48 protein-coding genes, 1 tRNA gene and 1 pseudogene (1 of these 50 running past the window's edge) are annotated in these 49420 nt (G+C 69.4%); 5 read left to right on the top strand and 45 right to left on the bottom strand.

Annotated features, from left to right (window positions below):
* The 9 genes and pseudogenes from D451_RS28435 to D451_RS0112390 form a co-directional block, all read right to left on the bottom strand.
* A pseudogene (locus tag D451_RS28435) lies at nucleotides 1-202 on the bottom strand (TlpA family protein disulfide reductase); the annotation flags it as partial.
* A gap of 242 nt (nucleotides 203-444) precedes the next feature.
* The gene (locus D451_RS0112425; RefSeq protein ID WP_013155995.1) at nucleotides 445-648 is read right to left on the bottom strand and encodes a helix-turn-helix domain-containing protein; all 204 of its coding nucleotides are present in this window, start codon (nucleotides 646-648) and stop codon (nucleotides 445-447) included.
* A gap of 258 nt (nucleotides 649-906) precedes the next feature.
* Nucleotides 907-1704, bottom strand: a complete 798-nt coding sequence (locus D451_RS0112420; protein ID WP_014911628.1) for a phosphatase — start codon at nucleotides 1702-1704, stop codon at nucleotides 907-909.
* Between the two features lie 193 nt (nucleotides 1705-1897).
* Complete coding sequence (locus D451_RS0112415; protein WP_017534643.1) at nucleotides 1898-3058, bottom strand: acetoin utilization protein AcuC; 1161 nt, start codon at nucleotides 3056-3058, stop codon at nucleotides 1898-1900.
* Between the two features lie 166 nt (nucleotides 3059-3224).
* Entirely contained in the window at nucleotides 3225-4721 is a 1497-nt protein-coding gene (locus tag D451_RS0112410) for a hypothetical protein (RefSeq protein WP_017534642.1), read from the bottom strand.
* A gap of 631 nt (nucleotides 4722-5352) precedes the next feature.
* The gene (gene proC, locus D451_RS0112405; RefSeq protein ID WP_014912131.1) at nucleotides 5353-6147 is read right to left on the bottom strand and encodes a pyrroline-5-carboxylate reductase; all 795 of its coding nucleotides are present in this window, start codon (nucleotides 6145-6147) and stop codon (nucleotides 5353-5355) included.
* A gap of 88 nt (nucleotides 6148-6235) precedes the next feature.
* Nucleotides 6236-7177 carry a sugar phosphate isomerase/epimerase family protein gene (locus D451_RS0112400; protein WP_026125016.1) on the bottom strand — a complete coding sequence of 314 codons (942 nt, stop codon included), beginning with the start codon at nucleotides 7175-7177 and terminating at the stop codon, nucleotides 6236-6238.
* 160 nt (nucleotides 7178-7337) lie between these two features.
* Complete coding sequence (locus tag D451_RS0112395; protein WP_014910691.1) at nucleotides 7338-7925, bottom strand: C40 family peptidase; 588 nt, start codon at nucleotides 7923-7925, stop codon at nucleotides 7338-7340.
* A 214-nt stretch (nucleotides 7926-8139) separates the two neighbouring features.
* Nucleotides 8140-8982, bottom strand: a complete 843-nt coding sequence (locus D451_RS0112390) for an SGNH/GDSL hydrolase family protein (RefSeq protein ID WP_042282616.1) — start codon at nucleotides 8980-8982, stop codon at nucleotides 8140-8142.
* Between the two features lie 283 nt (nucleotides 8983-9265).
* On the opposite strand from D451_RS0112390, the gene radA reads away from it, so the two are divergent.
* Nucleotides 9266-10627 (top strand): DNA repair protein RadA, encoded by a 1362-nt coding sequence (gene radA, locus D451_RS0112385; protein WP_081536501.1) that lies wholly within the window; start codon nucleotides 9266-9268, stop codon nucleotides 10625-10627.
* 43 nt (nucleotides 10628-10670) lie between these two features.
* Here the strand turns inward: radA and D451_RS0112380 are convergent, their stop codons facing one another.
* Together D451_RS0112380 and D451_RS0112375 are read right to left on the bottom strand one after the other, a co-directional pair.
* Nucleotides 10671-11057: an SSI family serine proteinase inhibitor gene (locus tag D451_RS0112380; protein ID WP_014911141.1), complete on the bottom strand. Its 387-nt coding sequence runs from the start codon at nucleotides 11055-11057 to the stop codon at nucleotides 10671-10673.
* A gap of 96 nt (nucleotides 11058-11153) precedes the next feature.
* Entirely contained in the window at nucleotides 11154-11912 is a 759-nt protein-coding gene (locus D451_RS0112375; protein WP_017534639.1) for a hypothetical protein, read from the bottom strand.
* A 63-nt stretch (nucleotides 11913-11975) separates the two neighbouring features.
* On the opposite strand from D451_RS0112375, the gene D451_RS0112370 reads away from it, so the two are divergent.
* Nucleotides 11976-12851: an HhH-GPD family protein gene (locus tag D451_RS0112370; protein ID WP_017534638.1), complete on the top strand. Its 876-nt coding sequence runs from the start codon at nucleotides 11976-11978 to the stop codon at nucleotides 12849-12851.
* Nucleotides 12852-12858: 7 nt separating this feature from the next.
* Here D451_RS0112370 and D451_RS0112365 read toward each other — a convergent pair whose 3' ends face one another.
* From D451_RS0112365 to dacB, 26 genes are all read right to left on the bottom strand, one after another.
* A complete protein-coding gene (locus tag D451_RS0112365; RefSeq protein WP_017534637.1) occupies nucleotides 12859-13434 on the bottom strand; it encodes a DUF3105 domain-containing protein in 576 nt (191 codons plus the stop codon).
* A 310-nt stretch (nucleotides 13435-13744) separates the two neighbouring features.
* The gene (locus D451_RS0112360) at nucleotides 13745-16249 is read right to left on the bottom strand and encodes an ATP-dependent Clp protease ATP-binding subunit (protein WP_081536500.1); all 2505 of its coding nucleotides are present in this window, start codon (nucleotides 16247-16249) and stop codon (nucleotides 13745-13747) included.
* Between the two features lie 750 nt (nucleotides 16250-16999).
* Nucleotides 17000-17338 carry a histone-like nucleoid-structuring protein Lsr2 gene (locus tag D451_RS0112355; protein ID WP_014908917.1) on the bottom strand — a complete coding sequence of 113 codons (339 nt, stop codon included), beginning with the start codon at nucleotides 17336-17338 and terminating at the stop codon, nucleotides 17000-17002.
* 215 nt (nucleotides 17339-17553) lie between these two features.
* Nucleotides 17554-17835 carry a hypothetical protein gene (locus D451_RS0112350; RefSeq protein ID WP_026125014.1) on the bottom strand — a complete coding sequence of 94 codons (282 nt, stop codon included), beginning with the start codon at nucleotides 17833-17835 and terminating at the stop codon, nucleotides 17554-17556.
* Nucleotides 17836-18283: 448 nt separating this feature from the next.
* The gene (locus tag D451_RS0112345; RefSeq protein ID WP_017534634.1) at nucleotides 18284-18862 is read right to left on the bottom strand and encodes an amino-acid N-acetyltransferase; all 579 of its coding nucleotides are present in this window, start codon (nucleotides 18860-18862) and stop codon (nucleotides 18284-18286) included.
* Between the two features lie 122 nt (nucleotides 18863-18984).
* Nucleotides 18985-19296 carry a LuxR C-terminal-related transcriptional regulator gene (locus tag D451_RS0112340; RefSeq protein WP_014908395.1) on the bottom strand — a complete coding sequence of 104 codons (312 nt, stop codon included), beginning with the start codon at nucleotides 19294-19296 and terminating at the stop codon, nucleotides 18985-18987.
* A 698-nt stretch (nucleotides 19297-19994) separates the two neighbouring features.
* Nucleotides 19995-21497, bottom strand: coding sequence for a bifunctional lysylphosphatidylglycerol synthetase/lysine--tRNA ligase LysX (lysX, locus tag D451_RS0112335; protein WP_014909234.1), 1503 nt, complete (start codon nucleotides 21495-21497; stop codon nucleotides 19995-19997).
* A 105-nt stretch (nucleotides 21498-21602) separates the two neighbouring features.
* Nucleotides 21603-22385 carry a type III pantothenate kinase gene (locus D451_RS0112330; RefSeq protein ID WP_014912894.1) on the bottom strand — a complete coding sequence of 261 codons (783 nt, stop codon included), beginning with the start codon at nucleotides 22383-22385 and terminating at the stop codon, nucleotides 21603-21605.
* A gap of 64 nt (nucleotides 22386-22449) precedes the next feature.
* Nucleotides 22450-25044, bottom strand: coding sequence for an L-aspartate oxidase (locus tag D451_RS0112325; protein WP_017534632.1), 2595 nt, complete (start codon nucleotides 25042-25044; stop codon nucleotides 22450-22452).
* A 128-nt stretch (nucleotides 25045-25172) separates the two neighbouring features.
* Complete coding sequence (panC, locus tag D451_RS0112320) at nucleotides 25173-26051, bottom strand: pantoate--beta-alanine ligase (protein WP_014912489.1); 879 nt, start codon at nucleotides 26049-26051, stop codon at nucleotides 25173-25175.
* A 65-nt stretch (nucleotides 26052-26116) separates the two neighbouring features.
* Complete coding sequence (locus D451_RS0112315) at nucleotides 26117-27001, bottom strand: Rossmann-like and DUF2520 domain-containing protein (RefSeq protein ID WP_014909730.1); 885 nt, start codon at nucleotides 26999-27001, stop codon at nucleotides 26117-26119.
* 253 nt (nucleotides 27002-27254) lie between these two features.
* Complete coding sequence (locus D451_RS0112310; RefSeq protein ID WP_014910087.1) at nucleotides 27255-27485, bottom strand: hypothetical protein; 231 nt, start codon at nucleotides 27483-27485, stop codon at nucleotides 27255-27257.
* A gap of 426 nt (nucleotides 27486-27911) precedes the next feature.
* Complete coding sequence (locus tag D451_RS0112305; RefSeq protein ID WP_014911011.1) at nucleotides 27912-28154, bottom strand: chaplin family protein; 243 nt, start codon at nucleotides 28152-28154, stop codon at nucleotides 27912-27914.
* Nucleotides 28155-28393: 239 nt separating this feature from the next.
* Nucleotides 28394-29800: a PH domain-containing protein gene (locus D451_RS0112300; RefSeq protein WP_017534631.1), complete on the bottom strand. Its 1407-nt coding sequence runs from the start codon at nucleotides 29798-29800 to the stop codon at nucleotides 28394-28396.
* Between the two features lie 111 nt (nucleotides 29801-29911).
* Nucleotides 29912-30406 carry a PH domain-containing protein gene (locus tag D451_RS0112295; protein ID WP_051067466.1) on the bottom strand — a complete coding sequence of 165 codons (495 nt, stop codon included), beginning with the start codon at nucleotides 30404-30406 and terminating at the stop codon, nucleotides 29912-29914.
* Between the two features lie 168 nt (nucleotides 30407-30574).
* Nucleotides 30575-31054, bottom strand: a complete 480-nt coding sequence (locus D451_RS0112290; RefSeq protein WP_014909887.1) for a DUF3180 domain-containing protein — start codon at nucleotides 31052-31054, stop codon at nucleotides 30575-30577.
* Nucleotides 31054-31593, bottom strand: coding sequence for a 2-amino-4-hydroxy-6-hydroxymethyldihydropteridine diphosphokinase (gene folK, locus D451_RS0112285; protein ID WP_017534629.1), 540 nt, complete (start codon nucleotides 31591-31593; stop codon nucleotides 31054-31056). Before folK ends, D451_RS0112290 begins: the two co-directional genes overlap by 1 nt.
* On the bottom strand, nucleotides 31587-31958 hold the full coding sequence (gene folB, locus D451_RS0112280) for a dihydroneopterin aldolase (protein ID WP_017534628.1): 372 nt from the start codon (nucleotides 31956-31958) through the stop codon (nucleotides 31587-31589). The genes folK and folB overlap by 7 nt, the downstream gene beginning before the upstream one ends.
* On the bottom strand, nucleotides 31958-32404 hold the full coding sequence (locus tag D451_RS0112275) for a nuclear transport factor 2 family protein (RefSeq protein ID WP_014909990.1): 447 nt from the start codon (nucleotides 32402-32404) through the stop codon (nucleotides 31958-31960). Before D451_RS0112275 ends, folB begins: the two co-directional genes overlap by 1 nt.
* Nucleotides 32401-33306, bottom strand: a complete 906-nt coding sequence (gene folP, locus D451_RS0112270) for a dihydropteroate synthase (protein ID WP_026125013.1) — start codon at nucleotides 33304-33306, stop codon at nucleotides 32401-32403. The genes D451_RS0112275 and folP overlap by 4 nt, the downstream gene beginning before the upstream one ends.
* A 91-nt stretch (nucleotides 33307-33397) precedes the next feature.
* Complete coding sequence (gene folE / locus D451_RS0112265; protein WP_026125012.1) at nucleotides 33398-33988, bottom strand: GTP cyclohydrolase I FolE; 591 nt, start codon at nucleotides 33986-33988, stop codon at nucleotides 33398-33400.
* Complete coding sequence (ftsH, locus tag D451_RS0112260) at nucleotides 33985-35985, bottom strand: ATP-dependent zinc metalloprotease FtsH (protein WP_014911682.1); 2001 nt, start codon at nucleotides 35983-35985, stop codon at nucleotides 33985-33987. Before ftsH ends, folE begins: the two co-directional genes overlap by 4 nt.
* Before the next feature lie 252 nt (nucleotides 35986-36237).
* On the bottom strand, nucleotides 36238-36792 hold the full coding sequence (hpt, locus tag D451_RS0112255; protein WP_014911073.1) for a hypoxanthine phosphoribosyltransferase: 555 nt from the start codon (nucleotides 36790-36792) through the stop codon (nucleotides 36238-36240).
* Nucleotides 36793-36890: 98 nt separating this feature from the next.
* Entirely contained in the window at nucleotides 36891-37862 is a 972-nt protein-coding gene (gene tilS, locus D451_RS0112250; protein WP_017534625.1) for a tRNA lysidine(34) synthetase TilS, read from the bottom strand.
* Nucleotides 37859-38938 (bottom strand): zinc-dependent metalloprotease, encoded by a 1080-nt coding sequence (locus tag D451_RS0112245; protein WP_017534624.1) that lies wholly within the window; start codon nucleotides 38936-38938, stop codon nucleotides 37859-37861. The genes tilS and D451_RS0112245 overlap by 4 nt, the downstream gene beginning before the upstream one ends.
* Nucleotides 38939-39071: 133 nt before the next feature.
* The gene (dacB, locus tag D451_RS0112240; RefSeq protein WP_014909307.1) at nucleotides 39072-40427 is read right to left on the bottom strand and encodes a D-alanyl-D-alanine carboxypeptidase/D-alanyl-D-alanine endopeptidase; all 1356 of its coding nucleotides are present in this window, start codon (nucleotides 40425-40427) and stop codon (nucleotides 39072-39074) included.
* Between the two features lie 76 nt (nucleotides 40428-40503).
* On the opposite strand from dacB, the gene D451_RS0112235 reads away from it, so the two are divergent.
* Nucleotides 40504-41019: an inorganic diphosphatase gene (locus D451_RS0112235; protein WP_014910277.1), complete on the top strand. Its 516-nt coding sequence runs from the start codon at nucleotides 40504-40506 to the stop codon at nucleotides 41017-41019.
* 105 nt (nucleotides 41020-41124) lie between these two features.
* Here D451_RS0112235 and D451_RS0112230 read toward each other — a convergent pair whose 3' ends face one another.
* Both D451_RS0112230 and D451_RS0112225 read right to left on the bottom strand, forming a co-directional pair.
* The gene (locus tag D451_RS0112230) at nucleotides 41125-41658 is read right to left on the bottom strand and encodes an RNA polymerase sigma factor (RefSeq protein WP_014910770.1); all 534 of its coding nucleotides are present in this window, start codon (nucleotides 41656-41658) and stop codon (nucleotides 41125-41127) included.
* A 118-nt stretch (nucleotides 41659-41776) separates the two neighbouring features.
* A complete protein-coding gene (locus D451_RS0112225; RefSeq protein ID WP_017534622.1) occupies nucleotides 41777-42019 on the bottom strand; it encodes a hypothetical protein in 243 nt (80 codons plus the stop codon).
* Nucleotides 42020-42477: 458 nt separating this feature from the next.
* Here D451_RS0112225 and D451_RS0112220 point away from each other — a divergent pair, with 458 nt between their 5' ends.
* Nucleotides 42478-43161, top strand: coding sequence for a hypothetical protein (locus D451_RS0112220; protein ID WP_017534621.1), 684 nt, complete (start codon nucleotides 42478-42480; stop codon nucleotides 43159-43161).
* Nucleotides 43162-43177: 16 nt separating this feature from the next.
* On the opposite strand, the gene D451_RS0112215 is transcribed toward D451_RS0112220, so the two are convergent.
* Complete coding sequence (locus tag D451_RS0112215) at nucleotides 43178-43567, bottom strand: hypothetical protein (protein ID WP_017534620.1); 390 nt, start codon at nucleotides 43565-43567, stop codon at nucleotides 43178-43180.
* 42 nt (nucleotides 43568-43609) lie between these two features.
* Nucleotides 43610-43825 carry a hypothetical protein gene (locus tag D451_RS0112210; protein ID WP_014910027.1) on the bottom strand — a complete coding sequence of 72 codons (216 nt, stop codon included), beginning with the start codon at nucleotides 43823-43825 and terminating at the stop codon, nucleotides 43610-43612.
* Nucleotides 43826-43990: 165 nt separating this feature from the next.
* Here D451_RS0112210 and D451_RS28270 point away from each other — a divergent pair, with 165 nt between their 5' ends.
* Nucleotides 43991-44146, top strand: coding sequence for a hypothetical protein (locus D451_RS28270; RefSeq protein ID WP_017534618.1), 156 nt, complete (start codon nucleotides 43991-43993; stop codon nucleotides 44144-44146).
* A gap of 9 nt (nucleotides 44147-44155) precedes the next feature.
* Here the strand turns inward: D451_RS28270 and D451_RS0112200 are convergent, their stop codons facing one another.
* The 4 genes from D451_RS0112200 to D451_RS0112185 all read right to left on the bottom strand — a co-directional run.
* A complete protein-coding gene (locus D451_RS0112200; RefSeq protein ID WP_017534617.1) occupies nucleotides 44156-44509 on the bottom strand; it encodes a hypothetical protein in 354 nt (117 codons plus the stop codon).
* A gap of 59 nt (nucleotides 44510-44568) precedes the next feature.
* Nucleotides 44569-47886, bottom strand: a complete 3318-nt coding sequence (locus D451_RS0112195; protein WP_017534616.1) for a right-handed parallel beta-helix repeat-containing protein — start codon at nucleotides 47884-47886, stop codon at nucleotides 44569-44571.
* A 385-nt stretch (nucleotides 47887-48271) separates the two neighbouring features.
* Nucleotides 48272-48344: transfer RNA gene (locus D451_RS0112190), tRNA-Thr, on the bottom strand.
* 105 nt (nucleotides 48345-48449) lie between these two features.
* Nucleotides 48450-49420 carry the 3' portion of an alpha/beta hydrolase gene (locus tag D451_RS0112185; protein WP_017534615.1) on the bottom strand. The gene runs 589 nt beyond the window's last position, so the window shows 971 of its 1560 coding nt (coding positions 590-1560); its start codon lies off the right edge, out of view; its stop codon occupies nucleotides 48450-48452.

The raw sequence follows: 49420 nt of genomic DNA, 5'->3' as shown, positions 1-49420 counted from the left end.
CCACCTCAGGAACCGGAACACGATCCCCCGCCTCGAAGACGGTCGCACTCCCATCCCCCGAAATGAAACGATCCTCCTCACCACCGGTCTGGATCTCGGTCCCCCCGGCACAGCCGGTCAGGGCGAGGACTGTGGCCAGGACGGCGGCCGACAGGAGCGGCACGGCACGGTGGCGCCGCGTACCTGCGTTGGTACTGGGCATCGAGGGGACCTCGCGAACAGGGTGTGAACAGGGCGGACTACAACAACGACAAAGTGTAGTAGACACCCTGGAGAACACTTCGGCGCCCCGGCGCAAGGGTCGTCCGACCCGGCCTGGAGGAACACCTCGCGAGAACGTGGTTCACCCACGGGGGCGGTGGTGGGGGTACACCGCGCCCGTGGGTTCTCGGTGGTCCGGGCGCCGGACATGTCGCCCGACGCCCGGACCCCGTGAGTCCGCGATCAACCGGCCTCGACGAAAGCCTCACGGAGGTAGTCGTGCACGGCCCGTTCGGGAACCCGGTAGGAACGCCCCACACGGATTGCGGGGAGAACTCCCGAGTGCACCATTCGGTAAACGGTCATCTTGGATACTCGCATGATCGTGGCGACCTCCGCCACGGTCAGGAACCTGACCTCTTCGAGAGGCGGCTTACTCCCGTTCATCTTCCGACGCCCTCATTCCCGGACGTGAGCAATTGTCTACCCTTCGGCTCTGGCGTGCCTTCCAGTCGATGGGAGGCCCCGGATTCCGTGCCCGTCCCACCGCCACGCCACCGTGTCCTGCTGTCACTACTGACACGTCCGTTTTCAGAGTAGAGCCGAGTTCCCGTCTAGGGAAGGTCGGTTTTCGCTGTCTTCGGGGATATACGTTGAGCACGGGTCGGATGAGGTTTAAAGGTGGGTATAAAGGTGCCCCCACCCTCAGAGGAGCCCCGCTCTCGCGAGTACATAATCACGCAGAGGAGCGTAGTCCTCGGTCAGGTAACCGTCATCGAGAGGCACCGTGACCAGTAGTTTCCCCTCATGTTCGGCGAGGAAGAGAGCCGGGTCGTTACAGTCGGCGAAACCCATCGTCGGTACGCCCATCTCCCCCGCGGCCCCCGCGAATCCGTGATCGGCGATGACCAACTGCGGCCATGCCTCCCCCCGGTCTCCGAGCTCGTTGAGAATGGCCCGCATCGCGAAGGGATGGTGACTGTGCCGCGGAAGATGGCCGTCCGTCACCATGGCGACATCGTCCTGCCAGACGACCACACGCCGGTTCGGCGGTCGCTCCGTGGTCACCTCATAGGAGTAACCGCCCGCCGCGGTGACGATCGGACAGCCGCGCTCGGCCAGGGCGTTCTTCCAGGCGCCGTACGTCTCCCGAAGATTGCGCGGGTGGCCGGTGGCGAACATGACGCGTTCCCCGCGCTCGGCGGCCAGGGCCATCCGGTCCGCGAGCGCCTCCAAGGCGTCGATGGTCAGGTCCGGATCGATCGTGTCGATCCCCCACACGTACTCCTCGTCGCCCACCACACCACAGCGCTTGTTCATCAGCGCGAGGACCTCCTCGAAGGTCCACTCATGGGAGAAGGTCAGACCGAACCGATGGTAGGGGTCCTTCTGGACGAGCCTCCGATAGTGGCGCAGGTTGTTCTGTCGAGGGGTGTCGACGTGCCCCGCGATCCCCGTGCGAACCAGATAGGTGATGAGTTCGGCGCGTGTCGGCGGCGTCACCTGCGTTCCCCTTCCTCTCCTGGGCGACGCCGACGGTGACGCGCCGTGCGGCCACCACGGCGCCGATTCCCGTTCGCCCGGTATTCATCACCTTCCTACCCGCTGGGCGCCTTCCACGCGGCGATCCCGGAGATTTCACCGTGGCGTGATCCGGGAGGTCGGAACACCTTCTCCACGGTGGGAGGAAGGCCTCTCAGAGGCTGGGGTCGATGCCGTGGTTGGGGAAGATCGCGGTGCGCGTGGCGTGGATGGCCCGGTCGATGGGATCGCCCGGATCGTATCCACGCTCGAAGGGGGCGAAGGAGACCTCGCGTCCGTCCGTCATGTACAACGGCGCGAGCTCCCCGGTACGTTCGCGGACGAAGTCCCGCCACTCCTGCGGGGTCTCCCGATCGGGATCGATGGGGGCTCCGGCCGCCTCGCCCAACAGATGGGTCCAGGCACGCGGCACGACGTGGACCAGCCCGTAGCCGCCACCACCGAACAGCAGCCACCGGCCTCCCGCCGTCTTGCGGGCGAGCTTGTGCAGCTCCTCGTACGCCCGACGCTGACCGTCCACGCTGAGCGTGAGGTTGGCCAGCGGGTCGAGCGCGTGGGTGTCGCATCCCTGTTGGGTCACGAGGATCTCGGGCTGGAACTCGTGCAGCAGCGGCGGAACGACCGCCTCGAAGGCACGGTGCCAGCCGGTGTCCCCGGTACCGGCCGGGAGGGCGACGTTGACGGCGTACCCCTCCGCGTCCGGTCCACCGACCTCCGACGCCTGTCCGGTCCCCGGGAACAGCGTCACCGGGGACTCGTGGAGGCTGATGGTGAGCACCCTGGGGTCGTTGTAGAAGGCGTTCTGGACACCGTCGCCGTGGTGCACGTCGATGTCGACGTACGCGATGCGCTTGGCACCCTGCTCCAGCAACCACGCGATCGCCAGAGCCGGGTCGTTATAGACGCAGAACCCCCAGGCGTTGCCGCGCATGGCGTGGTGGAGGCCGCCGGCGATATTGGCCGCGTGGGCGCTCTGCCCGGTCCACACGGCCTTGGCCGCGGCCACGGAGGCTCCGGAGATCAGCGCGGCGGCGTCGTGCATGTCGGGGAAGACCGGGTTGTCGGCGGTGCCGAGCATGTGGGCGTCGTCGGGCTCCAGGGTCCTGCCCGCGCGCTTGACCGCCTTGATGTAGGCGGGGTCGTGCACCAGGGAGAGCAGTTCGTCCGAGGCCGGCTCGATGTCCAAGAGGTCCACGCCGGGCCCGTCGAAGACGCCGAGCGAACGGCTGAGCGCCATGGTCAGTTCGACCCGGATCGGCGCCATCGGATGCTGGGGACCGAAGTCGTAGGCGGTGAGTCCTTCGTCCCATGCCACCCGAAGCGAGCAGGACGTGCGCCCTCCCATGTGGTGACCCCCGTTCCAGGTGTGCGTGCTTCGAAGCACACAGTACGCAAACCCGCCCCTGTACAGAACCCCGGGGCCCGCGCGAACACTCGCGCGGGCCCCGGTCGGCGGGTCGGGAGGACGCTCCCGTCAGGGACTACTCCCGGTAGAAGCAGTCCGCGTACGTCTCCCCGGCCTTCATCTCGAAGGTGCCGTGCAGGGGACGGCTCAACAGGTTGTCGGTCTCACCGATCAGGATCCGGTACTCGCCCGGGTCGAGGCTCAGATCCATGGCGTTGTCGTCGTTCAGGCAGGAGGTGGAGGAGGGCGGCGAGGACGTGTCGCAATCCGCGCAGGGATCGATGGTGACCTCGCCGTGCACCGCGTCGGGACCCACGTAGAGGAAGGTCATCTCCTCGGCGGTGTGGTTCACGTACCGGATGGAGACCTTGTCTCCGCCCCCGGTCTCCAGCGGAGAGTCCGAGATGTCGCTCTCTCCGAGGAGGGTCGCGCGGTCCATCTTCTCCTCGACGCGACCGGCGCCGATGTTCCGCACCAGATCCTCGACCTCGTCGGCCTCGTGGTCGGGGTATTCGGCGGCGAGAAGGTCGGCGGTCTCCTCGGCCTCGTCGTAGGCGTCGGCGTCCACCTGGTCCCAACCGCACTTGAGGGCGGCGTCGGGACGCTCCTCCTCGATCCGTTCGGCGACCTCCGGGGCGGAATCCCAGGTCAGATCGTCGAACATCCCGATCTGCCCGAAGGCCCCGCACCAGTTCTCCTCCGCGTAGTCGCCGGTGGCGAGGTCGTAGAGGTCGACCAGCGCGGCGGGGACCTCCGCGGCGGCGGGGGTGTCGGAGAAGTCCTCGGCGACGAAGGTGTAGGTCTCCTGGGCCTGACGGAAGGTGGCCTCGACCTCCTCGGTCACCTCGCCGCTGTAGAGCTCGTCGGCCTCGGCCGCCAGCTGGGCGGCGTAGTCGAGGTGGACCTCGGCGACACTGCCGTCGGTGTCCTCCCAGCGGGAGGCGCGGTGCGCGAAGTAGTCGCCGTAGGACTCCAACGCGTAGTCGTAGTCCTCGTTGGCCACGTCGGACTGGGCGCGGCGCAGCAGCTCGCAGGCCTCCACCCCGGCGCGGGACCGCTCCATCAGGCTCGGGGACATGGAGAGCTGGAAGGCGGTCTCGACCGAGTTGTAGCCGGCGATCGCGGTGTCGCAGTCGCCGCTCGCGTGGGCGGCGTCGGCGACACGCAGCCGCCATTCGCCGGTCTGCCACACGCCGACGAGCGAGGCCGCCATCGCCAGGACGAGACAGGCCGCCAGGATCATCGGCCTGCGAGAGGCCGTCGGGCTCTCACCCCGCGCCATGAGGCGCCGGTCGTGCGCGCGCCCCGCGAACAGACCGTGCACGACGGTGACCAGTACCCAGCCGAGCAGGATCGGGACCCACATGAGCAGGTCGTCGGCGGCGCCCAGCAGCGCGGCGGTCACCAGCAGCCCGATGGTGACCGCCAGATTGATCCCGAAGAACAGGTGGTTGCGCAGGTGGAAGTAGCCCGCGCCGACGCCGGACAGATTGAGCAGGGCGGCCCGGCGGCCGGAGACGGACTTGAACAGACCGAGCGGGGGCAGGGGCGGCGGTCCTCCCGGGGGCATCATCCCGCCGGGGGGCATGCCTCCCGGCGGCGGGCCGCCCGGAGGCGGGCCGCCGGCGTTCATACCGCCGGAGGGCGCTCCCATCGGCGGCCGGCCGGCGGGAGGCGGGCCCATCGGCGGCTGTCCGCCGGAAGGCGGCCCCCCGGGACCTCCGGGGGGCGGACCGCCCTGCGGCGGGCCGCCCGGAGGCCGACCTCCGACGGGAGGTGTGCCCGGGGGCGGGCCCGCCGGAGGGTGCCCACCGGAGGGGGCTCCACTCGGAGGCGGACCGGCGGGGGGCCGAACTCCCTGTGGAGGGGGGCCGCTCATGGGAGACCCGGTGGGCGGTGTCCCGCCCTGAGCCGGTGGAGAGGGTGGACCACCCGGCGGCGGCCCCTGGTTCCGGGGGCCGCCCGGGCCACCCTGGGGGGTTTCGGGCCCGGGCGGACCGGGCGGTCGGGAAGGGTCCGATGGAGGGTGAGGGTTGCTCATGGGGTCCCGGAATCGTTGGAGGATGTTCTGGCACGTGTGGGAGGGGGCAGAGGATTCCGCCTACCCTGTCCGACTTTATGCACTCCGTGTGACGCCGGGACCGTGACCTGGAGACCACATCCGGCAGAAGACTTTATGTGATGTGGGTCACCTTTACCTGGGTTCAGTTGCCGGAGAGGGCCCGACTGCGATCCCTGGCCGCCTCGATGGCGTCGGTGAACGCGGTCCGCACCCCGTGCCTCTCCAACTCGCGCAGGGCCGCAGCGGTGGTACCACCCGGCGAGGTGACCGCCTCACGCAGGACCACGGGGTGCTCCCCGGTCCCATCGAGCATCGCGGCCGCCCCGGTGATGGTCCGGTCGACCAACCGTTGCGCCGTGGCGCGGGGCATGCCCATGGCGACCCCGGCCTCGATCATGGTCTCTGCGATGAAGTAGAAGTAGGCCGGCCCACTGCCGGAGATGGCGGTCACCGTGTCCATGTGCTGCTCGCCGACCCGGATCACCTCTCCGACCGTGCCCAGCAGTTCCTCGGCCCGGTCCAGGTGCGCGGACTCCGCGTGCGCCCCCCCGGCCACCGCGGTCATCCCCTGCCCCATCAGTGCGGGGGTGTTGGGCATCGCTCGCACCACGGGCACCCCCGCGGGCAGGTGGCTCTCCAACACGGCGGTGGTCAGCCCCGCCGCCACCGAGATCACCAGGTTCCGCCCGGACAGGAGCGGGGCGATCTCGTCCACCAGGGCGAGCATGTCCTGAGGCTTGAGCGCCAGCAGGAGGGTGTCGGCGCGTTCGACCGCGTCCGCGGCGGGGACCGTCTCGACCCCGTAGCGCTCGCGCAGTTCCGCCGCGTGCTCCTCGCGCGGCTCGGTGACCAGAACGTCCTTCGGGGCGTGGTCCCGGGTCAACAGCCCGGCGAGCAGCGCCTCGCCCATCTTTCCTGCGCCGATGATCGCGATCATGAAGAGGTCCTCTCTGCGGATCCCTCCACGCTAGCCGCCACCGACACCCGGCCCGGGCGGATCGTCCCGATCCGTGGACACCCCTCGCTCAGGGGCGACCCCCGTCGGCGTCCCCTTCGTCGTCGACCGACCCGCCCGGGTCCACGGAGAACCGTCGTGGCGGAGGCTGGGGGCGATCCCTCAGCAGGGCGATGCGTTCACGACGGCCCAGCGCCGGTTCGGGCTCCTTCGGGCCGGCGAAGTGCAGACGGGTGAAGGCCAGGGCCTCGGCCAGCTCCCGCATCCGGGTCTGCCGGTCGGGAGACTTGCGCGTGCTCACCTCGAGGACGAGCTGCCCCTCGTAGCCGTTCCCGGCCAGATGTTCGAGGAGCTCGGCCACGGGCTGGGTGCCCCGCCCGGGGATGAGGTGCTCGTCCAGGTTCTGGCCACCGAAACCGTCCGTGACGTGCACGTGGGAGAGACGGTCCCCCAGTCTCGCGGCCATGTCCATGGCGTCGGAGCCGGACATCGCGGTGTGCGAGAGGTCGAGTGTGACGTCCGGATAGTCCCGGTCGAGGGGGTTCCAGCTCGGCGCGTAGGGGACGACCTCGCGATCGCGGACCCGGACCGGGTACATGTTCTCGACCGCGAAGACCACGTCGGTCTCGTCCTGCATCCGGGCGATGCCGTTCTCGAACCCCTTGGCGTACTCGCGCTGCCAACGGAAGGCGGGATGGACCACGATCGCCTTGGCGCCCAAGGCCTCCGCCATCTCCTTGGACCGGACGAGCTTGCCCCAGGGGTCGCGTCCCCAGACCCGCTGGGTCAGGACGAGACAGGGCGAGTGGATCGCGGTGACGGGCATCTGGTGATAGTCCGAGAGACGCCGCAGGAGGTCGATGTCCTGGCTGGTCGGGTCGGAGGAGACGAGCACCTCCACCCCGTCGTACCCCAGTTTCGCGGCGATCTCGAAGGCCGCCGGGGTCTTCTCCGGGTAGACCGACGCCGTCGAGAGGACCACGGGCGCGTCTGGGACCTGGATAGGGCTCACGGAACCAGAGTATGTGCTTTCGCGCTCTCCGGCACGGTCGCCCGGACGAACGCGGCGTGGCGGGCGGAGGTGATCCCGCCGTCGGCGCGCCCCGGGAAAAGGGGCGACGGCCGTGGCCCGGGTGCACGGGGAACGGCCGTCGAAGAGTGCGAGAAGACGACTAGAGGCGTACGCCGCCGGCGAGGTTGTAGCGCATGACTTCGCGCTCGGAGATGGAGCCTCCGGTCCTGGGCGCGTCGATCATGCGGTCGTCTCCGAGGTAGATGGCGACGTGGTAGGCGTATCCGCTTCCGTCGGTCCAGTAGAGAAGGTCTCCACGTCGGGCTTCGGAGTAGGCGATCCGCTCGCCGGAGGAGACCTGGTCCTGGGCGACCCGGGGCAGGTCGACCCCGGCCTCCTTGAAGGCGTGCTGTACCAGTCCCGAGCAGTCGAAGGATCCCGGCCCGGTGCCGCCCCACGCGTAGGGCTTGCCCTTCTGGGCCTCGGCGGCGTCGATCGCCTTTTCGACGGTGGAGGAGGCGAGGGACTGGTGCACCCGTTCCGGGACGGGCGCCTCCGCGGTCCCGGAGGGTGCGAGGTTCTGGGCGAGTGCCGGTGCGGCCCCGGTGGCCAGGAGCGCCGTGGAGAGGGCGGCGACCGCGAGTGCGCGCGTCCCCCCTCGGAGGCTCCGGTCGTTCTCGGCCTGTCGCCCCGGGTCCGTGGTGGGACGGCAGGCCCGCGTTTGCTCGTGATGTCGGGGTGAGCGCATGTGTCTCTCCTGGATCCGCCGACGCGGACCACGCCCCTGTGACGTGGGTCTCCCGAACGCCGACACACCATTCGTCACACAGACATCGAGAAGAATCACTCTCCGTAGCCTAATCGGCTTCCAAAGACGGTAAAGAGTGCTTGACCCCGACGGACATAGCGGTCATAGAAGTATCAACCGCAGGGCGTCCATCGGGGTCGGTCACACTGAGCGACTACGGACTGGGCACCCCGAGGGTGCTCCGGATGAAGTCCGTCGTGGCCGCCATGCCCAGGTTGTTCGGGTGCACCGGAGCGCCGTCCTCGGGGATCAGCCCCTCGACCCAGCGGGTGTCCGAACCCTGACAGACGTCGTGGCCGCGCTCGAAGGTGTCCACGAAGGTCGCGCCGTTGGCCTCGGAGACCTCGGCGATCATCGCGTTGAGCCTGATCTGCGCCTGGTCCACGAAGGGCACGTCACCGCGGGAGATCGGCGTGCTCGGCCAGCAACCACCGCTCTCCGGCATGATCTGGAGGTAGCCGATGCTCAGCACCGTGGCGTTCGGGCTGCGCTCGGCGATGTCGGCGTAGACCTGGTTCAGGTCGTCGCGCAGACCGTCGATCCGGTCGTCCAGGTCACCGCCGTAGTAGTCCGAGCACGGGCTGCCCAGCGGGTTGGTCAGGCTCCTCTTCGCGCACTCGACGAGCACCTCGGAGAACCCGAAGTCGTTGCCGGAGATGCCCACCGTGACCAGGTCGGTCTCGGGGCCGAGCGCGTCCAGCTGAGGCTCGGTGTCGTCGAACTGCTTCTCGTAGAGGTCGTTCATCACCGCGCCCGAGCAGCTGACGTCGGTGATGTCGTCGATCCCCAGCTCCTCGGCCAGCCGCTTGGGGTAGTTGACGGAGGACTGCATGCAGCCCAGGAGGGGCATCTGCGCCTGAGCCTGGACCATGGGGCCGGCGGTGAAGGAGTCACCGATGGCGACGTAACTGGTGAATTCGGCCGCCTCGACCTCTTCGGCGGCGACCGGGGCCGAGGCCAGGGTCACGCCGAGGGCCGCGATCGCGACCGAGGCCATCAGACGCGACAGTCCGCGCCGGCGCGGAAGGGGGGAACGGTGGGGGACGGGGGATTCGTGTGAGTGGGGGACGGGGGATTCGTGTGAGCGGGACACGAGGGTCTTCCTCTCTCAAGGAGCGGGGGCATGGGAGTCGTCAGAACCGCCTGGGGAGTGACTCCCCACACATTCTCTAACACGAGCTACGAAACCTACGGGCTAACTCGTAGGTAACTTTCTTATGTCCTTCGGCGCCCTTCACCTCCAGCCGAGGCTGTCCCCGACACCCGTTAGCGTTGCGACCATGGCAAAAGCAGCGAAGACCTCGTTCCGGTGTGTCGAGTGCGGATGGAGCACTCTCAAGTGGGTGGGCCGCTGCGGTGAATGTCAGTCCTGGGGCACCGTCGAGGAGGCCGGAGCCCCCGCGCCGACCGCCGTCGCTCCGGCCCCCGTCACCGCCCGGGCCCGCCCCATCACCGAGATCAGTGTGGAGAGCGCGGCCGCGGTCCCCACCGGGGTCGACGAGCTCGACCGGGTCCTGGGCGGAGGCGCCGTTCCCGGCGGCGTGGTGCTGCTGGCCGGAGAGCCCGGAGTCGGCAAGTCGACCCTCCTCCTGGAGGTCGCCGCCATGCGCGCGGCCAACGCCTCCGTCCTCTACATCACCGGCGAGGAGTCCGCCGGACAGGTGCGTCTGCGGGCCGAACGTCTCGGGGCGCTCTCCGATCGCCTGTATCTGGCCGCGGAGACCTCCGTCGCCACCCTGGCCTCCCACGTGGACGCGGTCTCCCCCGACCTGCTCATCGTGGACTCGGTCCAGACCATGGTCTCCCCCGAGGCCACCGGGGTCCCCGGCGGCGTGACCCAGATCCGCCAGGTCACCGGCGCCCTCATCCAGATCGCCAAGGAGCGCGGCATCGCGACCGTGCTGGTCGGCCACGTCACCAAGGACGGTTCCATCGCGGGCCCCCGGCTCCTGGAACACCTGGTGGACGTGGTGCTGCACTTCGAGGGCGAGCGCCACTCCCAGCTGCGTCTGCTGCGCGCGGTCAAGAACCGGTACGGTCCCACCGACGAGATCGGCGTCTTCGAGCTCACCGACAAGGGCATCGAGGGCCTTCCCGATCCCAGTGGACTGTTCCTCACCGAACGCACCGACCCGGTCCCGGGCACCTGCGTCACCGTCACCCTGGAGGGACGGCGTCCCCTCATCACCGAGGTCCAGGCACTGGTCGCCCCCACCCCGTTGCCCGCCCCTCGACGGGCCACCTCCGGACTGGACACCTCACGGGTGAACATGATCCTGGCCGTCCTGGAGAAGCGCACCGGCATGAAACTGGCCAACATGGACGTGTACGCGTCCACCGTGGGCGGCGTCCGTTTGGGCGAACCCGCGGTCGATCTGGCCCTGGCCATCGCGGCGGGCAGCTCCAACAACGACGTCGCGCTCCCGAGCGGCTTCATCGCCGTCGGCGAGGTGGGGCTCGCCGGGGACGTACGCGCGGTCAACGGGGTCCGCCGCCGGGTCGCCGAGGCCCAGCGGCTGGGCTTCACCGACGCGGTCGTGCCCAAGAACTTCGGCGATCCGATCCCCGGCATCCGCACCCATGAGGTGGAGGAGCTGATCGAGGCCCTGACCTGGGTGGCCAAACGCCGTCGGCGCTCATGACGCGTGGGGCCGAAGAGGATCTCCTCTTCGGCCCCACGACCGTCTAGAAGTCGAAGATGGCGCCCTTGGCCATCGAGAGGAGGCAGTCGTTGCCGAAGGTCTCCTCGTAGCGCTCCCCGTCACCGTCGACCGCGATCGCGGTGACCGGCCGGTGGATCATCGTGCAGGCGCCGTCCCGGACGGCCTGGACGTCGGCGATCGACCCGCCGGCCGCCTCGATCAGCTCACAGGCCTCGTCGGCCCGGGGGTGCCCGCCGCCGGCCGGACCGCACTCCAGCTCCATGGACCGGGCCCAGCCGATGGCTCCGTCCCCCTGCTGTTCCGGGGCGCCCTGCACGGTGAGCGAGTACCGGGTGGTCTCCGCCTGCGCGGGAGCGGTCAGGGAGAGGGCCAGGGCGGCGGCCGCAGCAAGGGTGAGGGCAGTCCTCATGGGTTCACTCCAACATCGACGACACCAGATTCACCACGAATAGTAGTGAAGTGATGACGAAGAGTCGTGGCATTTCCCTGATTCGACGCTTTTTCCTCACTGAAGCTGGAAGACCAGCTGGTCGACGTTGCCGACGTGGTCGCCCTTCAGGTTCGCCTTGTACCAACCCGGTTGGGCCTTGGCCGACGAGTCGCGGCAGTCGGTGAAGGAGCGGTTCCGCTCCCAGTCCAGGGTGTACTCGTACGGACGCCCCTGGGTGAGCTGCTGCTTCTCCCGCTTGCCCTCGGCGCAGTCGGCCGTCGAGAAGATCCTGTCGTTCCCGGAGTGGATGATCAGCTCGACCGCCTCCGGGCCCACGTCCACGGTGCAGGTCTGCTCGGCGATGTTGACCACGGTCACCTTGAAGCCGGGGCCGGCGCCGCCCCCGTAGGTGTCCCGGTCCTTCTCGGCGAAGTCGAAGGTGACCACCACGTCCTGCGGTCGGCAGGCGTCCTCGGGGCTCTTCGGGGCCGCGGCCTCTCCGGACTCTTCGGACTCCTCGTCCTCCGCCTTCTCCTCGTCATCGTCCTTCCCGGCGCCCTCCGAGGGCTCCTCGGACGGGGAGGCGGAAGCGGAGGGCTCCTCCTCCGGTTCCTCGGACGGGTCCTCCGAGGGTTCTTCCTCGGGCACACTGGGAGAGGCCGAGGGGTCTTCGATGGCGGCCTGGTTGGAACTCGTCTCGCTCGCCCCGTCCGAAGGCCTACAGGCGTACGCGATCAACGCGAGCACCAGCAGCACCCCGATCATGACGAAGGCCCGTCGCCTCCAGTAGATGTCCTTGCTGACAGGTGCGGGGTGTCCGGTACTTGACGCCATGGGCCGTAGTATTGCGGTTTTGCGCGCCACCTACCTACTCAACCCGCCGGATTCCCGTTAAAGATGAGCGATAACCCTTACAGCACCGCGGTTCTGGCGTGGTACGAGACCAACGCCCGAGACCTTCCCTGGCGTCACCCGGACGCCTCGCCCTGGTCCATCCTGGTCAGCGAGATCATGCTCCAGCAGACCCCCGTCGTACGGGTGCTGCCCGCGTGGCAGGCCTGGATGGAACGCTGGCCCACCCCCGCCCACCTGGCCGAAGAGCCCTCCGGCGAGGCGGTCCGCATGTGGAACCGGCTGGGCTACCCCCGCAGGGCCCTCCGTCTGCACGCCTGCGCCGTCGCCATCACCGAGGAACACGGCGGCGAGGTTCCGGACGATCACGCGACCCTTCTGTCACTCCCCGGAATCGGCGCCTACACGGCGGCGGCGGTGGCGAGTTTCGCCTTCGGACAACGGCACGCCATTTTGGACACGAACGTGCGTCGTGTTCTAGCCCGTGCCGAAACCGGAATCGAGTACCCACCGAAAACCCAGACGAAGGCGGAGACCGCGCTGGCCGAGTCCCTGCTGCCCTCGGAGCCGTCCGTGGCGGCCCGTTGGGGCGTGGCCGTGATGGAACTGGGCGCCCTGGTGTGCACCGCCCGGTCCCCGCGCTGCGTGGACTGTCCGATCGCCGGACAGTGCGCCTGGCGGATCGCGGGCAAGCCGCCGCACGACGGCCCGCCGCGTCGAGGACAGACCTACGCGGGCACCGACCGTCAGGTCCGGGGAAAGCTGCTGGCGGTCCTGCGCGATTCACGCGAGCCGGTGGTCAAGTCCGCGCTGGACGCCGTCTGGGACGACCACATCCAGCGTGAGCGGGCCCTGGACGCCCTGGTCTCCGACGGCCTGGTCGACCCCCTGGACGACGGCCGCTACGCCCTCCCCGCCTGACCCCTTCTCATTCCATGGCCTCCATGTCGAAGCCGTGCTCGTCGAACTCGGCCTGGGTGCCGTCGTAGGCCCCGCTGCACGGCGCCCCGGGTTCGGGGGCGTTCGGGCTCTGTTCGTACTGGCGGAGGAAGGTGCCGATACGGGGGTCCGAGGCGTCGTCGAGCATGAGTTGAGCCTCCCAGGCCGAGGCGACGACCGGTGCGGGCAGGTCCTCCATCGGGCTGACGATCACGTAGGAGCCGGGGCTGTGGTGGGCGGTCAACCGTTCGATGTCGGCCGGGTCCAGGTCCGGGTCGTGGGTGATCCAGACGGCTCCGTGTTCGAGTGAGTGCACGGCGGCCTCGACGGTGATGGGCTCGTCGTACACGCCGCAGTTCTGCCAGAAGGGGTAGTGCTCTCCACCGACCGGTGGATGCTGCCCGTAGTCGACCTTCTCGCCGATGTCGACGTGTTCCTTGGACAGGTCCTCGAAGGTCAGGACCCCTGCGGAGCCCCCTTCGGAGAGCCCTCCCCGGGTGAAGGCCCAGAGTCCGAACCCGGCGGCGCCCACGAGGAACAGGGCCAGGGCTCCACCACCGATCACCCAGGGCAGCGCGCTCCCTCGCCGGGGCGGCGGCCCCTGAGGCGGATATCCGGGCGGCGTCCCTCGCGGCGGGTACCCGGGTGGCGGCCCCTGCCATGCGGGCGGGCCGTGGACGTGCTCGGGCGCGGGAGGGGGCCCCGCAGGGGGGCGTTCGCCGCCCTGGCCGGGGTCGTCGGGGTAAGCCACAGGGGAACCCTATCCCCGGGCCACCGTCCTTAGCAGGGAAATCGTTCGAAGAACGACGACGGGGACGCCCCTTGAAGGGACGTCCCCGACTCGTTCGGCGGGACCCGCGGTCACACCGTCATGTTCACTCGCCCTGGGCGGCGGACTCCACCTCGGGGGTGTCCGGCACCTCGGCGGGCTTCGGAACACCCTTGAAGGTGAACTTGGCGTCCGTGCCCTCGCCCTCGGCGTCGATCACGACGATCTGACCGGCCTTGAGGTCTCCGAACAGGATCTTCTCGGACAGCTGGTCCTCGATCTCCCGCTGGATCGTGCGACGCAGCGGCCGCGCGCCCAGAACCGGGTCGAAGCCGCGCTCGGAGAGGACCTTCTTGGCGTTCGGCCGAAGCTCGATGCCCATGTCCTTCTCCTTGAGCCTGCTGTCCAGGTTCGCGATCATCAGGTCGACGATCTGGAAGATCTCCTTCTCCGTCAGCTGGTGGAAGACGATGACGTCGTCCACACGGTTGAGGAACTCGGGCCGGAAGTTGGTCTTGAGCTCCTCGCTGACCTTGGCCTTCATCCGCTCGTAGTTGGTGTTGGCGTCGTCCTCCTTGGCGAAGCCCATGGCCACGCCCTTGGAGATGTCCCGCGTACCCAGGTTGGTCGTCATGATGATGACCGTGTTCTTGAAGTCGACGTTGCGACCCTGGGCGTCGGTGAGACGACCCTCCTCCAGCACCTGCAGGAGCGAGTTGAAGATGTCGTTGTGGGCCTTCTCGATCTCGTCGAAGAGGACCACGGAGAACGGCTTGCGGCGCACCTTCTCGGTGAGCTGGCCGCCCTCTTCGTAGCCGACGTAGCCGGGAGGCGAACCGAACAGACGCGAGACGGTGTGCTTCTCCATGAACTCGGACATGTCGAGCTGGATCAGCGCGTCCTCGTCCCCGAAGAGGAACTCCGCGAGGGTCTTGGACAGCTCGGTCTTACCCACACCGGACGGACCGGCGAAGATGAACGAGCCACCGGGACGCTTGGGGTCCTTCAGACCGGCGCGGGTACGGCGGATGGCCTGCGAGAGCGCCTTGATGGCGTCCTCCTGGCCGATGACCCGACGGTGGAGCTCGTCCTCCATGCGCAGCAGGCGGGAGCTCTCCTCCTCGGTCAGCTTGAAGACCGGGATACCGGTGGAGGCGGCCAGGACCTCGGCGATGAGCTCCTCGTCGACCTCGGCGACGACGTCCATGTCGCCGGCCTTCCACTCCTTCTCCCGCTGCGCCTTCTTGTTGAGCAGCTGCTTCTCGTCGTCGCGCAGGGACGCGGCCTTCTCGAAGTCCTGCTCGTCGATGGCCGATTCCTTGTCCCGGCGCACCTTGGCGATCTTGTCGTCGAACTCGCGCAGGTCCGGCGGCGCGGTCATCCGACGGATGCGCATCCGCGAACCGGCCTCGTCGATGAGGTCGATGGCCTTGTCGGGCAGGAAGCGGTCGCTGATGTAGCGGTCCGCGAGCTGCGCGGCGGCGACGAGGGCGCTGTCGGTGATCGAGACGCGGTGGTGGGCCTCGTAACGGTCGCGCAGACCCTTGAGGATCTCGATGGCGTGCGTGATCGTCGGCTCGTCCACCTGGATCGGCTGGAAGCGGCGCTCCAGCGCGGCGTCCTTCTCCAGGTACTTGCGGTACTCGTCGAGCGTGGTGGCGCCGATGGTCTGGAGCTCACCCCGGGCCAGCATGGGCTTCAGGATGGAGGCGGCGTCTATGGCACCTTCCGCCGCGCCCGCTCCGACCAGCGTGTGCAGCTCGTCGATGAAGAGGATGATGTCGCCGCGGGTGCGGATCTCCTTGAGGACCTTCTTGAGGCGCTCCTCGAAGTCACCGCGGTAGCGGCTGCCCGCGACCAGGGCACCGAGGTCCAGCGTGTAGAGCTGCTTGTCCTTGAGGGTCTCGGGGATCTCACCCTTGACGATCTTCTGCGCGAGGCCCTCGACGACGGCGGTCTTACCGACGCCGGGCTCACCGATAAGGACCGGGTTGTTCTTGGTCCTGCGGGACAGGACCTGCATGACCCGCTCGATCTCCTTGTCACGACCGATGACAGGGTCGAGCTTGGACTCACGCGCGGCCTGCGTCAGGTTGCGGCCGAACTGGTCCAGCACCAGCGAAGTGGAAGGGGTGGACTCGGAGGAGGCGCCGGTGGCCTGCGGCTCCTTGCCCTGGTAGCCGTGCAGCAGCTGGATGACCTGCTGGCGGACCCGGTTGAGGTCGGCGCCCAGCTTGACGAGGACCTGGGCGGCGACGCCCTCGCCCTCGCGGATCAGGCCCAGCAGGATGTGCTCGGTACCGATGTAGTTGTGGCCGAGCTGCAACGCCTCGCGCAGCGACAGCTCAAGGACCTTCTTGGCCCGCGGGGTGAAGGGAATGTGCCCCGACGGAGCCTGCTGGCCCTGGCCGATGATCTCCTCGACCTGCTGCCGAACCGCTTCGAGGCTGATACCAAGACTCTCCAGGGCCTTGGCGGCGACACCCTCACCCTCGTGGATGAGGCCGAGCAGGATGTGCTCCGTACCGATGTAGTTGTGGTTGAGCATCCTGGCCTCTTCCTGGGCCAGAACCACCACTCGCCGCGCGCGGTCGGTAAACCTCTCGAACATGTCTCGTCGCTCCTCTACAGAGCGGTCAGGCAGGGACGGTTCATTCCGACCCAACTCTTCCGCATATAGGCCCCACAGGGATAACCGCCCCGGGGAGCACTGTCGCACCCGCCCGTCCTCACCGACCGGGGCCGGTGGGGACGAACATCTCCGTACGGCCGACCGCAGCCGTCCGTGCCAGAGACTTTCCCCGACGATAGGGCGTTCACCCAACATCCAACTACCAATTGGCGCGTCAGATTTCCCTGTACGCCGAAGGCGAACGGCCCGGGCCTCCCATCCATCACGAGAGTGCCCGGGCCGCACGTGCGTAAGCCCCATTATCGGCTCTTAGCGAACAAGCCGAAGGCGTGTTGTTGTTCGAGCGAAAAAGCCACATCGACCGAAGGGTCATCGTCGACCACCGGAGTTCGGATGCGACGACCCGCGACGGAGGGTCGGATCACACCGATGTCGACATCTCGAGGGCCCGGTCGGTTCGGGTTCGGGCCAAACAGGAGCGGGAACCGCGTGCCCGTCTCGCGGGTGTCCTCCAACGAACGGTCTCCGCACCGGCTTGGCGCTCCCCGACCGGACTCCTCGCCCGATTCTCCGGAACCCCGCATCCCCCGTTAACCCCTACATCCGGTGTGTCGAGGCCTCCTCCGCTCGGGAGGGCCTTCGGGATGTTCGGGTACGAACGTCGGCGTGGTCGGAACGAAATCGGTTCGAGTGCCGGCGTTATTCCGGCGACCGAGGGCGGTGACGAACCTAACCCTTGATGGCCTCGTATTCAGCGACGATGGCGGCGGGGATACGCCCGCGCTCATTGACGGGCTTGCCCGCGGCCTTCGCCCAGGCGCGAATCTCCGCGCTGCGCTCACGGCTGGGGGCATTCCGGCTTCCGCGCCGGGCGCCACCACGACCCTGCTTCGACGGGGCCTTGCGAGAAGCCTCGACGAACGGAGTAAGGGCCTCACGGAGCTTGGCGGCATTATCCGCGCTGAGGTCGATTTCGTACGTCGATCCATCGAGACCGAACGTCACCGTCTCCTCGGCCTCGCCACCGTCGAGGTCGTCTACCAGGAAAACCTGGACCTTCTGTGCCATGGAATCAAACCTTTCAGAAGAGCGGTGTCTCCACACCTGAATATAAAGCTATCTCGCGAGAACGCGGAAGACAATTCCCGGCGCGTCAGAAATCGCGAGAGGCCGGCCCGATGGGATTCCGGGTCACCGAAGACGCGCGGGGCATCGAGTCCGCCCGCACACGCGTGCATCCCCTGTATCAGGGGTCTCGGTACCGGTTCGGGCCGGCACCGTATCTAACGGCCGTCGGAATCGGCTCGTTCTTCGCCTTGGACCATCGACGTCTTGTTCGTCACCACGGTCTCGTCGACCCCGGTCTCGCCCTTGTCCACCACGAAACCGCCACCGGCCGCGCCCTCGCTGACCAGGCTGCCGTCCATACGTCTCGGAGCCATCTCCTTACGGAGCAGCTTGATGACGAAGGTACAGAACACGGTCGCGACAACCACCGGTGGGATGAGCGCGGACAATACGTCGATCAGCCCAGGAGGAAGCACCGATGACAAAAAGTCGCCCATCGAAGCGGCCCACCCTTCCTGGTTGTTACTTATTGCAGCAAATACCCGACTCAGTGTCGGGTCACTCCTGGGGGATGGCGCGCACCGGGCATCCGGACAAACGCATACCAGACATCATAGACATCGTTTGCCCCCGGTTTGACACCGGACGTACCGAAGACCCCCGGCAAAGCCCGGGAGAGAGCAATGTCCGATCGTCCGTTCCACCCCCGTACCGGATCGCCGACTCGGGCTGAGGACGGCCACTCGGCAGATCCGGAAAACGCGGGCACCGTACCGCCTCATCGACTCTCGGCGAACCGGCCGCCCCCGTTGGACGCAGGTACACATTACCCGTCCTCTTCCGCCCCCATACCACGCGGTGCACTTAAGCGTCCTTCCTCTCGGGAGAGCCTCCCGGAAGCGTTGGGACGTATGGGAAGGAGGACCTATCCGTACCCTAAAAGCTTTACTTCGAGACACCTCGGGACTCGACGTCGAGGTGTAGGAGCATCCGGGTGTTCCCGAGCGTGTTGGGTTTGACCCGTTCCAGGTCGAGGAATTCCGCCACACCCTCGTCATAAGAACGGAGGAGTTCCTCGTAGACACGGAAGGAGACCGGTGTTCCCTGGATCGGGGCAAAGCCGTGCCGTGCGAAGAATCCCGTCTCGAACGTCAGACAGAACACTCGACGAACACCCAACTCCCGCGCCGTGTCGAGCAGGGCGGTGACGATACGGTGACCGACCCCGAAACCGCGGAGCGAGGGATCCACCGCCACGGTCCGCACCTCGGCCAGGTCCTCCCAGAGAACGTGCAGAGCGCCGCAGCCGACCACGGAGCGCACGGCCTCCCCCACCGGTGCCCCTTCGGGGGTCTCGGGCACGATCTCCGCCTCGGCCACCCAGAACTCCTGGATGTCCTCATAGAGGTTGACCGTGCTCTTGGAGAGCACGCGTCGGTCCACGGAGTAGGTGTCGACGAGACGGCGGATGTGGGTGACGTCGGGCGTGCGCGCCCGACGTACCCGAACATGACGAACGGGCATAGCCGGACCAGACTACGCCCACTCGAACCCTGACCGGAACGCTCTTCCTCCGGTATGCGGGACTCGTGACGTGTCGGCCCGGTATGCCCGTGGTCTCGCCCGTCCCCTCGGACGGGCCCGGCTCAGATGAGCTGGCGGCGGGCGGCCCAGACGACCGCCTCGATCGGTGTGTTCACCCCGAGCACATCGCAGATGTTGCGAATGCGACGGCGCAGGGTCCGGGCACTGAGTTCGAGGTGCCGAGCGGCCACTTCGGTGGTGACACCGGTGGCGATCTCGGCGAGCAGTTCCAGCTCCTCGTGGCTCAGCTCGACCGGGGTGTAGGAACCCCCGAGGGCGCTCTCCCGCCTGGCCAGGGGAACCACGTTCTCCCTGGTCTCCCGCGTGAGACCCTGCTCCTCAACGGTACGTCGTACGAGTGTGGCCTGTTCCACTCCGTCCTCCCTCATCCATGTGAGTGCGGAACATCGACTCGTCGCCGAAGCGCGCGACCGACCGGCTGTCGGCGCGTGGTGAGCCCCGGCCATTCCGAGCGACCCTCGCGAACCCCTCTGGCACAGGGGTGGAGGTCGGTTCGGAGAGCACGGGTCGCACGGCCTCGGCTCTGTGATCTGGGACGGACAGATCACGCCGTCGGCTCGTGCGCGGGGGCCGGAGGACCGTTCTCGACCCGACCCCTTGCTCACCGTTGTTCTCGATCCACTTCGGCGAACTCGCGGACCAAAGCCCGCTCTCAGCACGCTAGGCGCCTCGGATGATACCGTCAAGGCCCAATAAATCACCATGGGTGATCACTCGGAGACACTGGGCCATAAAGTCGTGGAAGGCGCCGCGGCCTTTCCCTCCTGACCTGCGTGAACGATATCCCCCGAGAGACCTCTTCCTCACCCGAACGGGAAGAACGGAAAAAGTCCTCTCTGTCCGAGAGGCCATCACGTTCTGGCCCGGAGTTCGCTCCACATGGCCGAAAGGTGAGCCATATCGCGTGCCCCACACCATGGGGCGGGAGGGGATCAGTATATGGAAGGGGCCACCGCGTCCATGACGCGACGGCCCCTTCCGGGTTTTTCGGTCCTCCCCTATGGGGATCCGCTTCGCATCCGTTCGCCGGAAAGCGGACGGACGTTCTCGGTCACTCCCCGGAGGGCTTCACGATCGGGAAGAGAACGGTCTCCCGAATGTTCTTTCCGGTGAAGGCCATGAGCAGACGGTCGATACCGACGCCCACACCACCGGTCGGCGGCATTCCGTACTCCAGGGCCCGCAGGAAGTCCTCGTCGAGCTGCATCGCCTCGGGGTCGCCCTCGGCCGCCATCAGCGACTGTTCGGTGAGGCGACGGCGCTGCTCGACCGGGTCGACCAGCTCCGAGTAGCCCGTGCCCAGCTCCATCCCGAAGCCGATGAGGTCCCACTTCTCGGTGAGCAGCGGGTCCTCGCGGTGCTGACGGGTGAGGGGGCTCGTCTCCAGCGGGTAGTCGCACACGAAGGTGGGCTGGATCAGCGTGTGCTCCACCAGCTCCTCGAAGATGTGCTCGACCAGCTTGCCCTGACCCCAGGCCGGGTCGAACTCCACATCGCGGGCCTCGGCCAGCCGCCGGACCTCCTCGATCGGCGTACGCGGGGTGACCTCGGCGCCGACCGCTTCGGACACAGCTCCGTAGAGGGTGATCCGCGGCCATTCGCCGCCCAGGTCATAGGTCCGACCGTCGCGCTCGACCATGGTGGTGCCGAAGGCGGCGAGCGCCGCGTTCTGGATGAGTTCGCGGGTCACGTCCGCCATGACGTTGTAGTCGGCGTAGGCCTGGTAGAACTCCAGCATCGTGAACTCGGGGTTGTGCGTGGAGTCCGCGCCCTCGTTCCGGAAGTTCCGGTTGATCTCGAAGACCTTCTCCAGCCCACCCACGACCAGCCGCTTGAGCGACAGCTCCGGCGCGATGCGCAGGTACAGGTCCATGTCGTAGGCGTTGATGTGGGTGGTGAACGGACGCGCCGTGGCGCCACCGTGCACCCGCATCAGCATCGGGGTCTCCACCTCGATGAAGTCGCGGTCGCTCAGCCCCTCGCGGATCGCCCGGATGGCGGCCGAACGACGGCGCACCATCTGCTGCGACTCGGGGTTGACGATCAGGTCGACGTAGCGCTGCCGGACCCGGGCCTCGGGGTCGGTGAGACCCTTGTGCTTCTCCGGGAGCGGACGCAGGCACTTGGCCGTGAGCGTCCAGGAGCTCACCAGGATGGACAGCTCTCCGCGGCGCGAGGTGATGACCTCGCCCTCCACACCCACGTGGTCGCCGAGGTCGACGTCGGCCTTCCAGGCGTCGAGACGCTCCTTGCCGATCTGGTCCAGGGACAGCATGATCTGCACGTCCCCGGTCTCGTCGCGCAGGGTGGCGAAGCACAGCTTGCCACCGGTGCGGTAGAGCATCACACGGCCGGCGATGGCGACCTTGTCCCCGGTGTGGGTATCGGGCTCCAGGCCCTCGTGTTCGTCGCGCACGGGACCGATCGACGCGGTCCGCGGGAAGTTCACGGGAAAGGGGTCGATGCCCTCCTCCCGGAGACGGTCCAGTTTCTGTCGCCGGACCCGCATCTGTTCGGGCAGGTCGTCGTAGGTGTCGTCGTGCGCGTCATTCACGGCCACGATCCTACCGGCGTCGGGCACCCCGGCCGAACGGAGACGGCGGGGCCCGGTCCGACCCCGCGGTGTCCGAGGACGTGCGGGGCCGGACCATCGGGCGGGTCAGCCGACGTTGCGTTCGAAGACCAGGCGCAGCCCCGTGAGCGTGAGCCAGGGTTCGTGGACGTCGACGGTCTCGCATTCGCCGATCACCGTGCCCGCGAGACCGCCGGTCGCGACGACCGTGACCTCGTCGGGGTTGTCGGTGAGCTCGGAGACCATCCGGTCCACGATGCCGTCGACCTGTCCGGCGAAACCGAAGACGATCCCGGACCGGAGGGCCTCCGTCGTGTTCTTGGCGATCGCCGCGCGCGGCCTGACGATCTCCACCATGTGCAGCTGGGCGCCCCTCCGGGACAGGGCGTCCACGGAGATGTCGATGCCCGGGGCGATGGCCCCGCCCACGTACTCGCCCTTGGCGCTGACCGCGTCGAAGGTGGTCGCGGTCCCGAAGTCCACCACCACGCTGGGGCCGCCATAGAGGTGATCGGCGGCCAACGCGTTGATGATCCGGTCGCTGCCCACCTCCTTGGGGTTGTCCATACGGATCGGCACCCCGGTCTTCACCCCCGGTTCGACGATCACAGCGGGCAGGTCTCCGAAGTGCCTGCGGAACATCTCCCGCATCTCGTGCTGGACGGAGGGGACCGAGCAGCACATGGCGATGCCGTCGACCTCCCCCAGGTCGCTCAGGGCACTACCGCCGATGAGCCCGCGCAACACCACGGCCCACTCGTCCGCGGTACGCCTGGTGTCGGTCCCCACCCTCCAGTGTTCGAGAAGATCGTCGGAGTCGAAAAGCCCGAGCACCGTCTCGGAGTTGCCGACATCGATCGCGAGCAGCATTCTGGGGGCCTCATCCTTGGTCGTCGTGGTGCCTACCCAAGGAATCTTCCACCACGTAGGGCCTTCAGAACAGATCGAGCGCGATATCCAGCGCGGGGCTGGAGTGGGTCAGGGCCCCGACCGCCAGATAGTCGACACCGGTGGCGGCCACCTCCGCGGCCACGTCGAGGGTGAGTCCACCGCTGGACTCCAGTCGTGCCCGGCCGTCGACCAGGGCGACCGCCTCCTTCAGCCGGTCCGCTGGGAGGTTGTCCAACAGGATCTCCTCGGCCCCCTCCGCCAACGCCTCCTCGATCTGGTCGATCCGGTCCACCTCGACCTCCAGCGGAAGCCCGGGGAAGCGCTCGCGGATGGCACGGACGGCCGCGCCCACCCCTCCGGCGGCGACCACGTGGTTGTCCTTGATCAGACCCGCGTCGGAGAGGCAGTAGCGGTGGTTGACCCCGCCTCCGCAGCGCACGGCGTACTTGTCCAGGGCGCGCAGGCCCGGCGTGGTCTTGCGGCTGTCGCGGATCCGGGCACCGGTGCCGGCGACCGCGTCGACCCAGGCGCGGGTGGCGGTGGCGATACCGGACATGTGGGTGAGCAGGTTGAGGGCGGTGCGCTCCGCCGTGAGCAGGTCGCGGCTGCGGGCGGTGACGCTCATGAGGACGTCGCCGCGCGCGACCGTGTCGCCGTCGGCCACCTCCCGGGTGACCTCCAGGGCCCCCTCGGCGACCAGCCAGAACACCAGCTCGGCCAGAGGAAGCCCGCTGATCGTGCCGTCGGCGCGCGCCACCACCTTCGCGGTGCGGACCTGGTCGGCGGGGATGGTGGCCACGGTCGTGACGTCGATGCGCGGGCCGGCGGTGAGATCCTCGCCCAAGGCGCGCAGGACGGTGTCCACGTGGGACTCGTGCGGGGCCGTCCAGGGCAGTGTGAACTCGGATCGGGCCCCCGGGTCGGGGGCCGGTCCGGCGAGCGGGAGGGAGATGGAGTCGAGTTCGGCCACGAGGGAGGCCGGGAGCGAGGGTCGCCGCTCCTCGTCGGTGGTCACGGTGATGTCCCCTTCTTCCAGTCGGACGATCACGGGTCGCGTACGCGACCCTGGTCGGGGTTCGGGCGCGTCGGAGCGCTGGTGGGATCCCCGGCTCTCCTCACGCCCCAGGGCGGCCGCGGCCACGAGGCGGGCCACGGTGAGCAGGTTGGTGGTCTCCCAGGCGGCCGTGTCGGGGACGGCCGGCCCCGGCTCCACCGCGAGGGCCTCCAGTTCGTCGACCAGGGTCCGCAGCCCTCCCCCATCGCGCAGGACCCCGGCGTGCCGGGACATCAGGGTTCTGACACGGGGTGCCAGCGAGGGCGAGGCCAGTGTGACGGTGGACCCGGTCGTGACGGCCGAGGTCGGAACGGCGCCGGGCTCGGTGGCGAGGCGGGCCGCGATCCGGTCGGCGTACACCAGCCCCTCCAGGAGGGAGTTGGAGGCCAGGCGGTTGGCCCCGTGCACACCGGTCCGGGCGACCTCGCCCACGGCGGACAGGCCGGGAACGCCGGTGCGTCCGTCGACGTCCACCTCCACGCCTCCGGAGGCGTAGTGGGCCGCGGGGGCGACCGGGATCGCCTCGGTCAGGGGGTCGATGTCGTGGGCCCGGCAGGAGGCGAGGATCGTGGGGAAGCGCCGTTCCCAAGTGACCCGACCGAAGTGACGGGTCTCCAGGTAGACGTGGTCGGTGTTCTGCTCCGCCATCACCCGGGCGATGGTGCGGGCCACCACGTCACGAGGGGCGAGGTCGGCGAGTTCGTGCACGCCCCGCATGATCCGACGACCCTCACCGTCGACCAGGTAGGCACCCTCACCGCGCAGCGCCTCGGAGATGAGGGGCTGACGACCGCGCGCCTCCGCTCCGAGCCACAGCACGGTGGGGTGGAACTGGATGAACTCGAGGTCGCGCAGGCGGGCTCCGGCGCGGGCCGCCAGGGCCGGACCGTCTCCGGTGGACACGGGAGGGTTGGTGGTGGCGGCGAAGATCTGGCCCATGCCACCGGTGGCCAGGACCACCTCGGAGGCCAGGACCGAACCCACACCGTCGCGTTCGCCCTCGCCCATGACGTGCAGGGTGACCCCTTGGACCCGGCCGGTATCGGGGTCCCTGAGCGTGTCCAGGGCCAGGGCGCGCTCGACGATCTCGATCCGCTGCTCCTCACGGACCGCGTGGACGAGGGCACGCTGGATCTCGGCCCCGGTGGCGTCGCCGCCCGCGTGAGCGACCCGGTCGGCGCGGTGGCCGCCCTCACGGGTCAGGGAGAGGTCCCCGTCGTCGTCACGGTCGAACTCGGCGCCCACGCCGATGAGCCAGCGCAGGGCGTCCGGGCCCTCGGTGGCCAGGAGGTTGACCGCGAGCGGGTCGCACATCCCCGCCCCGGCCATGTGCGTGTCGACCATGTGGGCGACCGGACCGTCCTCGGGCGCCATGGCGGCGGCGATCCCGCCTTGGGCGTAGGCGGTGGAGCCGGTGGACAGCCGGTCCTTGGTGACCAGGACGACGCGGCCCGTGTCGGTGCGTTGGACGTAGCGCAGCGCGGTGCTCAGGCCCGCGATGCCCGAACCGACCACCACCACGTCGGTGTGGAGGGCCCATCCGGGTTCGGGGGCGGGGAGGCGGGTCTGTCTGTCAGAACTCATCCGGGGTCTCTTTCGCGCGTCACCGCCGAAGGTCCGGGAGGGGTGACCACCGGGAACCTCGATCGGAGGGTTCGTCCGGGCGTCCCGTCGACGTCCGGGTCCGGGGACGGGCCCCGGGAACCGCACTGCTACAGGGTCACCGACACGTTGTCGATGAGTCGGGTCGCCCCCACACGGGCGGCGACGGCCAGGACGGCGGCCCCCCTGTGGTCGGCGGGCGCCTCGGCGAAGGTGGCGGGGTCCACCAGGGCGAGGTAGTCGGGTTCCACCGGGGGTGTGGCGCGGGACGCCTCGTCGAGGACGGCCCGGGCGGCGGCGCGTACCGCGTCGGCCCCCGCGTCGGCCGCGTCCGCCCCGGCGCGCAGGGCCCGGGAGAGCGACAGGGCGCTCGCCCGCTCGGCGTCGTCGAGGTAGACGTTGCGGCTGGAGGAGGCCAGGCCGTCGGGGTCGCGCAGAGTGGGCGCGCCCACGATCTCCACCGGCAGGTTCAGATCGACGACCATGCGGCGGACCAGGGCGATCTGTTGGGCGTCCTTCTCGCCGAAGACCGCCAGGTCGGGGCGGACCAGCTGGAAGAGTTTGGTGACCACCGTGAGCACGCCGGTGAAGTGCCCGGGACGCGAGGCGCCTTCCAGACGTTCCCCCATGGGGCCGGCGTCGACGGTGACCATCTGCTCGGCGGGGTACATGGTCTCGACCTCGGGGGCGAAGACCACGTCGACCCCCTCCTCGCCGCAGACGGCGAGGTCGGCCGGCAGGTCGCGCGGGTAACGGTCCAGGTCCTCGCCCGGACCGAACTGGAGCGGGTTGACGAAGACACTGACCACCACGGTGTCGGCCTTCTCCCGGGCCAGACGCATGAGGGTCCGGTGCCCTCCGTGCAGGGCTCCCATGGTGGGGACCAGGGCCGTCCGACCCCGGCCGTCGAGCGCCCGGCGCAGCTCCGCCGGGGTACGCGCGACGAGGGGGCCCTCGGTGGTGGGCCGCTGCGGCGTGGCGTCGGTCATCGGTCTCTCCGTGATGGTGTTCTGCGATCGCGCGCGTTCGGCGCGCGTGGGTCGGATGCCCCGGTTCAGCGCCGCAGGACGTCGAGCAGACGCGCGGCGTCCTCGGGCTTGAGCAGCCCCGCGTTGATGGCGAGGTCCGCGGTGAGCCGGGCGAGTTCGACGTAGCTCGCCACGCTCTCGGGCGCGTTCTCCCGTAGCTGCTCGATGTGGCCGGCGACGGTTCCGGCGTCGCCGCGCAGCACCGGGCCGCTGAGTCCGTGGATGCCCAGGCGCAGGGCGTTGTCCAGGGCCGCGCTCAGCATCGGGGCGAGCACTCTTCCGGGTTCGGGGACCCCGGCGGCGGAGAGCAGGGAGGCGCTGTCGGCGACGAGGGTGACCAGATGGTTGGCGCCTCCGGCGAGGGCCGCGTGGTAGAGGGTGCGCTTGTCCTCGGCGATCCACACGGGTTCGGCGCCCATCTCGACCACGAGGGCCTCGGCGATGGGGCGCAGCTGGTCGGGCGAGGTGACCCCGAAGGCGCAGTTCGCCAGTCTTTCGACGTCCTCTTCGCGTCCGGTGAAGGTCATCGCCGGGTGCAGGGCCAGGGGGAGCGCCCCCGCGATGGTGGCGGGCGCCAGGATCCCGTAGCCGTGCGCTCCACTGGCGTGGACGAGGATCTTGCCGCGCAGGTCGACACCGGTCCCGGCGAGCCCCTCCACGAGATCGGGGAGGGCGTCGTCGGGGACGGTCAGCAGGACGAGATCGGCGGCCTCCACGACCCGAGCGGGTTCGAGGATCCGCGCGGTGGGGAGACGACGCTCGACCCGGGCCACCGACTCCTCGGAGACGGCACTGGCCGCGACGACCTCGTGTCCGGCCCGGCTCAGGGCGACGCCGAGGACGGAACCGACACGACCGGCCCCGATGACGCCGATCCGCAGCCGCGCCGGGCGCTCCTGTGTCGTCTCCATGTGCTCCGTGTCCTCCCCTGATCCGGCACGGCCGTGACTCCCGCGCCGTGGTCTGAGCACACGATAGCCCTCCCGGCCCGGTGACCTGCCGGCCCGCCCCCGGACACACGAGAACGGGGGCGGGCTCGAAGCCCGCCCCCGTTCCGTCCCTCGGTCCGCCCGTCCGCCTCGCGGTGGCGTTCGGGAGGCACCGGTCCCGGGCCGCCGTTCAGGGGTACGGGGAGGCGACCCGGTCTCCGGTTCCGGTCCGAGGTCAGTGCTGGATGATCACCCCTGCGTTGTAGCAGGAGGCCAGGGACTTACCGAGCACGGCGTTGGCGTTGCCGCAGCCCTCGTTCTCGGCTTCGAAGTCCTTGATGTAGGTGTTGTTCCCACTGGCGTTGGAGCCCCAGGCTCCAGGGTGCGCCGCGGCCGGCGTGGCGGAGAGGATGACCCCGGCGGAAGCGAGGGTCAGGGCACCGACTGCGAGCGTCTTCTTCAGCACTACGTGTCTCCTTAGCCGTCCGGTCGGGGGGACCGCCGGACTCGCGGTGTTCCTCCTCGACGTCATGGTGACGCCGAGGAAGAAATTACCGACGAACGGCGCCGGAGAACATGCCTTGAGCTGCATCGATCACAAGAAATCCACACATGTTCACACTGAGTGTCCGATTCCTCGGGCTCCGATGCGGACAAAGGGAGAGACGTCATCTCATGTCCCTGTGCGCAGCGTCACCGCTTTTCGAGGTTCCAGACCCGCGACAATCCCGATTGTGGACGGCCGGTCCGTTTCCGCTCGAACACGGGAAAGGCGCCATCCCGTTCGCACGGAATGGCGCCTCACACGGAAAGCTCTCGGACCCCTATCGGAGGGACCGGTCGGGACGTCTCCGACCGGCGTTCGTTCGATCGGGCCGAGCCGCCGCGGCTACTACCAGTTCTTCACGGTGGCGCCGGAGTCGATGCAGTTGGCGCCGGAGACGCCCAGGATGGCGATGGAGTTGCCGCAGACGTTGATCGGCACGTCCAGGTCGGCGACGAGCTGGTTGCCGCCCAGGATCGAGCCGTTGCCGGAGGTGAACACGTCACTGTTGGCCATGGCCGGGGAACCGGCGAAGAGAACACCGGCGGCGGCAGCGGTGATGGCGGTGGCGGCGAAGGCCTTCTTCAGCATGAGAATCTCCCGTCAGGACCGTTCGGCGGGGGTGCCAAACGGTCGAAACCGTTGACGATGTGTATGACAGTGAACACTCGCCGTGTTCAGTCACCATTTAGCCATACTCAGCCGCCTCGCGTGGCCGGAATTCCGAAGAGATCGCCACCCCTGACCAGGAGAAACCACCCATAGTGAACAGACATGTCGGACATGCAACCCACAACCGGAACCACATCATCCCCTAGATGTGACACACGTCACAATGCCTCTCCGGGGGTGTCACCAGGGGTTTCCTCCGTTTTCTCGTCTTCGGAAGGGGCCGGCCCCCGCTCCGCGCGCATCGTCGCCCGTGTCGCCCACCGTTCCGTTCCCGCCGAAGGCACCCTGGCACGCCTTCCGTACTCGGCCAGGGCGTTCAGGAAGCGTCGCCCCTCCTCGGCGTCCCGGTCCGCGGCCCGCGCGGCCACCGGGCCGGGCGGGGTGTCCACGTCCACCGTGGCCCTCCCCCGCCATCTGGCCAACGGCCCCGCCGACAGCCGCAACGTCTGCATACGCTCCACCGGGACGATCTCCGTCACCCGGCAGAACAGCCCGCGGACGCTCACGAACAGGTGCTCGTCCACCCCCGCCGCGCTCGGCAACCTCTCCCGGTTGACCACCAACGGCACCACGGCCGCCTCGCTCCCCGGGAACATCTCGTTCACCAACGTGAACGCCCGGCTCCTCGGCGCCACCGGCAGCAGGTCGGACGAATCCCCCTGACGGGCCCCCGCGTAACCCGCCATCGTCGCCTCGACCCTGGCCACGCCCAGGGCCCGCCACAGCAGCGGTTCCACGATGCGCACCGCCTGGACCCGGCCCGGCGGGATCGTCTGCATACGACGCTGGAACATGCCGTACCGCAGCCGCAGGCCGTCCGGGGACAACGACGCGTAGAAGTCCGTGTACCGGGCCAACGGGCCCCAGTAGTAACGCAGCAGCCCCAGGGCCAACGGGACCACCGCTCCCAGCACCCCCGCCTCCAGGAACACCACGAACGCCGTGCCCAGCATCAACAACAGGATGAAGGCCAGCAGGATCGGCACCCGGAAGGTGAGCGCGCCCAGCAACAGGGGGAAGGGCAACCGGTAGAAGGGGCGTTCCGGAGCGTCCGGGGAGCGCCCCGGCAGGCCGGCCGCGTGGGCGAGCACCGCCGTCCGCATCCGTTCGGCGAGCTCCCGCGGCAGGTAGTGGAGACGGATCGCGCTCCCGTCCCCGCCCGCCAATTCGATGCGCAGCTCCGCCACCCCGAACACCTGCGTCAACAGGGGGCGGACCACGTCCACCGCCTGGAGCCGGCTGAGCGGGATCTCGCGCGAACTGCGCAGGAACAGCCCCCCGTGCACCACCAGGTGGTCCTCACGGAGCCCGAAGGTGCCGTACCACCAGGAGGGCAGGGCGTAGGCGAGGGCGCCGAACACCACCGCCACCGCCATCAGCAGCACCCAGGCATGGCCGAAGGTGCTCAGAATCGGCCCCACCAGGGCCACGAACACCAGGGTGACCGCGATGACCCGCACCGGAACGATCATCCAGTGCGAACGGAACACACCCGTGGTGACGTCGTCGCCCGGCCTCGGCGGCGGCGGAGGAGGCGCCCCCTGCCCCGGTCGGGGCGGAAGCATCGTCGGGTTCCGAAACGACGGCGGATACGGGAACCCCGCCGGAGGAGGCGGAGGAGGGGTACCGCCTCCGGGCGGCACCCACCCCGGTTCGTGCTGAGGTGGTCCGTGCACTTACAACCCCGTGGAGAAACTCTCGCTGCGCGCCGCGAGCCGGTCGCGCAACTGGACGGCCTCGGACAACGGGAGCCCCACCACACGCGTGTCCGCGGCGCTCGCCGCCGTTCGCACACGCACCGTCGCGATCCCCAACGCCTGCTCCAGCAGGTTCGTGGTGACGTCCACGACCTGCATACGCCCGTAGGGGACCACGACCAGCCGGCGGACCAGAACCCCGTAGGACAGGTACAACTCCGCGGACGCCTCCGCGTACCCCCACGAGCGTTGGGAACTCCCGGCCAGGAACCACAGGGCGACCCCGGCCACCAGCCACAGTCCGAGCCACACGCCGAGCGCCCACATGGGCAGCCCCCACAGGAGCGCGAGCACGCCTCCACCCGCTCCGGCGGCAAGACAGACGGCCACCGACTCCAGACGCAGGTACCAGGCCAACCCTGTCGGGATCCTCCTCCAGGGAACGCCCTCCGGGGCGGCGAAGGCCACGTCCACGGAACGCCGCGGATTCGACGGCCCCGCCTCGGTCTTGGGTGTCGGTTCACTGGTCTCCACGGGCTCAGTCAACCATCAGCGGACGATCCCCGACCAGAACCCGGGGCTCCGGGGGTTTCGGGTCGCGCTCGGGCGAGGCAGGAGACCGGGCGGGTCGGACCTCGGTGCCTAGGAACGGTCCTCGTCGTCTCCGCGGTCCTCGGGGACACGGCAGGCGTGCTCCAGATAGAGGGCCGCGGCCAGCAGCAGCCCCGCGGTGAGGGCGGTGCCCAGGCAGGTCAGGAACACGGCCCGATGGGTGGGCAGGGCGAGGTGGTCGGTGACCGCCAACGCCATGCCCGCGAAGAAGCCCAGGGCGAGTGCGGCGAAGAGCGTGCTGGCCTTGGCCAGGGCCAACAGACGCGCGGCGCTCAGCGGCTCCATGGGTTCGGTACCGGGCTCCCGGCGGATCCGTCGGGACGTGCGCCTGGCCGTGAACGCCTCCGCGAAGGCCAACAGCAGCAGGGTCGGGATGGCCGACCACGGCAGCACCGGAAGCCCGCTCACCGAGTTCGCGACGAACAGCCCGGCGAGGGCCCCGAGCGCCGCCAAGGCGGCCGGGACACGCCACCCCGTAGGGGCGAGCGTGCCCCTGCCGTCGTCGGGCATCAGCGTTCCGCCTCTCCCGGGGTTCGAAGCCTCAGGTCGTCCCTGCGGGTCAGCTCCTGTTCGCCGGCCGTGTCCTCCTCCTCCACGGTGACGAGCAGAGCCGCGACCGGGCCCCGGCCGGGCACGATGGCCGCGGGGTCGGTGTCCAGCCAGGGACGGAGGACGAAGGCGCGCAGGTGGGCTCGCGGGTGCGGAAGGGTCAGGACCGGGTCCTCGTCGACGGTGTCCCCGAAGGCGATCACGTCGACGTCCAGGGTGCGGGGACCCCAGCGGACCTCCCGAACCCTCTCGAAGGCCCGTTCGGCGTCCTGGGCCCTTTCCAGAAGCCCTCGCGCGGTGCCCGGGGTGTCCACGACCAGGACGACGTTGAGGAAGGCCCCCTGTTCGGGGCCGCCCACGGGCGCGGTCTCGTAGACGGGTGAGAGCGCCACCGCCGTCGGGGCGTCCGGTCCGGCCAAGAGGTGGTCCACGGCGCCCTGGAGTGTCGCCCTCCGGTCCCCGAGGTTGGAGCCCAGGGAGAGCACGGCACGTGTCACCATGAGCCCCTCCTTCCCCGTGTGACGGTGACCGACACGTCGGCGAACTCGTGCTCGATGGGGGCCGACGGCTTGTGCACGGTCAATTCCACCCCCTCCACGATCGACTCGCTCATGCACTCGGCGGCGAGCCGTTCGGCGAGCGTCTCGATCAGGTCGACCGGGTCGCCGGTGACGATCGCGACCAACCGGTCGGCGAGCAGACCGTAGTGCACGGTGTCCTCGACGTCATCGGAGGCGGCCGCGGGGGCGGTGTCCAGGTACAGCACGGCGTCGACCACGAAGTCCTGGCCCTCACGGCGCTCGAAGTCGAACACGCCGTGGTATCCCCGAGCCCGCAGCCCGCGGAGCGTGATGCGATCCCGCATCAGTCCTCGACCTCCGCCTCGTCGTCGTCCTCCATCAGGACGGGGGAGGCGTGGTGGGACCACAGGCGCCAGCCCTGGTCGGTGTCGACGAACAGATTGGTGGTGACCACCTGGCCGCCCGCGACGAACCCGGGGCTGCCGTCCTCGGCGGTCAGCACGTTCTCCTCACAGGTCACCATGGCGATGTCACCGCCGACCCCGATGTGGGTCTCGGTGAGGACGTACTGGATGTAGGTGACGTTGGCCATGATCAGGGACCAGGCGCGCATGATCTCGGTGCGACCCCGCAGCAGCGGCCACCCGGGGTTGACGCACACCAGATCGGGGGCCTCGTGCTCCTCGGCCCACACGGTGCGCATCAGGTCGATGTCGCCGTTCTCGATGGCGCTGTAGAACTGGGCGTTGGCCTCGGCGACGCTCTCCATGACCTCCTGACGGGACTTCACAGGCCGCCCCGGTCCATGATCTCGGCGCGTCCTCCGTGGAGGGCCGCCCCGCCGTCGGACCAGGCCGCGGCGACCCGGACGGCGTCGGCGTTGGGGCGGACGTCGTGCACCCGCACCGCCCAGGCCCCCCTGTCCGCGGACAGGGTCGTCAGAGCCGTCGTGGCGGCGTCGCATTCCACGAAGGGGCGCTCCTCCCCTTTGCCGTCGCTCAACAGACGGCTGAGGAAGCGCTTGCGGGAACCGGCGACCAGAACCGGCCGGCCCAGTTCGTGGAAACGTTCGAGTCGGTGGAGCAGCGCCCAGTTGTGCGCCCGTTCGGGACGTTTGGAGAATCCCAGCCCCGGATCCAGAACGATCTGCCCGGGGTCGACACCTGCACTGATCATGGCCTCCATACGGTCGCGGAGCTCATCGAGGACCTCCTGGACGACATCCGTGTACACGGCACGGCTCTCCATGTCATGACTATGCCCACGCCAGTGCATCAACACGTAGGCCACACCGGAAGAAGCGACCAATCGTGCCATCTCGGGGTCGGCCAGACCACCACTGACATCGTTGACCAATACCGCTCCGGCGTCGACCGCGCGTGCCGCGACCTCGGCCCTCATCGTGTCGACGCTGACGGCGACCCCCCGCGCGGCGAGAGCCCGGACGACCGGTTCGACCCTGCGCAGTTCCTCGGACGCCTCCACCCGTTGGGCGCCGGGGCGGGTGGACTCGCCGCCCACGTCGATGATGTCGGCCCCCTCCTCGACCAGGCGGAGTCCGTGTTCGATCGCGCGCCCGGGATCGAACCACGAACCGCCGTCGGAGAAGGAGTCGGGGGTGACGTTGACGACCCCCATGACCAGGCACCGCCCTCGGTCGGGCAGCCCCGGAAGTGTGTGTTTCGGCGCCATGCGCCTCACCCTACGCGTACGACGAGGGGCCGGAAGCACGCGGCTCCCGGCCCCTTCGAAGGTGTTACACGGGTCTCTCCCCGAGAGGCGCTCAGCGCCGGTCGAGGATGAGGCTCATGGCCTCGGCCCTGGTGCGGTCGCTGCTCCGGAAGATCCCCCGGACGGCCGAGGTCACCGTCTGGGCACCGGGCTTGCGCACACCGCGCATGGTCATGCACAGGTGCTCGGCCTCGACCACCACGATCACGCCGCGCGGTTCGAGGTGCTCCATGGTCGCGTCGGCGACCTCGCCGGTCAGACGCTCCTGCACCTGGGGACGGCGGGCGTAGACGTCCACGAGACGGGCGAGCTTGCTGAGCCCGGTGATGCGGCCGTCCTCCCCCGGGATGTAGCCCACGTGCGCCACTCCGTAGAACGGGACGAGGTGGTGTTCGCAGGTCGAGTACAGCTCGATGTCCTTGACCAGGACCATCTCCTCGTGCCCGGCCTCGAAGACCGTGGTGAGCACGTCACCCGGCTTCTGGCCGAGACCGGCGAACTGTTCCTCGTAGGCCCGGGCGACCCGGTCGGGGGTCTCCAGGAGACCGTCCCGGTCCGGGTCCTCGCCGATCGCGATGAGGATCTCGCGGACGGCGCGGGCGACACGCTCGCGGTCCACCGTTCTAGGGGGTAGTTCACTCACGTCTGTTCTCCCTCGTCACCCGTCGAACCCTGGGCCCGTTCCTCGTGCTCGGATCCCCTGACGTCGGATCCGTTGAGCATCGCCAGTTCCTTCTTGGAACGCACCGGAGGCCGGTCGGAGGGCTGACGCTTCCCGTAGCCGGTGTAGGAGCCTCGCGCGGGACGCTTGCCGACCGGCGCGAAGACCTCCAGGACCTCGTCCTTGGTGAGCGTCTCCTTCTCCAAGAGCTGCACGACCAGCTCGTCGAGCACGTCGCGGTACTCGACGAGGACCTCGTAGGCCTCGTCGTGCGCGGACTCGATGAGGCGGCGCACCTCCTCGTCGATGACGGAGGCGATCTCCTCGGAGTACTCGCGGGCGTGCGACATCTCGCGACCCAGGAACGGCTCGCTGTTGGCGGTGCCGAACTTGCGCGCGCCCAGACGCTCGCTCATGCCGTACTCGGTGACCATGTTGCGGGCCAGGTTGGTGGCCTTGTCGATGTCGTTGCCGGCACCGGTGGTGGGCTCGTGGAAGACGAGCTCCTCCGCGGCGCGACCACCGAGCATCATCGCCAGCTGGTCCATCATCTGCGAGCGCGAGGTGAGGAACTTGTCCTCGGTCGGCACCGACATGGTGTAACCGAGGGCGCGACCGCGCGGCAGGATCGTGATCTTGTGAACGGGGTCGGCGTTGGGCAACGCGTGGCCGACGAGGGCGTGACCGCCCTCGTGGTAGGCGATGACCTTCTTCTCACGGTCCGACATGACCCGGGACTTGCGTTCGGGTCCGGCCATCACGCGTTCGATGGCCTCTTCCAGGACGGCGTGCGTGATGACCTTGTTGTCGGCTCGCGCGGACAGCAGGGCGCCCTCGTTGATCACGTTGGCCAGATCGGCACCGGTCATACCGGCGGTCTGGCGGGCGATGACCGCGAAATCGACGTCGTCGGCCATCGGCTTGCCCTTGGAGTGGACCTCCAGGATGTCGCGACGACCGTCCAGGTCCGGGCGGTCCACGACGACCTGACGGTCGAAGCGGCCCGGGCGCAGCAGGGCCGGGTCGAGGATGTCGGGACGGTTGGTGGCGGCGATGAGGATGACCCCGCCCTTGACGTCGAAGCCGTCCATCTCGACCAGCATCTGGTTGAGGGTCTGCTCGCGCTCGTCATGCCCGCCGCCCATGCCGGCACCGCGGTGGCGGCCGACGGCGTCGATCTCGTCGATGAAGATGATCGCGGGGGCGTTGGCCTTGGCCTGCTCGAACAGGTCGCGCACGCGGGAGGCGCCGACACCGACGAACATCTCGACGAAGTCCGAACCGGAGATGGAGTAGAACGGGACCCCGGCCTCGCCCGCGACGGCGCGCGCCAGCAGGGTCTTACCGGTTCCGGGCGGCCCCATGAGCAGAACGCCCTTGGGGATCTTGGCGCCCATCGACTGGAACTTCTCCGGGTTCTGGAGGAACTCCTTGATCTCGTGGAGCTCCTCGATGGCCTCGTCGGCCCCGGCCACGTCCGCGAAGGTGTTCTTGGGTGTGTCCTTGGTGATGAGTTTGGCCTTGGACTTGCCGAAGTTCATCACGCGGGAGCCGCCGCCCTGCATCTGGCTGAAGATGAACCAGAAGATGACGATGATGATGATCAGCGGCAACAGGCTGAAGAGCGCCGTCGTCCAGATGGGCGTCGTGGCGACCGAGACCTGGTAGCCCTTGAGCTCGCTGTCCGGGTCGGACTTGGACTCCTGGAGCTTGTCGGCGAGCTCCAGACCCTGGCCCTCGACCCAGTAGGCCTCGTAGATGTCACCATCGGTCGTGGTCAGCTCGATGCGCTGGTCCCGGTCGATGATCTCGGCCTCGACCACCTTGTTCTGGTCGATGTACTCGACCACGGTGGAGGTGTCGATCTCCTCCGGCTGCGGACCGCCACCGACATCGAACACGCGAAAGCCGATGATGAGCATGAGGGCGACGGCCAGGATCCATATCCACGGGCCGCGGAAAAAACGCTTCAGATTCATGTGAGAGGAACCCTGCCGGCTCCGTCCCTCCTGACCAGGCCGCCCCGCCCCAGAGGAGTTTTCCGAAGCAGGACCTATCGGACACGTGCTCCCTGCGATGACGCCGGGATATTCGACGGTACACCTCGCCGTACCGGGCGGGCGCACCGCTCAGGCCGGACACGGGGCCGTCATGAACGCAACGACGGCATCCGTTCCGTTGTTCCCGAGCCGGCCCGCGGGACCTCGGCGGACACGCGGGCCGGCACGAGACTACTTCTCGTAGACGTGCGGAGCGAGGGTGCCGATGAACGGCAGGTTGCGGTACTTCTCCGCGTAATCCAGCCCATATCCGATGATGAACTCGTTGGGCAGGTCGAAGCCGATGTACTTGACGTCGAGGTCGACCTCGAAGGCCAGCGGCTTGCGGACCATGGTGCAGACCTCGACCGACCGGGGGCCGCGCGAACGCAGGTTGCCCACCAGCCAGGAGAGGGTCAGACCGGAGTCGATGACGTCCTCGACGATCAGGACGTCGCGGTCCTTGATGTCGGTCTCCAGGTCCTTGAGGATCCGCACCACGCCGGAGGACGTGGTGCCGGCCCCGTAGGAGGAGACCGCCATCCAGTCCATCGAGACGGGGGTGTGCAGCACCCGGGCGAGGTCGGCCATGACCATGACCGCGCCCTTGAGCACACCGACGATCAGCAGGTCGCGGCCCGCGTAGTCGGCGTCGATCCGCTCGCCCAGCTCGGCCAGGCGCGCCTTGATCTCTTCCTCGGTGACCAGGACCTTCTCCAGGTCCTCGCCCATGTCCTTCGCGTCCACGCTCACGTCCTCGCTGATGGATTCCCCGTTTGCGGCAACCAGGATAAACGTGCCGAACACGGCGATGGTGCGGGACCGGTGGCCTTCGGTGTCCCGGCTCAGCGCTCGAAGAGGATCCGCCCGGCCGCCCTACGGCCGCGGACCCCGCCGGGCAGGTCGATGTGGGACTGGCCACGCCACTCGGTGACCAGCCGGTCGAGTTCGCGCACGTGCCGGGCGGCCAGGTCGGTGGCGGGACAGCCGGCGTCGAGGGCGGCCGCCCGCAGCACACGGGTGCGCAGAGCGGCCTCGGCCCGCTCCAGCGATGCCACGTCCAGGCCCTCTCCGTCCGATCGGGCCCGCTCGCGCAGTTCGACGGCGAGGGCGTCGAGGGCGTCGGCGTCGTCCCGGAGCATGCCCGCGGTCCTCGCCAGGGCGGCGGTGATCCCCGGCCCCAGCGCCTTCTCCAGGGCGGGCAACGCCTCGTGTCGGACCCGGGAACGGGCGAAGCGGGGGTCGTGGTTGTGCGGGTCCTCCCAGGGGTCCAACCCCATCAGCAGACATGCCCGACGGACCGTGGCCCGGTCCAGCTCCAGCAGCGGCCGGTGATGGACGTCCCCGCGCGCCGCCATCCCGGAGAGGGAACGGGCCCCCGACCCGCGGGCCAGTCCCAGCAGAACCGTCTCCGCCTGGTCGTCGAGGGTGTGTCCGAGCAGGACCGCGGCGGGGGCGTGCGCGCGGGCCGCCGTGTTCAGGGCCCGGTAGCGGGCGCGTCGGGCCGCGGCCTCGGGGCCGCCCGCCCCGGTCACCCGCACGGTCTCGACCATGACGGGCGCCAGCCCCAGTCCGCGCAGGGTCCCGGCCACGGACTCGGCGCGCTCGGCCGAACCCTCCTGGAGCCCGTGGTCCACGGTGACGGCGCCGGCGGTACGCCCGACCCGGGGCGCCTCGAAGGCGAGCGCCCCGGCCAGGGCCAACGAATCGGCCCCGCCGCTGCACGCCACCAGCACGGTGGTGTCCTCGGGCAGGGCACGCAGACCCCGCCGCACCGCCGAACGTACGGCGGCCACGGCGGGGGGAGGCCCGCTCACTCGGTGATGACGGCGGGCCGCACGACCCGCTCGATCCACCGCGAGGGCTGACGGATCTCCTCGATCGTCGGCAGCGTCTCGGGAGAGGTCCACACCTTGTTGAACTCGGCCATACCGACCTGCGCGACCACCTGGCGGACGAAGGAGGCGCCCTCCTCGTACTGCTTCATCTTCAGGTCCATGCCCAGGAGATGTCGCATGATCCGGTCGAGCGGGTTGGAGGTCTCGCGCCGCTTCTGGAAACGGGAGCGGATCCTCTCGACCGAGGGCACGACGTCGGGGCCGACCGCGTCCATCACGTAGTCGCCGTGCCCCTCGGCCAGGCTCATGACCGCGGTGACCCGGTCCATGAGGGCGCTCTGCTCGGGCGTCTGGAAGGCGGTGAGCAGGTTGCCGTCGCCGCCGCGCACCGCGTCGGCGACCGCCTCGCCGGCCTGCCTCAGGCGGTCGATGAGGTCGGAGGCGTCCATCTCCGTGGACAGCAGCAACTCCTGCATGAGCTGCTGGACGTGACCCCGCAGCCACGGCGTGGCCGTGAACTGCATGCGGTGGGTCTCCTCGTGCAGGCAGACCCACAGGCGGAAGTCGCGGGGATCGACGTCGAGTTCGCGCTCGGTGTTGACGATGTTGGGCGCCACCAGGGTCAGTCGCCCGGTCGGCGAGTGTCCGTCGGGGTCCGGCGGCAGGAACAGCTCGTACTGGCCGAGGACCTTTCCGGCCAGGTAGGCCAGGACCGCGCCGAGCTGCACTCCGGTGATCCGGGAACCGACCGCGCCGGCCAGGTTTCCGGCCGGACCGCTGTTCAGCCGGTCGGCGCCCATCTGTTGGAGTACGGGTTCGAGTACCACTCGGAACCCGTCGACGTTGGCTCGAATCCATCCGGGACGGTCCACGATGACCGCGGGGCCCGAGGGTTCGAGGGGGTTCATTCCGGTGAAGTCGCGCACGTGCCCGGCCGCCACGCCGGAGAGCTCGCGCAACTGCGCCACGGCCTGCCGCGCGTCGGACAGGTCCACCTGCGGCCCAGGGCGCACGAGGCGGACACCGGTATTGACGGCTACGTCCCAGTCGATCACAGTCACACCGTCAGCCTACCCACGGAGAACGCGGGGGCACGGGGATCAGGGCTCTATTTCAGGGCAGACCCCGGGTTCTCCCCGAGCCGACCCGAAAACCCGTCGGGGCCCGTGCCCCTCGCGCGTGCGCCCGTCACGAACAGCCGCAGCGGCTCAGCGCGGCGGCGAGCGTGTCGAGTTGAGGGCCGGTCGCCCCTTCGCTGTTGGCCATGAGGGCGAACAGGAACACGTTGCCCTCCTGGTCGTGCACGGTGCCGGCCAGAGTGCTCACCCCGTCGAGGGTGCCGGTCTTGCCCCGGACCATCCCCGCGGCGTCGCTCGAGGTGGAGTACTCGGAGTAGCGTCCGGCCAGAGTCCCGGTCGAGTGCGCGGTGGGCAGTCCGGTCAGGGTGGCGTTGAGCGCGGGGTCCTCCGAGGCCGTCCGGACCAACCGGACCAGGGCCCGAGGGGTGATGCGGTTCTTGGTGCTCAATCCGCTGTTGTCCGACAACCTCACCCCCTCGATGCCCAGGTCCTCCATGACGCGGTGGGTGGCGGCCGCCGCGCCCGGGAAGTCCGGTTCCTCGCCCATCTCCAGGGCGGCGATCCGTCCGAGGGCCTCGGCCATGTTGTTGTCGCTGGCCAACAGCATGAACTCGACCAGGGAGCTCACCGGAGCGGACTCCGCGGAGGCGATGGGCTCTCCCACGGAGTCGGCCTCGTCGGGTTCCCCCTCGACGGTCAGCCCGGCCAGCTCGAGCTGGTCGGCGAAGGCCTCGGCCGCGGCCTTGGGCGGGTCGGGAACGCGGGTGGACACGTCCGGGTCGACCCGGCCCTGGTCGACGAGCAGGGCGTGGATGGTGGCGGTGCTGCCCTCGGTGACGTAGTTGGGCTTCCAGCCCGGACCGGTGTCGGGACCGGTGAAGAGGGAGTCGTCGTATCCCACGGTGACCGTGTCGAGCCCCAGACCCGCGAGGGCGGCCGCGGTGTCCTCGGCGAGCTCCTCCAATGTGGCTACCTGCGGGTAGGCTGCTGAATCGGCCGTGACGGTCAAGGTCGCGTCGCCCGCGCCTCGGAGCACCACTCGGTTCTCCGCCGGATCGAGATAGACCTCGGTGTGGAGCACGTGGTCGGGGCCGACCGCGTTCAGAACGGTGACGGCCGTGGCGATCTTGGTCGTCGACGCCGGGGTCACCGGGGCGTCCGCGTCCCGTTCGAAGAGGGTGTCTCCGGTGAGGCCGTCGACCACATAACCGGAGAGGCCGTCCTCGAGCCCGGAGGATGACATGGGATCATCGAGGATGTCCGCGATCCGTTCCGGATCCGCCGGAGTCGGGGCCGTGGTCTCCACCGCCGCCGCGCCATCGGCACGTGTGACGGGATTGGGCACCGCCGGAAGCGGTCGTGCCTCGATCACGTCCAGGGCGACGAACCCGGTGATCAGCACGAATATGTTGAGCAGGGCCAGCGCGAGGAACGCCTCGCCTCGTACCCGTCGCACCCGGGGCACCTGCCCTTCCTTCGGTGTCGCGGCCTGACGTTGTAGTTATACGGCGACATTAGTCGCATTGGGAGCCGAGATCAGCATGGAATTCGACGTTACGATCGAAATCCCCAAGGGGGAACGCAACAAGTACGAGGTGGACCACAAGACCGGTCGTATCCGTCTCGACCGCATGCTGTTCACCTCCACCACCTACCCCGCCGACTACGGTTTCGTCGACGGGACTCTCGGAGAGGACGGGGATCCTTTGGACGCCCTCGTCCTGCTGAAGGCTCCGACCTTCCCGGGCTGCCTCATCCGCGCGCGCGCCATCGGCATGTTCCGTATGCGCGACGAGGCCGGTGGTGACGACAAGCTGCTGTGCGTTCCGGCGACGGACCCGCGCATGGAGCACCTGCGTGACATTCACCACGTGAACGAGTTCGAGCGTCTCGAGATCGAGCACTTCTTCACCGTGTACAAGGACCTGGAGCCCGGCAAGTCCGTCGAGGGCGCCAGCTGGGTCGGTCGTCACGAGGCCGAGCAGGAGATCATCGCCTCGGTGAAGCGTGCCGAGGAGGCCGGCGTGCACGGCGACTCCTCGCACATCACCTCGTGACCGGTCGCCGCGCCTGTCTCGGCACCCGGTGAGTTCCGGCGGGTCGGAGTGTTCCCGGGGGCGAACGCCCTCGCACGAGCCCTCCGACCCACCGGATCCGACCTCCTAGTCGGCTCCGGTCAGGAAGAGCACCAGCAGCGCACCGGAGAGCATGAGGACCAAGGGGACGAACACCGAGACCGACGTGCGGGCCAACACGTCGCACGGCCCCGGCCCCAGAGGGAAGCCCTGATCGTCGAACCGGCCCGCCCGGACCGCCACGTGCGCCCGATACCCGTCCAGCTCCGGCCCGTTCATCCCGTTGAGCACCAGGACGCGGACCAGGTCGTCCCCTCTCGAAGAGACCGTGTGCTCCGGAGGACGATCCCCCCAGACACAGTCGCGATGACGCTCGCACTCCGTCTCGGCCAACGCGTGCAGCCACTCCCCCAGCCGACCGTCGTCCACCAGTCGCACACTGTGCGCCCGAGCGACGATCAGAGTGTCCCGAAGCACGACGTGCGCGGCGTCGCGATCCCCCAGGTTCCGGAGACAGTGCCGGTAGAGCTCCTCCCCGTACGCGTCGAGAAGCCACGCGTAGACCTCACCCGTCGGGGTGGGTCCGGAACGCAGGGCGTGGAGGAGGTCCCGGTCCGTCATGAGTTCAGAATCTACGCCGCGCGCCCCGTGAAGCCGCCCGGTTCTCCGAAAGACGCGTCCCCCTCCCCCTCGGCCGTACGCGTCGTCCGTCGAAGGGGGCCCTTCGCCGCCGGGGACCTCAGTCGTCATCGGGAGGCCGCCGGGGTTCCGGTCCTCGCGGCGGGTCGTGCGGCCCCTCCCTGTGGACGGATCCGTCCCGGGAACGTTCGTCCGTGAAGAGCAGCCCCGCGTACCTGGTTCGCAGCCACAGCAGCACGTAGGTGAGCACGGCCAGGAAGGAGACCAACAGAGCGGCCTCCGGCCCCAGGAACCCCAGGGCCATCACGCCGGCGGCGACCACCACCAGGGCACGCACCAGCACACGCGCCCACCGGCCCTGTACCTCGGGGGTCAAGGCTGCCCTCTGGGAACGGACGGCTGCACTGCCACTCCTGTCGCTACGGCTGTACTGGGAAGTGGATCCCGGGGCGACGAGAAGGCCGCTCTCTCGGGTTCCACATGTCACCACCACGGGGCCCGCGCCGCAACACGCCCGGGATGTCTCCGCGGTGAGCGGTTCGACACGCGTGATTCCCGGCGTTCGCTTGACGCACCACCGGCTTTGCTGGTCTGCTTACCTCCATGTATCCGCGCACCCGCACCAACGCCATGGCTCGTACGGCCCCCTTCGGGGCCTCCTGCCTGCCGGCCTGTGCGGCGTGTCCGTGTTGTCGTCGCTGAGCCGCGCCACCGGGGTCCACATCGTTCGACCCCGCACGACCGACCTGTGAACGGCCCCCGCCTTTCGGTGTGAGACGGCCGTGAACGGAGTCCACTCGGGTGACGCCCCTCTCCGGACGCGCGTTCGGAGAGACCACCCTCACCGCCTCGGAGCCCTCGTGGCCCCATGACGACATCTCCACGGCCCTTCCTCACGCGAAGCGCCGTGTACACGTGAAGGATCCTCTCACGATGCCCCAGCAGTCCTCCGCGCCGACCGCCGATCGTCCCACCGCCGTCGGGCACGCTCCCCGGCCTCGCACCGCGCCCGTCTCCCTGGACGGGATCGGCGACGTCGTCGACGCCGGACGTTCCTCCGGCTACGCCCACCTGGACGCGCGCGGGCTTCCGACGCTCGGACAGGTGGTCACCGCCGCACGCGCCGCGGCGGCCTCGCTCCACCGACCCACCCTGTGGCCGAGCCGTCGTGGGAGCTGGCAGCCCGCACCGCGCTCCACCCGCCGTCGGGTCGGGGGACGATTCCGGGTGACCACCGTAGCCCTCGAACCGAACGGGTTCGTCCCCGGCCCCGTCCCGCGCTCCGAGGGGCCGCACGCGCTGGAGGTGCTGTGCCTGGTCAGGGGGCGCGCCCACCTGATCGCCGCCGAAACCGACGGACGGATGCTCTCGGCCACCGAACTGGCCATCGACCGGGCCCGTGTGGTGGGCGGTGGTGGCGGGGAACGTCGGCACCTGGTGAACACGGGGGACGAGATCGCGGTGCTGGTCCGGGTCACGGCCTGAGGCTCCCGCCTCCGGCTCACTCATCGTGGGACTGTTCCGTGCCTGCCCGGCGCAGCGCGCGATCCACGACCTCGATGGAGCGGAGGAGCGCCGCGGTCCGGCGCCCTTCGGCGAGGTAGGCCTCCATGACCTGGTCCAACGCGTGAGGAGGCAACCGGTCGCGCAGGTCGACACGGGCCGTACGGTAGCCCTCCCGCGTGGCGTCCAAGGTGGCCGACACGTAGTGCCGGACCAGGCGGGAGAGGGCCACGGGGTGGCGTCGCAGCACTCCGTGTAGCCGGTAATCGGCCGGCACCTGGTCGAAGAGCCATTCCAGGGCCGTCTGCTCGAAGGAGTCCGACCCGGGTGGGTGCACACTCGCGGGCCAGTCCGACGTCAGGGACTGATCGGGCATACCGGACAGCATACCCATTGCTCGAACGTGTGTTCGAGGGTTCGAAGGGTCGGATCAGTCCGATTCCGCCGTCTCCGACGAATCCTCCTCGCCCGCCTCACGCCTCTCCAGTTCCACCCGGAGCGCGTACTCGGCGGCGTCCACGGCCGCCCGCGCGGTGATGGCATTGGTATGCGCCCGGTCCACCTCGTCCAACAGGATGCAATCGAAGGCCACACGAGCGTCGTGGACCGCGGCTTCCAACTGACGTGACGCTTCTTCCAGACTCATGTTCCCTTCCCTCCCCAGAACTCGCCCTTCGCACACACCCGCATCGAACACCACGAGTGAGAACATCGTTCCCAAGGGTCACCTCGGCCTCTTCCGAGGAGGCTTCGGACACCACCACGCCGGGTAGGCCACCGGCACCGCACGACACCGTCCCCAGGAGCGAACATGGTGTATCTCATCCTCGTCCTGCTCGCCGTCTGGCTGATCCTCGCCATCCTCGGCACCCTGATCAAGGGGCTGTTCTGGTTGGCGGTCATCGGCGCGATCCTCTTCGTCGCCACCGCGATCTGGGGCTGGCTCCAGAACCGTTCCAGGACCTGAGCCGCCCGCTCAGGACTCCAGGGCGGGGCGACCGCCCTCGTCCAGACGCCGAAGGGCCCGCCGGGCGCGCTCCTCGTCCCCGTCCAGGTGCGGCCGGAGCAGCCTGACCGCCTCGTCGGCGCGGTCCAGGGCGACCAGATTGCGCGCACGCTCACGAAGCCCGGAGGGGAGTTCGTCGACCCCTCGGTCGGCGGGCACGTAACCGCCCACGTGCGGGCGCGGGACCTCCGCCGGCGGCGGCTCGGGTTCGGCGACCTCGCTCCGCGGCTCCATCCGGGCGAGCACCTCGCGCAGGACGTAGGATCCGCCGGCCAGAACGACCACCGCGCCCATCAGGGCGAACAGCATGAACATCAGGCTCATAACGCCCACCTACCCATACTTCGGACACAGCAGGCACAACACCTGTTCACGCGGGGTCATCATTCCGCCAAGGCGCTCCCTGCCCCGTCCTCCCCGGGGACATCCTCCGGGAGCAGCGTCTGCAACTCCTCCAGGTCCAGGACCCTCCCCGAACGGACCCACCCCTCGATCCGACGTGCCTGACGGGCCGCGCACGCCTGGAACAGCGCGCGCACCTCATGCCCGTTGCCCGCGGCGAACCGCTCGGAGCACGCCTCGATCGCCTCCGCCACCACCGCACGGGTCCTCTCCGGAACCGCGAGATCGACCTCCTCCGCGACGCCCACGAAGATCCTGAGCAGCTCCTCGTCCGTGTACGAGGAGAACCCCACCACCGCGCCGAACCTCGCCTCCAGATCGGGATGGTCGGACAGGAACGCGCGAGCCCCCTCCTCGGCACCGCACAGGACCACCACCACATCGTCGTGGTGTTCGCCCATGAGCTCGACGAGCGCGCCGGCCGCCTCCTCCTCCCCGACCACGTCGTGCGCGTCCGTGATCAGGAGCACCCCGCCGTGCGCCAGGTCGAAGGCCTCCCGGGCCCGCCGTGAGACCTCGCCCCGCTCCACCAGCTCCCCGGCGCGAAGACGCACCGGCCGCCCACGCGACGTCAGGCCCAGAGCCGCCAACAGCTCCGCGTAGATGCCGGCCACCGTGGTCCGCCCGGTCCCCCGCTCCCCCAGGAAGACCAGGTGACGTGAGGGCCCACCACCCGCACGGCCCGCCGTCAACAATCCGGCCAACCTCCCCGACAGGGCGTCCTTGACGTCGGACATCCCCACCATGGCGTCCAACCCCGCCATCAACGAGGCCACCCGGCCCCCGCCCCGACCGGAGGCGCCGCCCGCGGCGGCGGCGGTGGCGCTCTCCAGGTCCTCGGCCCGGAAGCGGCTCAGATCGTCCACGGTCGTGTAGCCGCCCTCGGCGATCCGCTCCGAGTGGGCTCGGATCGCCCCGTCCAGAACCCTGCGCACCTCGCGGCCGTTGTCGAAGGCCTCGTCCTTCATCCGCCGCCGGAAATGCTCGACCAACAGCTCGCGCACCCCCTCGCCCAGGGTGCGGCCCCGCTCCCCGGCCTCCCCCGCGAAGATCCCCATGAGCTGCTCGGGAGAGTAGTCCTCGAACTCGATCGTGCGCGCCACCCGCTCCCGCAGCCCCGGCGAGGCCTCCAGGAGTTCTCCGAGTCGATCGGAGTGCCCGGCCAGGACCAGGACGAACCCCTTTCCCGGCTCCGACATCGCCCCGACCAGGGTGTCGACGACCTCCCGGCCGTGCGGATCGGACTCCTCCGGCTCCTCCTCGACCAATGCGTGCGCCCCGTCCACGAACAGCACACCGCCGCGCGCCCGCTCCACCGCCTCCAGGACCCTGGTCCGGGTCCCGCCCTGGTACTCGGCCACCAGGTCGGGGCGGGCCACCTCCACGAACGGGCCCCGCTCCAGGCCGCCCAGGGAGCACAGGATCTCCCCGTACAGCCGGGCCACGGTGGTCTTGCCGATCCCCGGCGGGCCCGCGAGCACCAGGTGACGGCCGACGTTCAACGCGGGCAGACCGGCGGCCACACGCTTGGCGCTCACCCGTTGCAGGTCGACCAGGGCCCGCACCTCCCGCTTGACCCGCTCCTGCCCCACCAGCGCGTCCAACTCGGTGAGCAGGGACTCCAGCGAGCGTTCCCGGTCCCGTACCGAGCCCTCCCCGACACCGCCGAGTATCCGCCCCGGACCCGTGGCCGCGCCCCTCGTCCCCCGGACCACGACCCGATCGCCGTCGCCGCCCCGGTTCCCGCCGAAGGTGGTGTCCTCCAGATAGACCGAGGCGTCGTCGGCGGCCCACAGACCCGAGTCGTCGTTCCCGGAGACCGTGCACCGCACCAGCCGGACCCGACCACCGTCCTCGACCATGAGCCCGTCCCCGCGCCCATCGCGGATCGCGGTGTCCTCCAGCGCCGCGACACCGCCCGCGCCCACCCGTACACCGCGCTCACCACTGCCGGACAGGGTGGAGGAGCGGACCGTGACGTACCCTCCCTGGACGTAGACCGCGTCCTCTCCGCACTCGGACAGGTCGGCGTCCACCAGACGTACCTCGGTGCCGTCGAGGATGTTCAGCCCGTCCTCCCGGGCCTCGCGCAGCACCATGCCGCGCACGGTGATCGTGGCGTCCTCACGGCTGTGGATCCCCGAACCCACCTCATGGCCGACGATGTCCTCGAAGACACCGCCACCGCCCACGACGATGGCCATCGGTCCGTGCCAGCGGCTGACCCGCAGATCGCTCACCTCGAACCGCGAGCGGACCGACGCGATCGCGCCCCGCCCCTCCTGCGTGCTCTCGGAGACCGACATACCGGAGACCGACACCCTGGCGCCGTCCGCCACCAACAACGCCGCCTTGCCCACGCCCGAGCATCGAACGTCGGTGAGGGCCGCCTCACCGCCGTCGACGAGAACCGCGTCGGCCGCCGCCCCGGTCACCGTGAGGCCGTGCACGGTGAGCCTTCCGCCCTCGATCGCCAATCCGGTACGGGTGGAACCGGTGATCTCGCAGTCGTGCAGCACGCTCTCGGAGTCTCCGTGGACGAAGAACGCGTCCGTGCCCTCCTTCCGCGGCGCCTCCACCACCAGCCGGGTGAAGCTCGCGCGGGAACGCTCGTACACCCGGACCGGCCAGTCGCGGGCCCCGGTGACGCGCACGTCGGTGAACTCCGGGGTGGCGCGGTCGCGCACATAGATCCCGCCTCCGTCGACCAGCGCGCAATCGGACACCTCGGGCGAGGCCCCCGAGACGTAGAGGGTGTGCCAGTCGTCGTGGGCCCCGGTGAAGATCGTCCCGCTGATCCTCGGAGAGCACTCCCCTTGGACCGCGATCACCGCCTTGGCGAAGTAGCAGTCGCGCACCGACCCCTCTCCGGAGTCCCACAGCAGTCCGCTGTCCTCGAAACGGCAACCGACGAGCTCCGCCCGCGCGCCCACGACGTTGACCCGTCGCGGCGCGGTGAAGACACAGTCCACCGCCCGGAGCCGGGCTCCCTCCTGCGCGTACAGGGGCGGATAGTCGTCCGAGGAACTGCGGACACCGATGCCGTGGATCTCCAGATGGCCGCCTTCGTGCACGTTGAAGACGTTGGTCTCATCGGCCGCGCTGACGGTGACCGTGCCCGCCCCTTCGGCGGGCACCACCACCACATGCCGCAGCACCCCGATGACCTGGGGCTCCACATAGTCGCCCGGGTCCACCCGCAGGTACAGGTCCGAACCCGCGTAACGAGGGTCCCGGATCACCTGCCCCAGGGAGGAGACCGAGGCGGGGTCTGACTTCGAGACGCGGACCGTGATCATCTCCATCGACTCCCAAGGGGGTAGCGGCCGCCACGCCGCGCCAGAGGGTCTGCGATATGTACCGTATCCACCTCAGAGACGGGGAATCCGAGACGACGCACCCCCTTGTGGCCAGGGTCGGTCAGAATCCGTCGCGCCCGTGGCCCCGGCTTTCGGAGAACACCCCGTCCTCGATCTTCGTCTCGGTTCCCGCCGGGCCGATGGCGCCGTGGTCCCGTCGTCGGCGATGGCGCGGCGGAGCGTAGCGTCGTAGAGCTCCCGGGAGGTGGCGCCGATGCGCCATGCACCGTGGCGTCCGCCGGTGTCCCGGGGGCCGTCGCCGTGCGACCGCCCCCGGAAACGCCTCAGGCCCGTCCGGGTGTCCCGGACGGGCCTGAGAGGGCCGAGCCGCCTATCGGAATCGAACCGATGACCTATTCATTACGAGTGAATCGCTCTGCCGACTGAGCTAAGGCGGCACGTCGCCACGTGTCGCACGTGGCGAAGCAGGAACCAGTCTAGCGCCTTCGGAGAGTGGGGCGTACACCCCGGCCGAACGGAGACGGTCCCCCGATGCCGCCTCGTCAGCCCGCGAGGGCCGCGGCGCAGACCCCGCCGTCCTCAGGCACGGACAGCTCCAGCAGGTAGCCGTCGACGATCTCGTCCACGCAGTCGTCGCCCATCCGGTAGCCGGTGTGGCCATCGCCGTCCCGGGTGACGAGGAAACCCGACTCCAACTGATCGGCGAGCGCCTCCGACCAGGCGTAGGGGGTGGCCGAATCGCGCGTGGTCCCCAGCACCATGATCGGATCGGCGCCGGCCGCGTTCAGCTCGGCCTGCGGGGCCACCGCCTCCTCCGGCCAGAAGGCGCAGGGCAGAGCACCCCAGGCCAACGTCGGGCCGAAGACCGGGGACTCCTCGCCCGCCAGGGCCGCCGCCTCCGCGTAGGCCTCCAGCTCGCGCGGTGCCGGAGAGTCCGAACAGTTCACCGCCATGAGGGCCGCCGTGGAGTTCTCGTACTCGGCACGGTCCCCGCGCCCGTAAAGGTCGTCGCCGAGCAACAGCAGGCCGGTACCGTCCCCGCCCTCCATCGCGTCGGTGAGCGCCTCCCGCACCCGCGGCCACCAGCTCTCCGTGTACAGGGCCGCGAGCACACCGAGCTCGGCGCGGGCCTTGTTGAGCTCACGCCCGTCGTCCGTGGCGGTGTCCAACGGTTCGACGGCGACCTCGTCCAGGAAGGCCTCCAGGTTCGCGATGCCCTCCTCGACCGTGTCGCCCCGCTCACCGATCGGGCATTCCGCCGTTCCCAGGCAATCCTCGACGAAGGCCCTGAGCGCGGTCTCGAAACCGGTGGCCTGTTGAACGCTGACGCTCAGCTGGTCCTGGCTCGGGTCGACCGCTCCGTCGAGGACCAGCGCGCGTACCCGATCGGGGAACTGTTCGGCGTACTGCGCGCCGATGTGGGTGCCGTAGGAGGCCCCCAGGTAGGTCAGCCGGTCGTCGCCGAGCAGCGCGCGCAGCAGGTCCATGTCCCGGGCGACGTCGGCGGTCCCCA

Origin of the sequence: Nocardiopsis alba DSM 43377 (assembly GCF_000341225.1) — a bacterium.
GTDB classification, from domain to species: domain Bacteria; phylum Actinomycetota; class Actinomycetes; order Streptosporangiales; family Streptosporangiaceae; genus Nocardiopsis; species Nocardiopsis alba.
The sequence above is the reverse complement of the archived record's forward strand: the minus strand, read 5'-3'. Positions and strand labels throughout refer to the sequence as shown.

Bases quoted from the DNA above. Each gene is read 5' to 3' on its own strand.
- folP (WP_026125013.1), bottom strand. From the start codon at position 33,306: ATGGCGCCGAAACACACACTTCCGGGGCTGCCCGACCGAGGGCGGTGC.
- D451_RS0112235 (WP_014910277.1), top strand. From the start codon at position 40,504: ATGGAATTCGACGTTACGATCGAAATCCCCAAGGGGGAACGCAACAAG.
- D451_RS0112290 (WP_014909887.1), bottom strand. From the start codon at position 31,054: ATGCCCGACGACGGCAGGGGCACGCTCGCCCCTACGGGGTGGCGTGTC.
- D451_RS0112330 (WP_014912894.1), bottom strand. From the start codon at position 22,385: ATGCTGCTCGCGATCGATGTCGGCAACTCCGAGACGGTGCTCGGGCTT.
- D451_RS0112230 (WP_014910770.1), bottom strand. From the start codon at position 41,658: ATGACGGACCGGGACCTCCTCCACGCCCTGCGTTCCGGACCCACCCCG.
- D451_RS0112305 (WP_014911011.1), bottom strand. From the start codon at position 28,154: ATGCTGAAGAAGGCCTTCGCCGCCACCGCCATCACCGCTGCCGCCGCC.
- D451_RS0112395 (WP_014910691.1), bottom strand. From the start codon at position 7,925: ATGCGCTCACCCCGACATCACGAGCAAACGCGGGCCTGCCGTCCCACC.
- D451_RS0112210 (WP_014910027.1), bottom strand. From the start codon at position 43,825: ATGAGTCTGGAAGAAGCGTCACGTCAGTTGGAAGCCGCGGTCCACGAC.
- D451_RS0112315 (WP_014909730.1), bottom strand. From the start codon at position 27,001: ATGGAGACGACACAGGAGCGCCCGGCGCGGCTGCGGATCGGCGTCATC.
- ftsH (WP_014911682.1), bottom strand. From the start codon at position 35,985: ATGAATCTGAAGCGTTTTTTCCGCGGCCCGTGGATATGGATCCTGGCC.
- D451_RS0112410 (WP_017534642.1), bottom strand. From the start codon at position 4,721: ATGATGCCCCCGGGAGGACCGCCGCCCCTGCCCCCGCTCGGTCTGTTC.
- proC (WP_014912131.1), bottom strand. From the start codon at position 6,147: ATGATCGCGATCATCGGCGCAGGAAAGATGGGCGAGGCGCTGCTCGCC.
- D451_RS0112390 (WP_042282616.1), bottom strand. From the start codon at position 8,982: ATGGCCTCGGTCGCGATCGCGGCCCTCGGCGTGACCCTGGCCTCGGCC.
- folB (WP_017534628.1), bottom strand. From the start codon at position 31,958: ATGCGGGATCGCATCACGCTCCGCGGGCTGCGGGCTCGGGGATACCAC.
- D451_RS0112300 (WP_017534631.1), bottom strand. From the start codon at position 29,800: ATGCTTCCGCCCCGACCGGGGCAGGGGGCGCCTCCTCCGCCGCCGCCG.
- D451_RS0112350 (WP_026125014.1), bottom strand. From the start codon at position 17,835: ATGGGCGACTTTTTGTCATCGGTGCTTCCTCCTGGGCTGATCGACGTA.
- D451_RS0112200 (WP_017534617.1), bottom strand. From the start codon at position 44,509: ATGAGCCTGATGTTCATGCTGTTCGCCCTGATGGGCGCGGTGGTCGTT.
- D451_RS0112215 (WP_017534620.1), bottom strand. From the start codon at position 43,567: ATGCTGTCCGGTATGCCCGATCAGTCCCTGACGTCGGACTGGCCCGCG.
- D451_RS0112195 (WP_017534616.1), bottom strand. From the start codon at position 47,886: ATGATCACGGTCCGCGTCTCGAAGTCAGACCCCGCCTCGGTCTCCTCC.
- D451_RS0112325 (WP_017534632.1), bottom strand. From the start codon at position 25,044: ATGAGTTCTGACAGACAGACCCGCCTCCCCGCCCCCGAACCCGGATGG.
- folK (WP_017534629.1), bottom strand. From the start codon at position 31,593: ATGGTGACACGTGCCGTGCTCTCCCTGGGCTCCAACCTCGGGGACCGG.
- D451_RS28270 (WP_017534618.1), top strand. From the start codon at position 43,991: ATGGTGTATCTCATCCTCGTCCTGCTCGCCGTCTGGCTGATCCTCGCC.
- radA (WP_081536501.1), top strand. From the start codon at position 9,266: ATGGCAAAAGCAGCGAAGACCTCGTTCCGGTGTGTCGAGTGCGGATGG.
- panC (WP_014912489.1), bottom strand. From the start codon at position 26,051: ATGACCGACGCCACGCCGCAGCGGCCCACCACCGAGGGCCCCCTCGTC.
- D451_RS0112360 (WP_081536500.1), bottom strand. From the start codon at position 16,249: ATGTTCGAGAGGTTTACCGACCGCGCGCGGCGAGTGGTGGTTCTGGCC.
- D451_RS0112380 (WP_014911141.1), bottom strand. From the start codon at position 11,057: ATGAGGACTGCCCTCACCCTTGCTGCGGCCGCCGCCCTGGCCCTCTCC.
- D451_RS0112370 (WP_017534638.1), top strand. From the start codon at position 11,976: ATGAGCGATAACCCTTACAGCACCGCGGTTCTGGCGTGGTACGAGACC.
- D451_RS0112355 (WP_014908917.1), bottom strand. From the start codon at position 17,338: ATGGCACAGAAGGTCCAGGTTTTCCTGGTAGACGACCTCGACGGTGGC.
- D451_RS0112375 (WP_017534639.1), bottom strand. From the start codon at position 11,912: ATGGCGTCAAGTACCGGACACCCCGCACCTGTCAGCAAGGACATCTAC.
- D451_RS0112345 (WP_017534634.1), bottom strand. From the start codon at position 18,862: ATGCCCGTTCGTCATGTTCGGGTACGTCGGGCGCGCACGCCCGACGTC.
- D451_RS0112425 (WP_013155995.1), bottom strand. From the start codon at position 648: ATGAACGGGAGTAAGCCGCCTCTCGAAGAGGTCAGGTTCCTGACCGTG.